Raw genomic sequence first — 57,671 nt, 5'->3', positions numbered from 1 at the left:
ATTCGGGTCCTGCATCGCGGCAACCACGCGCGCGACGCCTGCGGCAATTAACGCGTCGCAGCACGGCGGCGTGCGGCCATGATGGCTGCATGGCTCAAGAGTTACGTAGGCGGTAGCACCTTTGGCTTTTTCGCCCGCCATACGCAAGGCATGCACTTCCGCATGCGGCTCACCGGCACGGTAGTGAAAACCTTCACCAACAATTTCGCCCTGATTGACAATCACGCAGCCAACGCGAGGGTTCGGATGGGTGGTGAATCGTCCGCGCTGCGCCAGCTTCAGGGCACGCGCCATATATATCTCATCGCTCATGGCTTAATCCTGTAAGCGGGCGATTTCTTCGCCAAATTCTTTGATATCTTCAAAGCTGCGGTAAACCGAAGCAAAGCGGATGTAGGCGACTTTATCGAGCTTTTTCAGCTGTTCCATCACCAGATTACCCAACAGTTTGCTCGGCACTTCACGTTCGCCGGTGGCGCGCAGGTGCGATTTAATATGATTAATCGCCATTTCGACGTCATCAGAGCTCACCGGACGTTTTTCCAGCGCCCTCAGCATGCCGCTGCGCAGCTTGTCTTCGTTAAACGGCTCACGCACGTCATTACTTTTGACAACGCGCGGCATCACCAGCTCAGCGACCTCAAAGGTAGTGAAACGTTCGTTGCACACCAGGCATTGTCGACGGCGGCGAACGGAGGAACCTTCTCCCACAAGGCGGGAGTCAATTACTTTAGTGTCTACGGCGAAACAGAATGGGCAGTGCATACGACGTCCTGACGGTGAGGGCTAATGGAATCTATTTTACCCTGAACTGACGAGACAACAAAGGAACAGCGCTTTTTGAGACAATGGATCGATGCCAAATGCCCTGTTGCGCGCTAACATTGCGTTATCCCGTGAAGAAGGAAACAGACAGAATGACAAGACGTTACCTAAGAATTGCCCTGCTGGGAAGCCTCGTCAGCCTGACCGCCTGCGCCCAGCAGTCAGAGGTGAAGCAGATGCACCAGAGCATCAGCACGCTGAGCGCAGAAATGACGCAGCTAAATAAAGAAACCGTGAAGATCACCCAGCAAAACGCGCTCAATGCGAAATCGACACGTGGCGTCTATTTGCTGCCGGGGGCAAACACCCCTGCCCGCCTGAATAGCCAGGTCGGCACGCTGCGCATGTCATTGCGCAACATTGCCGCCAACGCACAAGGTACAGCGCTGACTCTGCGCATCCAGGGTGAGTCCAACGATCCGCTTCCGGCATTCACCGGCACGGTAGAATGGGGACAAATCCAGGGCACGACTGAGCAGTATCAGGAAGTGAACGTGAGCAATAAGCTCTTCTCCGCACCGGCGAGCGTGCTGGCACCAAGCGATGTCGACATTCCGTTGCAGCTTAACGGCGTGACGCCGGACCAGCTCGGCTTTGTCCGCATCCATGACGTTCAACCCGCCAACGCGCAATAATCGTATTATCGGCGTCGCGAGCGATAACAACGCTCCGACGCCTATCCCATCCTGCCCAACTCTCCGCCCTACATTTTCTGTGTGTAAAAATTTGCAATAATTCACTCCATCAGTACAATCGCCGCGTCTAATCTACGCAAACGTGAACGCAATCGATTACGCACTTGAAAAATGTGTGAAGCGTGACTGATTTTCGTGAGCAATGATTCATATAATAGGCACGCAGAAACACGAAACATTTAGAAAAACTTCGGTGATAAATATCACTCTCTTTCGAATTTTTTTATTAGTGGCATAAATATGAAAAAAACATTACTTGCAGCCGGTGCGGCGCTGGCGCTTTCCGCCTCTTTCACTGCTAACGCAGCCGGTGGCTCTCAGCCGGAGTACGTTTCCGACTGGTGGCATCAGAGCGTCAACGTGGTAGGTAGCTACCACACCCGTTTCTCTCCAAAACTGAACAACGACGTTTACCTGGAGTACGAAGCATTTGCTAAGAAAGATTGGTTAGATTTCTACGGCTACATCGATATTCCAAAAACCTTCGATTGGGGTAACGGTAACGATAAAGGCGTATGGTCCGACGGTTCCCCAATGTTTATGGAAATTGAACCGCGCTTCTCTATCGATAAGCTGACCGGCGCTGACCTGAGCTTTGGTCCATTCAAAGAGTGGTATATCGCCAACAACTACATCTACGATATGGGTGACAACAAAGGCAGCCGCCAGAGCACCTGGTACATGGGTCTGGGTACCGATATCGATACCGGCCTGCCAATGAGCCTGTCCATGAACGTGTATGCGAAATACCAGTGGCAGAACTACGGCGCAGCCAACGAAAACGAGTGGGACGGCTACCGCTTCAAAGTGAAATACTTTGTTCCGATCTCCGATCTGTGGGGCGGCAAGCTGAGCTACATCGGCTTCACCAACTTTGACTGGGGTTCCGATCTGGGCGACGAACCAAACCGTACCAGCAACTCCATCGCTTCCAGCCACATCCTGGCGTTGAACTACGATCACTGGCACTACTCGGTAGTGGCTCGTTACTTCCATGACGGCGGCCAGTGGAAAGGCGGGAATACCCTGAACTGGGGCGAAGGTGACTTCAGCGCGAAGTCTACCGGTTGGGGTGGTTACCTGGTTGTCGGTTACAACTTCTAAGTTCGTTACCGCAAAAAAGGCCAGAGGAAATCCTCTGGCCCGTTTCGAGCGCATGCTGCCACGCGGCGGCCAACACGCCCACCTCGCATTATCTCCTGCTATGCCACCAGCCTAAAAAAAGACCGGCCGCAATACTGGCCAGCGTAGGCGCTGCCAGATCGTGCCAGACAATAATGCACACTTCAGTAAGCGACATATAACCGCCTTGGTTGCAATGGCAACGGTTCGCGGCTATCCTCAACTTGTCTAGAGATAGGATTGCCCCCGTTAGGTTGCCGGTGAATACCGAACAATTTGCGGGGGTTTTCTCTTTCCAGCGACAAGGCCACCGGGGATCAAGCCCCCGCAACACTGCGCCTCACCGAGTGCTCCCGGCTTGCCGCTGATTCTACTCCGCCTGCCAATATCCACACCCAATCCATGCCCGACAGACAAAAAAAATCCCAATCTTACGATCGGGATTCCAATGATCATGTACGCGTTACACCGCTGCGATTATTTCTTTTTATTCATCATCGCTTGCAGGTTGGCAAACGGGTTATAGGTCGCCTCCCCTACATCTTTCTGCGCGTCTTCCCCGGCAACCACCGTTGAACCGTATTGATCGGCCTCGGTGTACTTCGAGTGTTCATGATCGTGGCAGTACAGGCACAGCAACTCCCAGTTGCTGCCGTCTTCCGGGTTATTGGTATGGTCGTGATCCATATGGTGAACCGTCAGTTCACGCAGATTAGAGTAAACAAACTCTCGCGAACAGCGCCCGCAGACCCAAGGGAACAGCTTCAGTGCTTTTTCGCGGTAGCCGCTTTCCAGCCGGACGTAGTTTTTCGGGATGATAGCCATGATGACTCCTCACAAAGCAATATTCGGGCTTAATTAGAATAATAAGATGCAATAAAAAAGCCGCAACACGGATTGGGTGTTACGGCTTTTTTCAATCACTTAACAGCGCTCGCTTACGGCAGAATAGACGGCTGATCCGCCCCTTCCTTCTCAACTTTCTGCTGCAGCATGTGCTCGCGTTTCATACCCAGCTTCAGCGCCAGCGCCGAGGCTACGTAGATAGACGAAGCTGTACCGATGGAAACACCGATAAGCATGGTCAGCGAGAAACCTTCCAGCACTGGACCACCGAAGAGGTACAGCATCAGAATCACCACTAACGTAGTACCGGACGTAATCAACGTACGGTGCAGCGTCTGGGTCAGCGACACGTTAAAGATCTCGTATGGCGTACCGCGACGGATTTTGCGGAAGTTTTCACGAATACGGTCAGATACCACGATGCTATCGTTCAACGAGTAACCGATAACTGACATCAAGGATGCCACGATCGTCAGGTCAATCTCGATATGGAACAACGACAGGATCCCTACGGTAATGATCACGTCGTGCGCGAGTGAAATTACCACCCCTGCAGCCAGTCGCCACTCAAAGCGGAAACCAACGTACACAAGGATAGATAACAACGCCACCATCAGCGCCATCGCACCGGTTTGCGCCAGATCGGCACCCACGCTTGGCCCAACGAATTCGATACGCTTCACGGCGGCATTCTGGTTGGTGGCTTCGTTAATCACACTCAGCACCTTACTACCCAGCACCTGCCCGCCGTCTGCACCTTCGGTTGGCGGCATACGTACCATGATGTCATGGCTGCTGCCGAAGTTCTGCAGCAGCGGCTCAACGAAGCCCGCTTTCTCCAGCGCATCACGCATCACATCCATATCCGCCGGTTTTTCCAGCGTGATTTCAATCACCGTACCACCGGTGAAATCGAGACCCCAGTTAAACCCGCGTACGCCCATCACCACGATGGCCGCGATCAGCAGGAAACCTGAGATGCCGAAAGCCCAGTAGTCCCAGCGCATAAAGTCATAGACTTTACGGCCGTGGTTCAATTGTTCAACAGTATATTCCTGTGCCACTTCGCACTCCTCAGATTGACAGCTTTTTGACGCGCTTGCCGCCATACAACAGGTTTACGATGGCACGTGTACCGACAATCGCGGTAAACATCGACGTCGCCACACCGATACCGGTAGTAATCGCGAACCCTTTAATTGCCCCGGTGCCAACTGCATACAGGATCAGGACTTTAATCAGCGTCGTAATGTTCGCATCGAAGATGGAACTGAACGCACCGGCATAGCCCTCATTGATAGCCTGCTGAACCGAACGACCGTTACTCAGCTCTTCTTTGATACGCTCGTTGATTAGTACGTTGGCGTCGACGGCAACGGCAAGGGTTAACACAATCCCCGCAATCCCCGGCATACTCAGCGTAGCGCCTGGCAGCAACGACATAATACCGACAATCAGTACCAGGTTCGCAATCAGCGCGCTGGTCGCAATCAGACCAAACTTCTTATAGAAGAAGATCATGAACAGGATAGAGACCACCAGACCGGCCAGACATGCTTCCAGGCCCTGCTTGATGTTCTGCATACCCAGCGTTGGGCCGATGGTACGTTCTTCAACAATCTGGATTGGCGCAATCAACGCACCCGCACGCAGCAGCAGCGACAGCTGACGCGCTTCGTTAGGGTTGCCGATACCGGTGATACGGAAGCTGTTACCCAGTCGGGACTGGATATTGGCGATGTTAATCACCTCTTCTTGTTTCACCAGCACTGCGCGGCCGTTAGCGTCTTTCTTACCGCTGTCTTTATACTCCACAAACAGGGTCGCCATCGGTTTACCGATGTTGTCCTTGGTGAAGTTAGACATGATGTTACCACCCGCGCTATCCAGCGAGATGTTAACCTGCGGCTGATTGTATTCGTCCTGGCTGGAAGTAGAGTCGGTGATATGATCACCGGTCAAAATCACACGCTTGAACAGCACAACCGGCTGGCCTTCACGGGTATTTTTCACTTCAGAATCGCCTGGAACGCGGCCAGATGCGGCAGCGGCCTGATCGACGTTGCTGTTGACCAGACGGAATTCCAGCGTCGCGGTTGCGCCCAGGATTTCCTTGGCACGCGCGGTGTCCTGAATACCCGGTAGCTCGACCACGATGCGGTCAGCACCCTGGCGTTGAACCACCGGCTCAGCCACGCCCAGCTGGTTTACACGGTTACGCAGAATGTTGATGTTCTGCTGTACCGCATATTCGCGAGCTTCACTCAGACGCGCATCGGTCATCACCGCACGCATCGCGGTGCTACCCTGGCTTGAAATCACCAGATCCTGGTGACGCTTGCTCAGGTAAGAGATAGCCTGATCGCGGGCATTGCTATCACGGAAAGTGATGCTCAGACCGTAGTTGTCTTCTTTACGAACGGTAGTATAAGGAATGCCTTTTTCACGCAGATCGCTGCGCAGGCTATCGATATTTTGTTCCTGGAGCTTGCCCAGTGCGGTATCCATATCCACTTCCATCAGGAAGTGAACGCCGCCGCGGAGGTCAAGACCGAGCTTCATTGGCTCTGCGTGAATCGCAGCCAACCAGCGCGGAGTTGCCGGAGCAAGGTTAAGCGCCACGACATATTTGTCACCCAGTACGCTCATCAACGCTTCACGCGCGCGCAGCTGGATGTCGGTGGTGTCGAAGCGCGCAAGAATAGCGCCCTCTTCCAGTGCCACAGACTTAGCGGTAATTTTTTCTTCTTGTAACGTTTTCTGGACCTGGATCAGCGTTTGCTCACTGGCGGCGACGCCGCGCACGCCAGTGATTTGAACAGCCGGATCCTCACCATACAGGTTGGGAAGTGCGTAAAGCAGGCCGACGACAATGACGACGACCAGCATGATGTACTTCCACAAAGGATAACGGTTTAACACGGCAGTTCCCTTTGGGAAAACGGAATATTACAGCGCCTTCATGGTGCCTTTCGGCAGGACGGCAGCTACGAAGTCACGTTTGATAACCACTTCAGTGGTGTCGTTCAGTGCGATGGAGATGTAGCCAGTTTCTGCTACTTTAGTCACACGACCAACCAGGCCACCGTTCGTCAGGACTTCATCGCCTTTGGCAATGGAGCTCATCAGGTTTTTATGTTCTTTGGTACGTTTCTGCTGTGGGCGCAGGATCATGAAATAGAAAATCAGACCGAACACAACCAGCATCAGAATCAGAGACATCGGGCTACCCTGCGCCGGAGCACCTGTTGCCGCTACCGCATCAGAAATAAAAAAGCTCATTCAAATTCCCTCATTATTAAAATTAATCAACGTTCAAAGGTGGAACCGTACGCCCCTGGCGTTGGTAAAAATCGGTCACGAAGCTCTCTAATTTACCCTCTTCGATAGCCTTGCGTAAACCAGCCATTAAGCGCTGGTAGTAGCGAAGGTTATGAATGGTATTGAGGCGCGCGCCCAATATTTCGTTGCAACGGTCAAGATGATGCAAGTATGCACGTGAATAATTGCGACAAGTGTAGCAATCACACTCAGCGTCGAGCGTGCTGGTATCGCTTTTGTGCTTCGCATTGCGGATTTTTACCACGCCGTCGGTCACAAACAGATGACCGTTACGGGCGTTGCGCGTCGGCATGACGCAGTCAAACATATCGATACCGCGACGTACGCCTTCAACCAGATCCTCTGGTTTACCCACGCCCATCAGGTAACGCGGCTTATCAGCCGGGATTTGCGGACAGACGTGCTCCAGAATACGGTGCATATCTTCCTTCGGCTCACCCACAGCTAAACCGCCGACAGCGTAGCCATCAAAGCCAATATCCACCAGACCTTTCACGGAGATATCACGTAAATCTTCGTAAACGCTACCCTGAATGATGCCAAACAGCGCATTTTTGTTGCCCAGACCGTCAAAACGGTCGCGGCTACGCTTGGCCCAACGCAGAGACATCTCCATGGAGCGCTTGGCGTAGTCCCAATCTGCCGGATATGGCGTACATTCGTCGAAGATCATCACGATGTCGGAACCGAGATCGTACTGAATCTCCATCGATTTTTCAGGATCAAGGAAAATAGGATCGCCGTTGATCGGGTTACGGAAGTGCACGCCCTGCTCGGTGATTTTACGGATATCACCCAGGCTGAAGACCTGGAAACCGCCGGAATCGGTGAGGATTGGCCCTTTCCACTGCATGAAGTCATGCAGGTCGCCATGCAGCTTCATGATTTCCTGGCCCGGGCGCAGCCACAGGTGGAAGGTGTTGCCGAGAATAATTTGTGCGCCGGTGGCTTCAACTTCTTCCGGCGTCATGCCTTTCACGGTGCCATAGGTACCCACCGGCATAAAAGCGGGGGTTTCTACTACGCCACGGTCAAAAACCAGGCGGCCGCGGCGAGCGCGACCGTCTGTGGTGTCCAGTTCAAATTTCATCATAACTCCTGCGTCAGAAAAACAGTCCGACGTTAAACACTCATGCCGGAAACTTATTCCCCGACACGCTCAGAAATAGCCTGCGGATTGTACGTGATAAACATGGCATCACCGTAACTAAAAAAGCGATATTCCGCTTTTACGGCTTCATGATAGGCGTTCATGGTGTTTTTATAACCAGCAAACGCCGAAACCAGCATAATCAACGTCGATTCAGGCAGGTGGAAGTTAGTCACCAGCGCATCAATAACCTGGTATTGATAGCCTGGGAAAATAAAGATTTGCGTGTCACCGAAGAACGGTGCAATCAGTTCGTTTTTTGCTGCCTGCGCTGCGCTTTCCAGCGAACGCACGGAGGTCGTGCCAACCGCAATCACGCGATTACCGCGCGCTTTAGCCGCCAGAACCGCATCCACCACATCCTGCGGCACTTCCGCATATTCGGAGTGCATGATGTGGTCTTCAATGCTGTCTACACGCACCGGCTGGAAGGTACCTGCGCCCACGTGCAGGGTGACAAATGCCATTTCGATACCTTTTTCACGCAGCTTCGCCAGCAGCGGTTCGTCGAAATGCAGACCGGCAGTCGGGGCGGCAACGGCGCCCGGCTTCTCGCTATACACCGTCTGGTACAGCTCGCGGTCGGCGTCTTCGTCCGGACGGTCAATGTACGGCGGCAGCGGCATATGACCGATGGCATTGAGGATATCCAGCACGCTACGTTCGTCGTCGAACTCAACTTCAAACAGCGCATCGTGGCGCGCAACCATCGTTGCTTTGATACTTTCATCGTCGCCCAGCAGCAGCTCGGCGCCCGGCTTCGGCGCTTTAGAAGCGCGAATATGTGCCAGAATACGTTTATCATCCAGCATACGCTCGACCAGCACTTCAATCTTGCCGCCGCTGGCTTTACGGCCAAACAAACGCGCCGGGATCACCCGGGTATTGTTAAAGACCAGAAGGTCGCCAGGGTTGAGCTTATCGAGCAAATCGGTGAAAGTACCGTGCGTCAGCGCGCCCGTAGGCCCGTCCAAAGACAGCAAGCGACAGCTACTGCGCTCGGCTTGCGGATAGTGGGCAATCAGGGATTCAGGTAGTTCAAAGGAGAAATCGGCAACGCGCATGACTGTGACTCTGGGCTTAATAATGAGGCGGGTAGTCTAGTGCCGGGGCGTCGTCCCTGCAACCCTTACCCCTCTGGATAAATAGCAAACAATGAATTTTCTCGCTCATCTGCATCTCGCTCACCTTGCTGAAAGCTCTCTGTCAGGGAATTTGCTGGCAGATTTTGTCCGTGGTAATCCTGAACAGGATTATCCGCCAGCGGTGGTTGACGGCATTCATATGCATCGCCGCATCGACGTCATGACCGATAATCTGCCGCAGGTTAAGGAAGCCCGTGAGTGGTTTCGTCCCGAAACGCGCCGGGTTGCACCGATTACGCTGGATGTGATGTGGGATCATTTTTTATCTCGCCATTGGGCGCAAATTTCTCCGGATATCGCGCTGGAGGAATTCGTTCGCTATGCCCATACGCAGGTCACAACCATCCTGCCGCAGGCGCCCGAGCGCTTTATCGTCCTGAATGAACATCTGTGGTCAGAGCGCTGGCTCGAACGCTATCGAGAGATGGATTTTATCCAGCGCGTGTTAAACGGCATGGCCAGCCGCCGCCCGAAGCTGGATGCCCTACGCGATTCCTGGCATGACCTTGATACGCACTACGCCGAACTCGAGACCCGTTTCTGGCAGTTTTACCCGCAGATGATGCTGCAGGCGAAAAACAAAGCGCTGTAGGGCTTGCATCGCGCGATGGAATGGCTATGCTTGATCCTTTGGTAAAAATAAATTATCAATAGTCAAAACCTATCTAATTAATCGTCACAGTCTTTTTGTGTTAGCCGCGGTCTGTGCCTATACTTGCCCGCGTTGCGTTACATTAACCCTATAAATTCAAAGGAGAACCCCATGGTTCTGGTTACTCGTCAAGCGCCTGACTTCACCGCAGCAGCGGTACTGGGCAACGGTGAAATCGTTGAGAAATTCAATTTCAAACAGCACACCCAGGGTAAAGCCACGGTTCTGTTCTTCTGGCCGATGGACTTCACCTTCGTCTGCCCATCCGAACTGATTGCCTTCGACAAACGTTACGAAGAGTTCCAGAAACGCGGTGTTGAAGTGGTTGGCGTTTCTTTTGACTCCGAATTCGTCCACAACGCATGGCGTAACACCCCTGTCGACAAAGGCGGCATCGGTGCAGTGAAATACGCAATGGTTGCTGACGTTAAGCGTGAAATTCAGCAGGCTTACGGCATCGAACACCCGGACGAAGGCGTTGCGCTGCGCGGCTCCTTCCTGATCGACGCTAACGGCGTTGTTCGTCACCAGGTGGTTAACGACCTGCCGCTGGGCCGTAACATCGACGAAATGCTGCGTATGGTTGATGCGCTGCAGTTCCACGAGCAGCACGGCGAAGTGTGCCCGGCGCAGTGGGAAAAAGGTAAAGAAGGCATGAACGCGTCTCCAGACGGCGTTGCTAAATACCTGAGCGAAAACGTCTCTAGCCTGTAATTGGCTGACGTTTCGTAAAAAAAAGGCTCGCATAATGCGAGCCTTTTTTATTGCCAGTAGGCCGAGCAATCGAGCCTACGCGTGGCGTTAGAACGAGAAACAAGAGCAGCCCAGTGCGCCCCAGAAGGCGCGGTCATCGGATACCGGTATACCGGATTGACGGGCCAGATCGTGCTGATGACCGTGTACACCGCAGCTGCCGCAGCACTGATGCATCTGGACCACGGCACCGATGCGCTCGCTTCCCGGAGGGGCTGAGCGGTAATGTCCCGGCACTTTCACTACCGGCGACCAGTCAGGAACGACCGGAATCGCTGGCGGTGCCAGCGGCGTGAAGTGACCCGCCGCGTACACCACCTTGCCATCAACAATAGTCATCACCGACTCAATGCCTTTGATCTCTTCTTCCGGCACGTTGAAGTAGTCTTTCGACAGCACCACGAGATCGGCCAACTGATCTTTCTCGATGCGCCCTTTCTTACCCTGTTCGCTGGAGAACCACGCGCTACCGGCGGTCCACAGCTCAAGGGCCACATCACGCGGCAGGCGATTTTCATCATCGTACATCGCCATTCCGCCGACGGTGCGCCCGGAAACCAGCCAGTACAGCGCGGTCCACGGGTTGTAGCTCGCCACGCGGGTGGCATCAGTGCCCAGGCCAACCGGCACGTCCAGCTCCAGCATTTTCGCCACCGGCGGCGTATGTTTCACCGCATCTTTACCGTAGCGGTCGACAAAATACTCGCCCTGGAACGCCATGCGGTGCTGTACCGCAATACCGCCACCCAGCGCCTTCACGCGCTCGATATTACGCTCGGTAATGGTTTCCGCATGGTCAAAGAACCAGTGCAGACCGTTGAACGGAATATCGCGATTCACTTTCTCAAACACATCCAGCATGCGGCTGATGGACTCATCGTAGGTGGCGTGCAGGCGGAATGGCCAGCGATGCTCAACCAGATGGCGCACCACGCGCTCCAGCTCATCTTCCATGCCCGGCGGCAGGTCAGGACGCGGCTGCAGGAAATCTTCAAAATCAGCCGCCGAGAAGACCAGCATTTCGCCCGCGCCGTTGGCACGATAGAAATCGGTCCCCTGCCCCGGTTTAAGCATATCGGTCCAGCGTTCGAAATCCTCGATTTCCTGTTTCGGACGCTGGGTAAACAGGTTGTAGGCAATACGAATGGTCATCTGCTTATTGGCATGCAGCTGCTCAATAATTTCGTAGTCTTCCGGATAGTTCTGGAAGCCGCCGCCAGCATCAATGGCGCTGGTCAGCCCCAGTCGGTTTAGCTCACGCATAAACTGACGGGTCGAGTTGACCTGCATCTCCAGCGGCAGTTTTGGACCTTTGGCCAGCGTGGAGTAGAGGATCATCGCGTTCGGTTTGGCGATCAGCATCCCGGTCGGGTTGCCGTTATTATCTCGAACAATTTCGCCGCCCGCCGGTGCTGGTGTCTCTTTGGTATAGCCAACCGCTTTCAGCGCCGCGCGGTTCAGCAGCGCGCGATCGTAGAGGTGCAGCACGAATACCGGGGTATCTGGCGCCGCTTCATTAAGCTCTTCCAGCGTCGGCATACGGCGTTCAGCGAACTGGAACTCGCTCCAGCCGCCCACTACGCGCACCCACTGCGGCGACGGCGTGCGATCGGCTTGATCTTTGAGCATTCGCAGCGCATCCGCCAGCGACGGCACCCCTTCCCAGCGCAGTTCGAGGTTGTAATTCAATCCGCCGCGGATCAGGTGCAGGTGCGAGTCATTAAGTCCTGGGATCACCGTATGGCCGTGCAGATCGATAATTTGTGTGCCCTCACCGGCGTAGGACATCATCTGCGCATCGCTGCCGACGGCTAAAATCTTGCCGTTAGCAATAGCGACCGCGTCGGCACGCGGCTGCTTCGCGTCCAGAGTGTGAATCTGCCCCTGGGTTAAAATCAGTGTGGCTGTTTGTGGCATTACGTTCTCCTTATGCCGGTTCAGACTTTTTTCAGCCAACCGGCAAACAGGCGGGTCACGATGGGCATCCAGAACCAGACCACCAGCGCGACCACACAAGCATCATTAATAAAATGCAGCGACAGGGTTCCCTTCATCGACGGCAACAGCGCACCGGTAATGGCAGGCACCAGATTGGTACTGGGGAAAATCACCAGCAGGGTTATCAGGAACTGTTTCCAGCGCTTTGGCTGCCGCACATTAGCGGCGGGCGGGGTGAACCAAAACGCGGCTTCGGTGCGCACTTCGGTATGGTCGCCTTCACCCAGCAGCGGCGTTATCTCATCCACCAGCTTTTGCCGCACATCGGACTGAGTCCAGCCGTAGAGGTGCTCGAGACTGTCGAAGCGGATAATAATATTCCACGCCGTCTGCCCATCGACCGGGCGGATAACGTTCGCCCCAAGATGGCCGGGATAGCTGGCGGCAATAGGCATAATCTCGCCAAGCCAGGCTTCGTAGAGCGCAACGTGTTCGGGTTGGATGGCGTGAGTAATGACCAGCGTGACATGCTTTTGCGTCATGGCAGAGGGTTCCTTGCTGTCGCAAGCTGGCGGGGAGCCCCGCCAGCATCCTGACCTTAGGCTTTACGTTCTGGTGCGCCGTGCACCATGGTGTACGCGTAATCCACGCCCATACCGTAGGCACCGCTGTGTTCACGCACCAGATCCATTACCGCATCGTAGGTCTCTTTGCGTGACCAGTCGCGCTGGTACTCCAGCAGCACCTGCTGCCAGGTCACAGGTACCGCACCGGCCTGCACCATACGGTCAATGGAGCGTTCGTGGGCATCCACTGAGGTGCCACCGGAGGTATCAGTCACCACATACACTTCGAAGCCCTCTTCCAGCGCCATCAGCGCCGGGAAAGTCAGGCACACTTCCGTCCACAGGGCGGAAATAATCAGTTTTTTACGCCCGGTCGCCTTCACCGCTTTAACAAACGCCGCATCTTCCCAGGAGTTCATCGAGGTACGTTCAATAGGCTTCACATCAGGATGAACGGCTAATAATTCTGGCCAAATATAGCCACTAAAACTTTTGGTTTCGACGGAGGTATAAATAACCGGGACATTAAATATTTTCCCGGCTTTAGCTAACGCAACGGTATTATTTTTGAGAGTCTGGCGGTCAATATTCGCCACACCAAATGACATTTGTGGCTGATGGTCAATAAAAATTAGCGCGGAGTTTTGCGGATCAATCAGTTCCCGAATAGACATAACACACCTTCTCAATCAATAAGTTAAAAGAAAACGGTTTAAGCTGCCGTCAGTAGCAGGATCCTGAATCAGAAAGCTTGTTGAGTATAGCGGGAAATTTCTAACGAGTTATTAAAGAAAACTTACCATCCTGTGACAATAATAATTCCCTCCTGCGATATATCTCATACAACATCAAAAAAATGCGCCAGTTATATCTAATTTATTCACTGGCTTTGTTTTTAAGCATTCGGTACAACGTAGGGGTTAATTTCTCTGGATATTTTAAGCCTATGCGCATCAACCTGGACGTTTTGCTCATCCTCGACGCTCTCGACAAACACGGCACCTTCGCCGCTGCGGCCGAATCGCTATTTAAAACGCCTGCGGCGCTAAGCTATATGATTCAGAAACTGGAAAACGACCTCAGTATCGAACTACTCGACCGTTCGGGACATCGGGCAAAATTCACCGATACCGGGCGAATGATGCTGGAGAAGGGACGTTTACTGCTCAATGCGGCAAAAGATCTGGAAAAACAGGCGGTGCAGCTTAGCTCAGGTTGGGAAAAAGAGCTGGCGATTGCCCTCGATGATTCTTTCCCTTTTTCTGCGCTGCTGCCGAGTATTGAGGCGTTTTACGCGCTGAATAAACAAACTCGCCTTAATTTCACCCATCACACGCTGGCCGGTTCATGGGAAGAACTTACCCACAACGGCGCTGACATTATTCTCGGCGCTATCAACGAGCCGCCAACTTCTGCTGCCTGGTCTTACAAAATGCTGGGGACCATGGATAACGTATTTGTCGTCGCGCCAAACCATCCGCTAGCCAGCGCGCCGGAGGGCTTGACCAACGAACAGCTGTGCCTGCACCGGGCAATTGTGATAAGCGATAGCGCCAAATTTTGCCATCCGTTGCAAACCAATCTGATGGATGAGCAGCCACAAATGCGCGTCGATGATTTCCACAGCAAGGTCATGCTGCTTCGTGCCGGGATCGGTTGCGGTTTTCTCCCCCGCCATATCGCCAGCCCGTGGCTGGCGACCGGTGAACTGGTGGAGAAAACCGTTATCTCATTTCGGCAAAAAGATGTCGCCTACATGGCCTGGCGCAACGGTCGGGATGGGCTGGCACAGCGCTGGTGGCGCGAAACGCTGCTCGCCAGCGCGGAAATAGCCCACCTCTATCAGTGACCGACCCAGACGGTGGCGGAGATAGCGGGCAACGTCAGTACATCCTCCTTCAGCTGGCCTGTACCTTCTTTGCGCAACCACTCGACGTTCAGTAACGGCGAGTCTGGCAGCACCACTTCACAGGCTTCGCGACGGTTAATGGCTACCATCACGCGCTCTGCGCCCAGCACGCGCAGGAACACTACAACATCGCCTTCGGCATACAGCACTTCACAACCACCATGGCGCAGCGCGGGCGTAGCCTTGCGCAAAGCCGCCAGACGTTGATAAAGCGCCAGCAGTTCGCGGTCCTGCTGTTTCTCATCCCACGGGAACGGCTTACGACAGAAAGGATCGTTATCGCCGTCCAGCCCGACTTCATCACCGTAATAGATGCACGGCACGCCCGGCCAGCTAAACAGCCAGACCACCGCCAGCGGTAGGCGCGCCGCATCACGTCCCAGCAGAGATTTAAAGCGTGCGGTATCGTGGCTGTCGAGCTGATTAAACATCCGCAGCTGCTGTTGATGCGATAACCCAGCGCGGTAGTCTTCCATCCAGGCAATACAGGTTTGTGCATCGATTTTCTGTGGGTCGTAAGAGATATCGGTGTTGGCAAGAAAGCCCCACAGCGGGAAGGTAAAACCGCGATAGTTCATCGCCGCATCTTCCGCATCCTGCTGAAGCCACTGCCGTGCATCGCCAAAGTGTTCGCCGAGCACGTAGGCATCCGGGCGCGTAGCTTTTGCCGCCTGGGTAATACCGCTGACGTGCTTGAGGTTATTCTTCGCGCCACCCGCTTCACCCAACATATGCACCACATCGAGCCGCCAGCCATCCATATTCCACGGCGCCTTCAGCCAGTGGCGGACGATACTGTCCTCTCCAGCATAGATTTCATTCACCAGCTCGTTCGAGCGATAGTCGAGCTTCGGCAAGCTGGAATACCCCAGCCAGTCCAGCGCTTTTCCGTCGTCAGAGAAACTGTAGCTGTCGCGCCACGGTGACTCCGGATGATGGCAAGCACCTTCGCTACCGCGGTTGTGGCGATCAAACCAGGCGTGGGTATCGCCGCTGTGGTTAAACACACCGTCGAGCACCATCCGCATCCCTTCACGCTGGGTGTTGTGTCGCAGACGCAGCAGCGCATCGTTGCCGCCAAACTGCGGGTCGACCTGGCGATAATCTTCGGTATCGTACTTATGTACGCTCGGGGCGGTAAACACGGGGTTCAGATACAGCGCGGTAACGCCCAGCTTCTTCAGATACGGCAGCTTCGCGCTAATTCCGTCGAGATCGCCACCGTAAAAGGTTGAGCCACCGGCTTCGGCGGTCAGGGGGTCATCCCAATCGCGCAGGACAATATCGTGCCCGGCGGCGTGGTGATGATAAACCTTGTCCTGCTGTTCGCTGCGCGACGGGCTGCGGGCAAAGCGATCAGGGAAAATCTGATAGAAGACCTGATCGGCTACCCACTGCGGGCCAGCGTCCGGGCTATCGTAGGTAAATAGCTCAAGTTTCGCCGGTGGAATCTCACTAAAGCCCTTTGGCGCAAACCACAGCTGCCGGTCGGCCCACAACAGCTTAAAGCCGTAACGGCGGCGCGGCTGCCCTTCATGTAGCGCTATCTCCCCACGCCACTGCACGACGTCTGGCGCCGGTGATTTACTACTACGGCGCATCGGCAGCGCCAGCTCTTCGTTATCCACTTCCGCGCGCATTGTCACCCGCTTCGGCAGGTCGTCGCCGCGCAGCCAAAGGGTGATTATCAGTTTGTCCTGCTGCTGTTTTATAAAGGGAGCAACAGGCAGGTGCCAGGCGTTCAACATCGTCTATCCCCTATTTTCAAAATGAGCCCACCTTGCCATACGTCCATTTCACCCCACTCATCTTTTGTGCTTTTTTGTAGGGAGGAGGACGGGGGCGCAGATTTCGGACATAAAAAACCCGGCTGCGAAGCCGGGTTTTCAGGATAACCGGGTGAAAATTAACGGCTACGACGCGTTTTAAACATCCAGCCCACCAGCAACAGCAGGATCCACGCAAAGCCCACGTACAGAGAAATACGGGTATCCGGGTGATAGCCAATCAGGGCGATGATAAACACGAGGAAAACCAGACCAACGACGGTAGTAACTACGCCGCCCGGCACTTTAAATTTCAGCGCTTTGACTTCGTCAGCCGACAGACGGCGACGGAATGCCACCTGAGACAGCAGGATCATAATCCACACCCACACCGTGGCGAAAGTCGCCAGCGACGCAATCACCAGGAAGACGTTTTCCGGCATGATGTAGTTCAGGTACACCGCAAACAGCAGCGCGATGGTCATCACCATTACCGTCACCCACGGAATCCCGCGACGTGAGGTTTTGGCGAAGAACTTAGGCGCACTGCCCTGCTCGGCCATGCCGTGCAGCATACGACCTACGCCGAAAACATCAGAGTTAATCGCGGAAAGCGAAGCGGTCAGCACCACGAAATTAAGGATGCTGGCGGCAAAGGTAATGCCGAGGTGCTGGAAGGTCAGCACAAACGGGCTGCCATCGGTTCCCACCTGGTTCCACGGATAAATCGACATAATCACGAACAGGGTGCCGACATAGAACACCAGAATACGCATCGGTACGGAGTTAATCGCACGCGGAATCGACTCTTCTGGGTTCTTCGCTTCACCAGCGGTAATGCCGATGATTTCAATGCCGCCATAGGCAAACATGACCATCTGCAAGGACATCACCATGCCGAGCCAGCCGTTGCTAAAGAAGCCGCCGTTGCTCCACAGGTTATGAATGCCCGTCGGCTGCCCGCCGTTGCCAATACCCCAGATAATGATGCCAAAACCGGCCACAATCATGATGATAATGGTGGCAACCTTAAAGAAGGAGAACCAAAACTCCAGCTCGCCGAACACCTTGACGCTCATCAGGTTAATGGCGCAGATAATCAGCACCACGCTGAGGACCCATATCCAGTGCGGCACCGCCGGGAACCAGACGCCCATATAAATGCCAAAGGCGGTCACGTCGGCGATAGCGACGATTAAGATCTCAAAGCAGTAGGTCCAGCCGGTGATATAGCCCGCCAGCGGCCCGAGGTTTTCCTGGGCGTAGCGCGAGAAGGAGCTTGCAGACGGGTTATGCACGGACATTTCGCCCAGCGCACGCATGATGATATAAGCGGCAACGCCGCCGATAATATAGGCCAGCAGCACGCTTGGCCCGGCCATCTTAATGGCGTCAGCAGAGCCATAGAACAGCCCAGTACCAATTGCCGACCCGAGGGCCATAAAGCGAATGTGTCGGGTGCTTAACCCGCGCTTCAGCTTGTTGTTTTCCATCGTTTCCAGTGCCATGTCAGACCCATCATCCTCACGCCGCCCGCGAAAGCGGCCTGAAAGACTTAGGCTAAAGTACCCAAAATAAAAAACCACGGAACATCACGTTCCGTGGTTAAACACCTTTAAAGCGCTGTGCGGATTAATGCGCGCTTGATGTCACCTGACGACCTGCCATGCGATCCCAGACAATAGCCAGAACCGCCATCACAATCGTCGGCATCAGCCATGCCAGACCCTGCTCCGCCATTGGTAAGCGGGCAGTCCAACCCGGCAGCACGTCTGCGAAAGCAGAGGCTTTGATACCGTCAAGGATACCAAAAACGAGGCTGATAAACATCGGTGGTGCAATAACGCGGCTGGAATTATGCCACCAATTACGCGTAAAGCTCAGTACCACAAGTGCGATACACGGTGGATAGATTGCCGTCAGCACCGGAATGGAGATTTGAATCAGGTGGCTCAGCCCCAGATTCGACACCGCCATGGAGAACAGCCCCAGCACAAAGACCAGCGTACGGTAGGAGAATGGCAGGTACTGAGCGAAGAATTCAGCACAAGCACAGGTCAGGCCAACCGCCGTCACCAGGCATGCGATAAAGATCAGAGCCGCCAGCATAAAGCTACCCGCACCACCGAAGGTGTGCTGAACATAAGCATGCAGAATAGCCGCACCGTTCGCACTTTGGTCAACCAGAGTCGCGCTGTCGGAACCCAGACGGAACAGAGCCAGATAAAGCAGTGTCAGACCTACGCCCGCCATCAGGCCAGCCCAAATGGTGTAGCGGGTCAGCAGACGCGCTTCGGTCACACCACGGGAACGCGCGGCATTGACGATAACGATACCGAATACCATGGCTCCCATGGTGTCCATGGTCAGATAGCCGTTGACGAAACCGTTGGAGAACGCAGCGGTCTCATAGGCTTCCATCGCGTGGCTGATCGGGCCTGCAGGCCAGATAACAGCGGCAACGGAGAGCACAATCAGCGCCAGAATTTTCAACGGTGCCAGGAAGTTACCCACGGTATCCAGCAGTTTACCCGGGTAGAGCGACACCAGGATGACCAGCGCAAAGTAGATAAGGCTGTAGATAAACAGCGGCAGCTCACCGTTACCGGTCAGCGGCGCAATACCAATTTCAAACGACACGGTTGCCGTACGCGGCGTGGCGAACAGCGGCCCCACGGCGAGGTAACACACGGTCGCCAGCAGGATGCCTGCCACTTTACCAATCGGCGTACTCAGGCTATCGACGCCACCACCGACTTTCGCCAGCGCGACCACGGTCAGCACCGGCAGACCCACGGCGGTAATCAGGAAGCCAATGGCTGCGGTCCAGACGTGAGGGCCTGCCTGCAAACCAACCATAGGAGGGAAAATGATGTTGCCTGCGCCAACAAACAACGCAAAGGTCATAAAGCCCAGGGCGATGATGTCACGCGATTTCAATTGATGGGTCATATGTAACTACTGCCTGTGGATGTGGTGTTGTAAAACATAAATTTATCGCGCCAGCGCCTGTGGAATGAAGCAGAGGAAACCAGCAACAAACTCAGCGGGATATGCTCCCTTCGCGGTATAGAGAAGAATAGTTTTTTGATTTACCGCGCATAAGCAGTCTGTTAACGACTGCATGGGGGCCAATTTAAACGCTTATAACGTTTTAAAGCAACACGGGATCGTAAAACCAGATGATTATATTGATAGTGAATTTATACATAGATTTATTAACTGGATTTAGGAAAAACACCCGGCTAATCATGCGAACAAAAAACAACCAGACGTTCGTTAATCACGCGACGTTTCATTGACTGCAAAGCAAACAGACCAGCCGAGGCTGGTCTGTGGAAAGATAAACTGACAAGCAGGCGATCAGCCGTCGCTTTTGGCAATTAAACGTTCCGGCAGCAGGAAGCTAAAGCACGATCCTTTCCCCAGCGTACTGGTGATGTCTAATCGACTGTCGTGATGATTCACCGCATGTTTAACAATCGCCAGCCCCAGACCGCTGCCGCCCGTCTGCCTGGAACGCGCTTTATCAACGCGATAAAAGCGCTCGGTCAGCCTTGGCAGATGTTCAGGGGCGATGCCCGGGCCATTATCCTCGACGCTAAACAACGCACCGTGCGGCGCATGCTGCCAGCGTACGGTGATAAGCGTGCCTTCCGGCGTATGATTCACCGCGTTATAGACCAGGTTCGACATCGCGCTACGGAGCTGATCTTCATTACCCAGTACCTTGAGATTCTGGTCAATATCGAAATGAAGCTGGTGCTTATTGTGGCTCAGCGTTTGCGCTTCACGCTCAACCACCCGCAGCATCAACGGCACATCGATTTTTTCATTGAGCGTCAGCACCGGCGAGGCTTCAATTTTAGATAACGTCAGCAGCTGTTTAACCAGCCCTTCCATACGCTGAGTTTGCTCGCGCATCGTATGCAGCGCCTTTTCGCGCGGCATCCCTTCGAGCACCTGCTCCTGCATCATCTCCAGATAGCCTTGCAGCACGGTCAGCGGGGTACGCAGTTCGTGGCTGACGTTGGCGAAGAAGTTGCGGCGCGCGCCTTCCAGTTGATGCATTTGCGTGACGTCACGCGCCACCATCAGCAGTTGACGGTCGGTATAGGGCATCACACGAATCTCAAGATGGCGCCCGCTGTTGAGCACCAGGTGCAGCGGTTTGAGGAAATCGCGTTTTTTGAGGTGTTGGGTAAATTCGGGGTAACGCAGCAGGTTAAGAATGTTTTGCCCGCTATCGTCGGGCCAGCGAAGTCCCAGCAGCTGCTGGGCCAGGCCATTACACCAGAAAATGGCCCCCTCTTCCGTGGTCAGCACCACCGCATCCGGCAGCGATTCGGCACCGCTGCGAAAACGTTTGATAAGCCCACCCAGTTCGCGACGGCGCTTTTTATTACGTAACTGCATCTGGTTTAGCCCGTACAGCAGAGGCTCCCAGCTACCGCGTCCCGGCGGCGGGGTCATACTTCGGTCAACCCATAGCCACCAGGACAGCCGCAGTAAATTCCAGAAATGCCAGACCAGCAGTCCGGTCACCGCCGCCAGTAAAAACCACGGTAGATAGCCGAATACCATTCCCAGCACCAGGGCCGGGAGGCAACATAACAGCAGCTCCAGGGCCAGCCTTTTCCATGACAGCCGTTCCAGCACGGGTCACACTCCTGTCAAAAATTAGAAACGGGCGGAAAAACGATAACCCGTGCCGCGAACGGTTTGCACCATGCGGTCATGACCACTGTGTTCCAGCGCTTTGCGCAGACGACGAATATGCACGTCAACGGTACGGTCTTCAACATAGACGTTGGTTCCCCAGACGTGATTCAGCAGCTGTTCGCGGCTGTAGACACGTTCCGGATGCGTCATAAAGAAGTGCAGTAGCTTAAATTCGGTAGGTCCCATATCCAATGGGTTTTCACCGGTCATCACCCGGTGCGAGGTAGGGTCAAGGCTCAGCCCCTGCATCTCAATCACCTCTTCCACCGCCATCGGTGAAATACGGCGCATCACCGCTTTGATACGCGCGACCAGCTCTTTTGGCGAGAATGGCTTGGTGATGTAATCATCCGCCCCGGTCTCGAGGCCACGGACACGATCTTCTTCTTCACCGCGCGCCGTTAGCATCATTACCGGTATATCACGGGTGAGCGCTTCACGTTTGAGATGTTTAATAAATTGCAGCCCTGAACCACCCGGTAACATCCAGTCGAGCAAAATCAGGTCGGGCCAGGGTTCATTCAACTTGTTGATAGCGCTATCGTAATCTTCCGCTTCCACCGGCTGAAAACCGTTTTGTTCCAGCACGAAACACACCATCTCACGGATCGGCGCTTCATCTTCAACGACCAGAATACGTCTTGCCATTATTTGCCCTGTTTTAGACATCAGTATTATATACGGCGTCATTATGCGTCAGATTTATGACAGATTTATGAAAAACATGACCGTTAGATGATCGCGTTTTATCATTTATGACACAACGTTATCTCACGCATCGACCCTGGCCCAGGTGAATGTTTATAATCACCTTTACGTCATCTTTCACGGAACCGCTATGCGCATTATCCACACATCGGACTGGCACCTTGGCCAGAACTTCTACAGCAAGAGCCGAGCCGCCGAACATGACGCTTTCCTGCACTGGCTTCTGACCACCGCTGAAGCACAAAAAGTCGATGCCATTATTGTCGCAGGCGATATCTTCGATACCGGTTCGCCGCCGAGCTATGCGCGCGAGCTGTACAACCGATTTGTGGTCAATCTGCAACAAACCGGCTGCCATCTGGTGGTGCTGGCGGGCAACCATGACTCGGTTGCCACGCTTAACGAATCACGCGATATCCTTTCGTTTCTCAACACCACGGTCATTGCCAGCGCCGGTCACGAGCCGTTTATCTTAAACCAGCGCGATGGCGCGCCCGGGGCGGTATTCTGCCCGGTGCCTTTTTTACGTCCGCGCGACATCATTACCAGCCAGGCCGGGCTTTCCGGCAGCGAAAAGGTGCGCCAGGTGCTGGAAAGCATCACGGATTACTATCAACAGCAGTACCAGCAGGCCTGTGAACTGCGCGCCGATCAAAGGCTGCCGATTATCGCCAGCGGCCATCTGACCACCGTTGGTGCCAGCAAAAGTGACGCGGTACGCGACATTTATATTGGCACACTGGATGCGTTTCCGGCACAAAACTTCCCGCCCGCCGACTATATCGCGCTGGGGCATATTCACCGGGCGCAGAAAATCGGCGGCAGCGAGCATATCCGCTACAGCGGCTCGCCAATCGCTCTGAGCTTTGATGAAACCGGCAAGAGCAAAAGCGTTAACCTGGTGACGTTTGCTGACGGCAAGCTGGATGAAGTCACGCCGCTCGTGGTCCCGGTCACACAGCCGCTGGCGGTGATTAAGGGCGATTTTGACAGCATCAGCGCGCAATTGGCCGAGTGGCGAGATGCGGATAGCGAATCGGCAACGTGGGTTGACATTGAGATAACCAGCGACGAATACCTGCATGATATTCAGCGAAAAATTCAGGTTATCACCGATGACCTACCGGTCGAGGTGCTGCTGGTACGCCGCAGCCGCGAACAGCGCCAGCGTATTCTGGCAAGTCAGGAGCGTGAAACTTTAAGCGAGCTCAGCGTCGAAGAGGTTTTCCACCGCCGTCTGGCGCTGGAAACGCTGGAGGAGCCGCAACAGCAGCGCTTAGAAGTGCTATTTAATGAAACGCTACACGGCCTTGGCGAGGAGCAACAGCCATGAAAATTCTCAGCCTGCGCCTGAAAAACCTCAACTCGCTGAAAGGCGAGTGGAAAATCGATTTTACCCAGGAGCCGTTTGCCAGCAACGGTCTGTTTGCCATTACCGGCCCGACCGGCGCGGGGAAAACCACCCTGCTTGACGCAATCTGCCTGGCGCTCTATCACGAAACGCCTCGCCTGAATACGGTCTCCCAGTCGCAAAACGATCTGATGACCCGTGACACCGCCGAGTGTCTGGCGGAAGTTGAATTCGAAGTTCAGGGCGTGGCCTATCGCGCCTTCTGGAGCCAGAACCGCGCGCGCAATCAACCGGACGGCAATTTACAGGCACCGCGCGTTGAGCTGGCCCGCTGCGCCGACGGGCAGATTCTGGCCGACAAAGTCAAAGATAAGCTGGAGATGACCGCCGCCCTAAGCGGGTTGGACTACGGCCGGTTCACCCGCTCGATGCTGCTCTCCCAGGGGCAATTTGCCGCGTTCCTCAACGCCAAACCCAAAGAACGCGCCGAGCTGCTCGAAGAGCTAACCGGTACCGAAATTTACGGCCAGATCTCCGCGCAGGTATTTGAAAAACATAAACACGCGCGCGGCGAGCTCGACAAACTTCAGGCACAGGCCAGCGGCGTGACGCTGTTAAGCGAAGACCAGCAGCAGACGCTGCAGCAAAGTTTGCAGGCGCTTACTTCTGACGAAAAACAGTGGCAGCAGCAGCAGACCATCGCGATACAGCATCAGCAGTGGCTGGCACGCTTTGCCGAACTGCAACAAGACGATCAAAAGAATCACCAGGCGCTGACCGAAGCCGCGCAGGCGCTGGCTACCGCCCAGCCGCAGCTTGCGGCACTCAGCCGAGCTCAGCCCGCCGAAGCGCTGCGCCCACGCTGGACGCAGATGCAAGAACAGGCGGCCACGGTGGCAAAAACTCATCAGCTTGTTGTGCAAGTGAATACTCGCTTACATGATGCCTGCATCCTGCGCGACCGCATTCGCTTCACCGCTGAACGCCAGGCCGCGGCGCTACAGCAGACCCAGACAGAGCGACAACAATGGCTCCAGGAGCACGAGCACATTCAGCGCTGGCAGGGAGAACTGACCGGATGGCGCAGTGCCTTTGCCCAGCAAACTCGCGATCGTGCCCAGCTACAAACGCAACAACAACGCCTGCACCAGCAGGAACAACAGCTTGCCCAGCTGCCGCTCTCCACGCTGACCCTGACGGCAGACGAAGTGGCGGAACAGATTGCCCACCACGCGGCAACACGCCCGCTACGCCAGCAGCTCAATAGCCTGCACACCCGATTTATCCCGCTGCAAACCCGTCGCCAGCAGCTTATCGACGCCGGACAGCAGCGCCAGCAGCAGCTGGAGAAACTGACTACCGAGCTGACCCAGCTGCGTCAGGTCTATAAAGAGAAAAAACAGCAGCTGCAGGATGTAAAAGCCATCTGCGAGCTGGAGGCAACCATCGTGCGGCTGGAAGCCGAACGTGCGCGTTTACAGCCCGGTGCTGCCTGCCCGCTGTGCGGCTCCACCGACCATCCGGCGCTGGCGGAGTATCAGGCGTTGGTCCCCGATGCTAATAAAGCCCGCCGCGATGCGCTGGAAAAAGAAGTCACCCGTCTGGCGGAAGACGGCGCGACCCTGCGCGGCCAGCAGGAAGCGCTGCAAAAACAGCAGCAGAAAGAAAATGACGAGCTGACATCGCTTTCTCAGCAGGAGCAAGCACTTACATTACAATGGCAGGACGTGACGCAGCGTTTGGCGATTTCGCTCCAGCCCACTGACGATATTGGCCGCTGGCTTGCCGAGCAGGATGACGCCGAGCAGCAGCGGTATCAACACAGCCAACGTCTGGCGCTTGAGGGACAAATCCGTGAGCTTCAGGCGCAGAACACTCGTCTGAGTGAAGAACTCGCGCTGCGCGATGAAACGCTCACGCAAGCACTCACGACATGGGGGCTGACGTTACCTGCCACTGGAGAGGAAACCACGTGGCTTACCGCGCGTGAAGCGCAAACTGAGGCCTGGCAACAGCAACAAAAAGAGAGTCAGCACACGCAGCAACTATTGGCGCACATCCAGCCGCTACTGGAGACGCTGCCGCCGGCACAACATCCCGACGATGGTGGCAGCGCTAGCCTTGAGGGCTGGCGGCAGGTGCATCACGATTGTGTATCACTGGAAAGCCAGCTGCAAACGCTGCAACAGCAAGAAACCCAGGAACAACAGCGCTTGCAGCAGGCTGAGCAACTCTTCGACCAGGCGCTCGCCGACTCGCACTTCAGTCATCGCGAAGATTTTCTCAGCGCCCTGCTCGACGCCGATGAACGTCAGCGCCTTGAGCAGCTCAAACAGACGCTGGAAACTCAGCACCAGCAGCGCCAGACGCTGGTTACCCAGGTGCAGGAAGCCCTGCACAAGCACCTGACGTTACGCCCGGAAACGCTCACTACGGAGTTCACCCTCATCGAAGCACAGGCGCAGCTTCAGCAGCTTACTCAGCAGCTGCGTGAAAACGGTCAGCGCCAGGGCGAGCTGCGCCAGCAGCTGAAGCAGGACCAAGAAAACCGGCAACAGCAGCAATCTCTGTTCCTTGAGATAGAAAAAGCCAACGCCACCCTTGAGGATTGGGCGCACCTCAACGCGCTGATCGGTTCTAAAGAAGGCGATAAATTCCGTAAATTCGCCCAGGGCCTGACGCTGGATAATCTGGTGTGGCTGGCGAACGAGCAGCTTAGCCGCCTGCACGGGCGTTATTTACTCCAGCGTAAGGCCAGCGATGCGCTGGAACTGGAAGTGGTTGATACCTGGCAGGCCGATGCGGTGCGCGATACCCGCACCCTCTCCGGCGGTGAAAGCTTCCTCGTCAGCCTCGCGCTGGCGCTAGCGCTCTCGGATCTGGTCAGCCATAAAACCCGCATCGACTCGCTGTTCCTCGATGAAGGTTTTGGCACCCTGGATAGCGAAACGCTCGATACCGCGCTTGATGCGCTGGATACGCTTAACGCCAGTGGCAAGATCATCGGCGTGATAAGCCACGTTGAGGCGATGAAAGAGCGTATTCCGGTGCAGATTAAGGTCAAGAAGATCAACGGGCTGGGATATAGCCGATTGGATAAAATGTTTGCCGTCGAGTAAAGAAAATCTCCGGTGAAAACCGGAGGCGTTCCCCCGCCTGTCCGCGGGGGATGCGCGCTAAAATCTTATAGCGGCCACAGCCAGGCAGCCCCGCGCACGCCGCTGGAATCGCCGTGTAGCGCTTTGCGAATCGGGGTCTCGCACTCACCGCCGAACACCCACTCTTTCACCAGCGACGGCACCGTCTGATACAGGCGTTCAACGTTGCTCATCCCACCGCCCAGAACAATCACGTCCGGGTCGAGAATGTTGACCACGTGCGCCAGCGATTTCGCCAGCCGCTGTTCGTAGTGAACCATCGCTTGCTCCGCCAGCGTATCGCCCTCGGCGACTAGCTGCATAATTTCACTGCCTTTCAGGGGATGTCCACTGAGACGGTGATAGTCAGTGGCAAAACCGGTGCCGGAGATAAAGGTTTCAATGCACCCCTGTTTTCCGCAGTAGCACGGTACTTCCGCACGGTAGCGCAGCTCATCGTCGTTCATCCACGGCAGAGGATTATGCCCCCACTCGCCCGCGGTGCCATTGCCGCCGATGTGTACACGACCGTTGATCGCCACGCCTGAACCGCAGCCGGTACCAATAATCACCGCAAACACCGTCTGCGCGCCCGCCGCTGCGCCGTCTATTGCCTCAGAGACCGCCAGGCAGTTGGCGTCGTTGGCCAGACGGACTTCCCGGCTCAGGCGACGGCTCAAATCTTTATCAAACGGCTGACCATTAAGCCACGTGGAATTGGCGTTTTTCACCACCCCGGTATAGGGAGAAATCGAGCCAGGGATCCCCATTCCAACGGTACCCGTTTGCCCGGTTGCTTCTTCGGCCAAAGCAACAAGATGCGCAATATTCTCAATGGTTTGCTGATAGTCACGCGGCGTCGGAAGACGGTGGCGGAACAGCTGCTCGCCCTGGTCACCGAGGGCGATAACTTCCGTTTTCGTTCCGCCTAAATCAATCCCAATTCGCATTCATCGCTCCTGTTTAAAACAATGCAAGGCCGTGGACAATTCGTTATCATTGCCCGCCTATATAACGATAACACCGTGGAAATTATCATGCTGTGGTTCAAAAATTTAATGGTTTATCGTCTTAGCCGCGACATCTCGCTGCGCGCGGAAGAGATGGAAAAGCAGCTCGCTGAGATGACCTTCACCCCTTGCGGCAGCCAGGATATGGCAAAAACCGGCTGGGTACCGCCGATGGGCTCACACAGCGACGCGCTGACGCACTCGGTCAACGGACAGATAATCATCTGTGCGCGTAAAGAAGAAAAGATCCTGCCTTCTCCGGTGATTAAACAGGCGCTGGAAGCGAAGATCCAGAAGCTGGAAGCCGATCAGGGTCGTAAGCTGAAGAAAACAGAAAAAGACTCCCTGAAGGACGAAGTTCTGCACTCTCTGCTGCCGCGCGCATTCAGCCGCTTCAGCCAGACGATGATGTGGATAGACACCGTCAACGAACTGATTATGGTCGACTGTGCCAGCGCCAAGAAAGCGGAAGATACGCTGGCGCTGCTGCGTAAGAGCCTCGGCTCTCTGCCGGTGGTGCCGCTGACGCTGGAAAACCCGATTGAGCTGACGCTCACCGAATGGGTGCGTTCCGGAAGTGCCGCGCAAAGTTTCCAGATTCTGGATGAAGCCGAGCTTAAAGCCATTCTTGAAGATGGCGGCGTGATCCGCGCGAAGAAACAGGATCTGGTCTGCGATGAGATTGCCGTGCATATCGAAGCGGGCAAGCTGGTGACTAAACTGGCGCTGGACTGGCAGCAGCGTATTCAGTTCGTGATGTGCGATGACGGCTCGATTAAGCGTCTGAAGTTCTGCGACGAACTGCGCGATCAAAACGAAGATATCGACAGGGACGATTACGCCCAGCGTTTCGATGCGGACTTTATTCTGATGACCGGCGAACTGGCGGCGTTGATTAAGAGTCTGGTGGAAGGGTTAGGCGGCGAAGCCCAGCGCTAAGCGGTAAATTCCCTTCCTGCCGCAGCAGGAAGGGAAAATATTACAGATAGCGGCACAGATAAGACGTTGGCTCGACGATCTGCAGGTTAAATTCACTGTTACCCGGCACGTTAAATACTTCCCCTGCGGTATACACTTTCCATTCGATTTCTCCCGGCAACAGCACATTCATCTCACCGCTGACCACGGTCATCTCTTCCGGCTGTGCGGTGCCAAAGGTGTATTCACCTTCAACCATCACGCCCACGCTGGCACGACCGGTGCTGCTGCTGGTAAAGCCAATGGATTTCACTTTCCCTTCGAAGTACTCGTTGCTTTGAAGCATAAACAGGCCCTTATTGTCTTAACGTAAAAAAACCAATATAGGGTTGCGAACAGAAGCCTGTCACGCAAATTCATACGCTTAACATAATAATTCTGCCGCCAGTCGGGCGACCAGCACATTCGATAATAGAACCGGCACATCCAGCGCCTTTTGTAACAGGTCGCGATGGCGCTGATGATAGCTGAGCGAGTCAAGCACCAACACATCCGCCCCCTTCTCCAGCAATGAGCTGCCGGCGGAAATCAGGTGCTGGTCGCTGTCACTGCTGGGGTTGGCCAGCGCATAGTAAGGCGACGTCGGCAGCATCTGCCACTTTTCCTGCTGGGCATCGAGAATCGCTTCAATAGGGACCAATACTCCCACCTGATGTCCCTCTACGATAGAGGCAACCAACGGTGGAATAATGCGCGGAGGTTCCAGCAGAATCGCATTGCGCGCCGTCATCCCGCTGAGTTTGAACGTATTCAGTAACAGAATGACGTCATAAGACTGATTATCCAGCACCTCAATCACCGCCTGCAGGCTTTGTTCAACTTTCTGGCGGGACACTTCGACAAACTGGTTGTCATTTAATAATACTAACAGGCGCTCTTCACCGGGCTCAGCCCCATACTCTGCTACCACTTCCGCACGACTCATTTTGCCCAATAGAGTTATGTGGGTGATTTGATCTTCCCTGATGTGCTCGGTCAAAAGCGGCAACACTTCACTGATGGGCACCACCCCAATCGTAAGAATCGCCATCGTTGCACTCATGTTATCTACCTTCTGCTTCTCAATTACGCACTTTACAAATAGCCACCTGGATGGATGAAAAACACCGCTCAGAAGCGTAGCAGTTGATTCCAGTTCTGGAATGTAAAGATTCCAGTAATTTCCAGCACTCTCCTGATATGGTTTAATTTTAACTTTTCTATAACATATATGATAAACGATAAATGTGATTTACGCCCGCCATGACCTCATAATAAAAAAGGTTATAACGAGCCTAAAAAGCAGCAGTTCAAAGGTATGAGTAAAAAGCGATGCGGCGTGAACTTCAGAGGGATTCCAGCCAATTCACCGGGGGGTAATAAGAAAGATAACGGGCCGTTTTATAAAATATGCCCCTTCATCGAAAAATGGGAGCACATGGTGCAGGCCCTTGATGAGAGAACAGATCTTGAGGGCGAGCCGCCCAACTAACTGGCGGCAACCAGATGCAGGGCGTTCAGGATGAGCGTTACCACACGGTCCGGCGTGGAGGAAGCATCGACAACGTAGTGGGCCGTTTCCCGGTACAGCGCATCGCGCTGAGCCAACACCTCGGCTACCTCTTCACTAATAGGCTTACCGGTGAGCGTTGGCCGCTGCTCGGCTTCCGGAAACGCTTCCAGACGACTTGCCAGAACCGATACCGGCGCGTTCAGATAAATCACCACCCCGTTCTGGCGCATAAACTCGCGGTTTTCGGCGGCAAGAATGATTCCACCACCCGTCGCCACCACCGTCCCCGGTTGAGTCACGGAGATAAGCGTCTGCGTTTCGCGCGCGCGGAATCCCGGCCAGCCTTCAGCGGCAACAATATCCGCCACGCTCATGCCCGAACGCTGTTGTAACACCAGATCAGTATCAACAAAGTGAAAATCGCAGGCATGGGTAAGCGCTTGGCCTATTGTTGTTTTTCCGCAGCCTCTGGCTCCGATAAGAAAAATAGGCTGTGTCATTACCTGGAATTCCCCTTGATGACGCAAAATTGCGGGATGTGTATATGAAGCGTGAATAATACCACCAAACTAGTACACAAGTAAGTGTAAACTTAAAATTACAACAAGAGTCGCCTTGAGATGTCAATTGCCATTTAAAGCGGCTAGAGCAGCATTTCAGAGCGTAAAAAAAAGATGCCACATGGCGTTTCGCTAACAGTACATGAAACTGACTTGTTTTGACAAGCCGGATGACGCGGCAAAGGTAGCACATTCTGATGACAGAAATCCTGTCAGCCGCGTTTTGCCGCCAGCAGCCACTTATCGAGCTCCGCAGCAAACTGCTGTCGGTCGCGCTGAGAAAGTGCACTCGGGCCACCGGTTTGAATCCCACTGGAACGCATGGTGTCCATAAAATCACGCAGGGTTAAGCGTTCGCGAATGGTCGCATGGCTGTAACGTTCGCCGCGTGGATTTAGCGCCGCGCCGCCCTTTTCCAGCACTTCGGCCGCCAGCGGAATATCGGCAGTCACCACCAGATCGCCGGGCTGACACAGACGGACAATTTCGTTATCGGCGACATCGAAGCCTTGCGGTACGACCATGGCGCGGATAAAACGCGACGGCGGCACCCGCAGATACTGGTTTGCCACCAGCACCAGCTCAATCTGCGTACGGTCAGCGGCGCGATAAAGCACCTCTTTAATTACGTTAGGACACGCGTCCGCATCTACCCAAATCGTCATCATTACTCCAGCTTGCGCTCAATCTTAAAGCGCGATTATACGGTAAGGTAATAAAGTCGTAAAAGTACGTTACCCATCGCCGGGAATCGCCTATAACAGTAAACTACGAAAAAAACAGACAGAGGGAGAGACATGATGGAGAAGAAAATTGGCTTCATTGGTTGCGGTAATATGGGAAAAGCCATTCTTGGCGGCCTGATTGCTAGCGGACAGGTACTTCCTGGGCAGATTTGGGTCTACACCCCATCCCCGGACAAAGTCGCCGCACTGCGCGAAGAATTCGGCATCAATGCCTCACCAAGCGCACAGGAAGTGGCGCAGGTTGCCGATATCGTCTTCGGCGCGGTGAAGCCTGGCATTATGGTGAAGGTGCTCAGTGAAATTGCCTCCAGCCTCAACAAAGATTCGCTGGTGGTTTCTATCGCCGCCGGTGTCACCCTGGAGCAGCTGGCGCGTGCGCTGGGCCACGACCGTAAAATCGTTCGTGCCATGCCAAACACCCCTTCGCTGGTCAATGCAGGGATGACTTCGGTGACGCCAAACGCGCTGGTGACACCGGAAGATATTGCCGACGTACTGAATATTTTCCGCTGCTTCGGCGCCGCCGAGGAGATTGCAGAGCCGATGATTCACCCGGTTGTTGGCGTCAGCGGTTCCGCACCGGCATACGTGTTTATGTTCATCGAAGCCATGGCCGATGCCGCCGTGCTGGGCGGAATGCCGCGTGCTCAGGCCTATAAATTTGCCGCTCAGGCGGTGATGGGTTCGGCGAAAATGGTCCTGGAAACCGGGAAACATCCGGGTGAATTAAAAGATATGGTCTGCTCACCGGGCGGTACCACAATTGAAGCCGTGCGGGTTCTGGAAGAGAAAGGCTTCCGTTCAGCCGTCATCGAAGCGATGGCAAAATGCATGGAAAAATCAGAGAAAATGAGCAAGTCATAAACGTGATGGCCCGGCAATCACTGTCGGGCCAGACTCGCTTGCCACGAAAATGGGATTAACTTTTCTTCAGACAGGTGCTCATAAAGGTTTTACGTTCATCGCCTTTTAAGGCTTTTTGAGCCGCCTGCGCGTTACAGTCCTTCATCTTCTGCTGCTGCGGCGTCAACGTTTTGCCGTCAGCCCCCGCACCCGCGCCTTTCAGACAGGTACTCATATAGGCTTTCCGCTCATCCCCTTTCAGCGTTTTTGCCGTAGCTTGTTGATTACAACTGCTCATACGCTGCTGCTGCGGCGTGAGAGTTTTCTCCGCAGCCGCTGCCGTCGTGGTCGCCGCCGAGGCCGCAGTCGCCGCAAACAAACCGCACAGCAGAGTGACCAATAATGTTGTTTTCATTGCACCATCCTTTTGTGAGAGATCACGGTAAGTCTGGTCGCTGGCTGGAATTTTACCAACCCGACGGCAAAAAAATGCCATCGGGTTGGTGAGTGATTACAGCCCGAGAGCCGCTTTCATGGTGTAGTAGAGATCGGTCTGATCGGTCAGCCCCACAACGTTCGCAGCATGCGGGCCGTAGGCCGCGATACGCAGCTGGGTACCGGTGTGTTCCATCGACTCCTCTTCCGAGTTGCCGTAGCTCATCACCATCACCGCACCATCTTTGGTGTTCAGCGCCTGGGTCAGACCCGGCGCCTTGGAGTCAGGCGGGATAATCTGGCTCGAGTGCGCGTGGTCGGCGGTGACGATAACCAGGGTATTGCCGTCTTTTTTCGCAAACTCCAGCGCTTTTTGCACCGCTTCGTCCAGATCAACCGTTTCGCCAATCTGGCCGCATGGGTTTGCCGCGTGATCCTGTTTGTCGATGGATGCCCCTTCCACCTGCAGGAAGAACCCCTTCTCGTTGCTGCTCAGCAGGGAAATGGCTTTATCGGTCATTTGCGCCAGCGTCGGTACGCTGGAGTCACGCTTCGGATTTGGGGTACAGGTAACGGCCGCTTTATCGATGTTGCCGTGGTAAGTGGCTTTCGGCCCTTCCCAGCGTACCGGCATGTTGCCTTCAGAGAACAGGCCCAGCAGCGGTTTGTCCTGATTTGCCTGAGTGATAGCCGCCAGCGTAGTAGCATCGCTCACCAGTTGATAGCCGCGCGCCTGAGCCTGCTCACGCAGAGTTTTCCCCTGCCACTCGCCTGCAGTGGTCGTTTCGGCAAAGGTTTTTGCCCCACCGCCCAGCGTCACGTCAGCACGAGCATTCAGTAGCTGTTCGGTAATGGAACCTTTGCCGCCTTTTTCCAGCGCGTTAACCGGACATTTTTCAGAGGTCACGCTCGGGCCGTAGCATTTACGTGAGGTGACGTGTGAAATCAGTGCGGCAGGAGTCGCGTCCTGCAGTTCAGCAGTCGAAACGTTACCGGTGGCCAGACCGGCAGACTTGGCCAGTTCCAGAATGGTTTGATGATCTTTTTCGTGAATATCGACACCCAGCGCGCCGTTATAGGTTTTAACCCCGGTGCTCCAGGCCGTTGCCGACGCCGCAGAATCGGTCACGTAGTCCGGCTTGCCGGTCTTTTTGTCCAGCGCGTAATGCGTATACTGGCCGGTCAGCGGTAATGCGTCGATACCTTTAAAGAAACCGCCCGCCCCTTCAGCGTAGTTACGCGCGGCGGTAATTTCAGAATCGCCCATCCCATCACCAATCAACAAAATAACGTTCTTTGCCTGTTTATTATTTAACGAGGCACGGATGGCATCCGTCTGATCGGCTGATAAACGACGAGCACCGCCCGGCTGGGTAATATCCCCTTGCGCGGCGCGGTTATCGAGAACGGTAGTAGAAGTATCTGCCTGAGCAGCGGGTAAGCATAACAGAGGTAATAATGCGGCAAAGATGGCACTGTATTTCACGTTAATTTCTCCATGTACAAATACTTAAAAAATCAAACACGGAGACTGTAAGAAAAGAGCGTGACAGTTTAATGACAACGCCAGAATGCGAGATACCTACTAATCTTTGGGGGATAAAAATAACCGTTTTACATGATTATATAATAATTCGCTATTATGATCGGCAGCCTGTTGCGAGGGTTCCAGCTTATTCAGCGTGGCCGTGATATCACTATCCAGCGCCAGTGCGGCTTCCTGCTTCATATGCTGTAAAAGCGTAGTTACCACTATTTCTAGCGCATCGACCTGAATGCGTAAGGCGTTTGCTTCATCTTCCTTTTCAGCCAGTTTCACCAGCAGTTCTGCAATGAAATTTTTCATCGCGCGTTTTCCTTGTATGACAGCGATGGGCAGGACCCAGGTCCTGAAAATTAAATAGACCGATAAAACATACGGTTCCATTCCCCTTTAGCAACCAGGGATAGAATTACAATATCCGGACAATTCTGCAATAGAAACAGATAAAAATATAATCCTCATGAATATCATGGAATTACTTTCAGAGGAGGCCAGCGAAACGTTTTGCTCGCATAATATAGCTATTATTTATGGATAATAATGCTAACCAGAGGGAATAAAAACGAAGCCGCGTTTATTCCCTGGTGGCAAGGATATTACTGGCGCACCGGTTGGGTTCGCCGCAGTATCAACGCTAATTGCCAGAGGTTAATCAGGACAATCACCGCGGTAACAATAAATACCCAGCGGAACCCGGCCATTGCCGACACCGAGGCACCAATTAACGGCCCGACCACATTACCCAAATACATAAACGACTGGTTATAGCCAAAAATGCGGCCAGTGACGCGCTCACTAATATATTTGAGTAGCAGCGTCTGCACTGCGGGCAACATTGCGCCGTCGGCAAAACCCAAAATAAAGCGCAGAATGCCAAGCTGTAGCGGGGTGGTGACAAACGACATGGCAAAAAAGAGCACCACCGCAAAAATTAACGTCCCTAATAAAATACGCGCGGTGCCGATGCGGTCACCCAGTTTGCCCAAACGCGGCGCGGAAATAAGCGCCGATACGCCGGGGACGGCGGCAATCATCCCGCTCAAGAACGCGATATTGCCGCTATCCGGCGACATCGATTTAATAAATAACGCCAGGATTGGGCTTATCGAGCCATTACAAAGCTGGATAACCATGGTGGTGACAAACAGGCTTATCACCAGCCCCGGATACGGCAGCGAGGCAAACACCGCTTTACCACTGAGCTTCTCGCCTTTATTGAACTGCGGACGCGGCCCTTCCTTAATCAAAAAGAGCGTCACGAGGAAGCTCACCAACAGCAGGAACGCGGTGATATAAAAAACCATCCGCAACCCCACGTGGTCAGCGAGAAAACCGCCGAGCAGCGGCCCGCCAATCACCCCGGTAATCTGCGCCGTTGACAGCGTACTGAGCGCCCAACCGCTACGTTCTCGCGGCACCTGCGAGGCCACCAGCGCCATCGCGTTGGGAATATAGCCTGAAGTTAAGCCCATCACCGCGCGCAGAATAAATAGCTGCCAGACGTTGGTAGCAAAGGCCTGCAGCAGAATAGCAATCGCCATCCCCAGGGATGCGCGCAGTAGCATCAACTTTCGCCCTTTGCGATCGGCAAGACTGCCCCACATTGGCGAAACAATTGCCGATACCAGGAAGGTCACGCTGAAGGTTAATCCAGACCACATCGAGAGCGACTCATGCGATGTCACCCCCAGCTGCGCAACGTACAGCGGTAAAAACGGCAAAATTTGGCTGATCGCCAGGCCAGTAAAAAAGCAGCCAAGCCAAACGGAAATAAGGTTAACCTTCCAGGATTCCATCACTACGCGTATTCATTCAGTTTACGGGGACAAGTAGACAGGTTAGCAAGTTGGCTTTCTCTCAGTATTGTCAGAGATGCTTAATCGATTATTTCAGGATTTTATTAGCCAGATAAGCAATTTGTGTGACACATATCACGATAAAATAGCCATCTGCCAGTGAGTTATGCTTACACTGTACGGGTTATTCGTGCCATGCGGGATTGAAAAGGCAGATGCCCTACCATGCCCGTGGTATGTTATGTGTTTTGCGTTTGGAACGGATGGAATTAGAAATGGCGAAGTTGCGGGTTGGCATTGTTTTTGGTGGTAAATCAGCGGAGCACGAAGTCTCCTTACAGTCGGCAAAAAATATCGTAGAAGCCATTGATAAGACGCGCTTCGACGTAGTGCTATTAGGCATTGATAAGCAGGGGCAATGGCATATCAGCGATGCGCAGAACTATCTGTTAAACGCCCAGGATCCTGCCCGTATCGCCCTGCGCCCTTCAGACACCACGTTGGCCCACATTCCGGGGAAAGAACATCACCAGATGATCGACGCCGCAAGCGGTAAGCCGCTGGACGCCATTGACGTGATTTTCCCTATTGTCCACGGCACGCTGGGTGAAGATGGCTCTCTGCAGGGCATGCTGCGCATGGCCAATCTGCCGTTCGTCGGCTCTGACGTATTAGGTTCCGCCGCCTGCATGGATAAAGACGTGACCAAGCGCCTGCTGCGCGACGCCGGGCTTGCCATTGCGCCTTTCGTCACCCTAACGCGCCGCAACCGCGACAGCTTCACCTTTGATGAGCTCAAAGCTAAGCTCGGTCTGCCGCTGTTTGTTAAACCGGCCAACCAGGGTTCTTCCGTTGGCGTCAGCAAAGTTAACGATGCCGCGCAATATCAGCAAGCCGTAGCGCTGGCGTTTGAGTTTGACCATAAAGTTGTTGTCGAACAAGGAATTAAAGGCCGTGAGATTGAGTGCGCGGTGCTGGGCAACGACTTCCCGCAGGCCAGCACCTGTGGCGAAATTGTGTTGAACAGCGAGTTCTACGCTTACGACACCAAATACATCGATGATAATGGGGCGAAAGTCGTTGTTCCTGCAGCCATCTCCGCCGAGGTGAACGATAAAATTCGTCAGGTTGCCGTTGATGCCTATCAGACGCTAGGCTGTAGCGGCATGGCGCGCGTTGACGTGTTCCTGACCGCCGACAATGACGTCGTAATTAATGAAATCAACACGCTGCCGGGCTTCACCAACATCAGCATGTATCCAAAACTGTGGCAGGCCAGCGGTCTGGATTACACGTCTCTGATTACCCGACTGATTGAACTGGCGCTGGAGCGTCATCAGGCTGATAAAGCGCTGAAGACTTCGATGAACGGCTAAGATTGAGGCAGGGAATCGTCGGCCTGAACAGCATCACGCTATCAGGCTCTGCAGCCCGGCCTCGCTTCGCGATGCCGGGTGCTTCCCCGAGAATTAATCGTCTTCCCGACGACGAATGATAAACCCCGCCAGCCAGAAGCTAATCACCCAGGTCACCATCCCCACCGCATAGGTTTGCCAGCCTTTTGCTTCGAACCCTAGCAGACCCACAATCCCGTTAAGAATAAAAATCAAACCAATCGCAAACGCATAATAGTGCCAATCGCGGCGAATTTTTGCAGGCAGGTTCATAGCGGCTCCAGTAGAAAAAAATGATGATGCCATAAACCATCGGCGGCGTCTGTGGGGTAAGCAACAAATCACGGCGGTTAAAAAGATTCGCGAATGAACGCACCTCCAGGCTCAATGCAGGCCGACCAAACGCGACAAACCAGGACAATTCCTGCTCAAAATTTAGCATAAATCCGATATTGACAATCCCCTTCTGCTGCCACACTCCTTCTGTACTACGAAATCGTCTGCAATCACGTTATCTGGAGGTCTCAATGACAGATTTCACCTTATCAAAGCGCATATTCAGCGGCAAAAAGAGGGCTCCCTCCACCTCTGGCAACCTGGCCTACGCGCTGTTCGTCCTACTGTGCTTTTCGGTAGGCGCGCAGCTATTATCTCTGGTCGCGCATGCGCCGGGGATTTATGAGCATCTGATGAAAATGCAGGACAGTGGCCGCCCGCACGTTGAGATTGGCTTAGGCGTGGGTACGCTGTTTGGCGTCGTGCCGTTCCTGGCAGGCTGCGCAATCCTTGGCGTTGTATCGCTGGTGCGCCGCCTGCGGCATCACGATTAATTGATAGCCATACACTTGGCCCGACGCTCATCAACCCGTTTCGCAAACCACGCGGTGGTTAATTTGCGGGTGATTTTCGGGCTTTCTAACTGAATCCCCGGCAGCATCTCTCTGGCAAGCGCCTTACCCGCCTTCTGCTCAGCAATTTTATAAACGCCTTTGTATAACGCCGTGGTTTCAAACGCCTGACTGTCACCTTTACGCAGCTGGCTATGGATCTCGCTATTGCTGAGCGAAAGTTTATCCGCCAGCTTTCTGACTGCCTGTTCGGTAGTGCCCGGCTCATCGCTGCCGTAAAGCACCACGTCGCCATCCAGCGCCAGCTTCACGCCGGTTGCTTTGCTCACCGCATACTGGAACGCGGCGTTGCGGCTGGCGTACCAGCCGGCGTTAAAGTCGGCGAAGCGGTATATCGGCGCAGTATAATTGGCCGGATAGTTGAGCAGATGATAAGTGCCAAACCACAGCCCGCCGCGCAGGGTGAATACTTCCTGGCGCACGGTGCCATCCATTTTCCACGGATAGTTGTCCTGATGCCCTTCGGCGAAGGCAATACTCACCTGCATCGGCCCGCCGGTATGCACCGGGTTCAGAGAACCGAACAGCTTCTGCCCCATCGGCACCATGCCGATAAAGTCGTCAAAAATGGCGCTCAGCTGTTTTTCCGTTTTCACATTATCCAGGCGTTCGCTATAGCTTTTGCCGTTTGGTGAGTTGATTTTCAGCGCGGTGTGGACCAGAAAGACCGGGATATGCATCTTTTCAGCGCGGCGGTCAATCTCCTGCCAGGCGATTTTGCTCAACCCCGGCACCGCCGGATCAGCCTGATAGTTGGACTCCTGCTGCGCCACCGCCAGCACCGAACAGATATTCTCCTCGGTCGGTGCCAACTTCTGGCTTTCGAAGGTTTTAGCCAGCGCCTGCGCCCAGGCATCCCTATCTTTGACGCTGGCAGGCATTTTTTGCCGTACGACGCTTGCCACATCCACCGGCTTCTCCCCCGCTTTCATCTGTGGGGCTTGCTGGCTGGTACAAGCGCTCAGCAGTGCGCCAGCTAACAAGGTAAGAGGTAAAGCACGATACCGGGTTATGGCCATCGCCATGAGCAATCCTTAATAAAAATAAACGGTTGTCGCTTAGCTCTGCGGCTGAACGACTTCATCTTGCAGATCTTTATTATCCAGTTCGCGTTCGAAGCTACGCAGACGTTTATAGATGGACATCAGTTCCACCAGCGTGGTCCAGGAGCTAATCAAATACTGGAAAGATCCGCGTACCTGACCGAAGACGTTGGTTATCTGCGTCATCAGGCCAAGCGTAATCGTACCGGCAACAATCGATGGAAACAGCAGGAACAAGCCGAAAACGTTATCCACCTGCAGATACAAAATACGGGCGATGTTGAAATACATGTAATGGAAATAGAGGCGGAAGTAGTTCTGGCGTACCGCGCTGAACAGTTCACGTAACGTCGGCGGCGTGGCGCGGCTGGCGTCATCTTCACCATAGACCAACTCTTTACGATAGGCGGCTTCAACGCGCTGATTTTTAAAGTTCAGCCCCGGCAGTTTAATCCCCACCACCGCCAGCATCCCGGTACCCATCAGCGACCAGACGATTGCCGCAATCACCAGACCATAAGGGACGTGACCGATGATCGGCAAATTAGGCACGTGCGCGGAGAGCGTTACCAGCACCGGCAGGAACGCAATGAGAGTCATAATGGCATTAATGAAGCTGGTGCCCATATCTTCCAGGGTAGACGCAAAACGCATCGTGTCTTCCTGCACACGCTGTGCGGCCCCTTCAATATGACGCAGATGCTGCCAGTGTTCCGTATAGTGTTCGTTCATCGCCGTACGCCAGCGGAAGACGTAGTGGCTGACGAAGAAATTATTCAGCACACCAATGACTACGGCAATCAGCGCGATACCGAGGAAGATACCGATTTCCTGATAGAACTGGTTTATCGAGACCTTGTTTGGCGAAGCCAGCGCGGTCTGGATCAGGTCATAGAACGGCGCATACCAGGCGTTAACCGCCACCCCGACTTCAACCATAAACCAGGTGACAAAGATAATCAGTGCGGTACCCAGAATTGACCAATACTGCCAGCGGTGCGGGCTACGGATAAACCAATACCCGGAAAACAGCGCGACGAAAATCAGATAATAAGCATAAAAAACCAGATAGTTCAGCGACCAAAAGCGGGCGGCGCTGATCGGGACATCCTGGGACGCGCCGACAATGCGCAATAGCCAATCGCCGCCGCCAGCCTGCCAGAAAATGACAGCGATAAGTGCCCAAATAAACGCCGAGAGGAAAAATGGCCCTGGCTTTGGGAAAAAAGACTTAAACATAGTGCTCTCCTGCTAACTTCTTATGGTTTTGTTTTATGCTGTGACTACAGAATACCGCTCAGGTGAATTATTACCGTAAAGAGGTATTAGGCAATGTTTCTGGGGAGTCAGACCGGAAAATCCCGACAGAGTTCGCTGGGTTGTCGCCACCGGTATGATACGCGCTGGATCACAAAAGCGTGTCATTAGCTTGATGAATAATCCCCGCATTTACGCCCGGTTACGTTTTTCCCGCTATCATAGCGTTTAATGGCGCTGCGCCAGGTGCCGATTCGTTGTATTTTTAGTATAAATACGCATTACTTCCCCATTTCAATTCATGGATGCCTCCATTGAAACGTAGTCTGCTTTTTTCTGCCGCGCTCTGCGTGGCGTCATTGACCTCGGTGCAGGCTGCACAGCCTATTACCAGCCCGGCGTTTGCGTCCGATATCGCCGACCGCTATGCCAACCATATCTTTTACGGAAGCGGTGCCACCGGGATGGCGCTAGTGGTCATTGATGGTAATCAACGGGTATTCCGCAGCTTTGGCGAAACCCGTCCGGGTAACAATGTCCACCCGCAGCTCGATTCGGTTATCCGTATCGCCTCTTTGAGCAAGCTGATGACCAGCGAAATGCTGGTGAAACTGCTCGACCAGGGCGTCGTCAAACTCAACGATCCGCTGAGTAAATATGCGCCTTCCGGGGCCAGCGTACCGACGTACAACGGTACACCTATCACTCTGGTGAACCTGGCGACCCACACCAGCTCCCTGCCGCGCGAACAGCCCGGCGGTGCCGCGCATCGTCCGGTCTTCGTCTGGCCAACGCAGTCCCAGCGCTGGAACTACCTGTCGACGGCAAAACTGCATGCCGCTCCGGGGTCACAGGCCAGCTACTCCAATCTCGCGTTCGATCTGCTTGCCGATGCGCTGGGCAATGCCGCTGGCAAACCCTATCCGCAGCTTTTTGAAGAACAGATAACCCGTCCGCTGGGGATGAAGGACACCACCTTTACGCCATCACCCGATCAATGTGGGCGTCTGATGATTGCCGAGAAAGGGGCGAGCCCGTGTAATAACACTCTCGCCGCGATGGGCAGCGGCGGGGTTTACTCGACGCCGGGCGATATGATGCGCTGGATGCAGCAGTATCTCTCTTCTGATTTCTACCATCGCAGTAATCAGGCCGATCGCATGCAAACGCTGGTCTACAAACGCAGCCAGCTCACCCGCGTAATCGGCATGGACGTGCCGGGTCGCGCGGATGCGCTGGGTCTGGGTTGGGTTTATATGGCCCCGAAAAACGGCCGTCCGGGAATTATTCAGAAAACCGGCGGCGGTGGCGGCTTTATTACCTATATGGCGATGATCCCACAGTCTAATGTTGGCGCATTTGTGGTCATTACCCGCTCCCCACTGACTCGCTTCGTCAATATGAGTGACGGAATCAATGATCTGGTGACTGAGCTCAGTGGCAACAAAGCCGCCGTGATACCCACCTCTTAATATTCAGAAGGCAAACGCGTCACCCCGACGAGTTTGCCTTTTTCCATTTGAATATAATCACCTTTTCTCAGCGCAGAAAGTACCTCAGCAATAACTGAGCGTGAGATCCCCGTCCGTTGCTGTATATAATTCAAGACACCAATACGTCCGCGTATATTTTCATCCCACGACATCATCATGAATAACGTTGAACGAATCTGCTGATAGTGATTAGTGCCAACCAGCTGTTGGTCACGCAGCTCCAACATGCGGATTTGCCAGGTCATCCAATAAAACGCTTCACGCCAAAGCTGGTTTTGCTCAAGGCATTGCAGACTGTCTTTGGCCGGGAGGTAGTACCCGCAGCAATCGGCTTCTGCCGTCAACGTGTACTCATTGTGAACCTTGCTCGCCGCGGCCCCCAGGCCGAAAATCATCGGTCCCTGAACCAAACCCAACAGGATTTTTTGGTTCTCGCGACGTATAGATACCGTTCCTTTTTGCAGCACAACGGTCATCTCGTGCTGTACAAGATGGTCAGAAGGCACTATCTGACCTGAAGATATCTTGAATCTCATTCCAAGGAGATTCAGATGTTTATCAAGAGTAATAAACTCGTCGAGCGGTTTACTCAAATAAGGCATATTATGCAATCCGTGCAAAAAAAAATCCCCATGACGGTCGTCATGTCAATAGAAACACAGGCAGTAAACCACGCTGTATGTTTAAGGTTCACAAATGAACCTGCGCGACATCATAAAAAAAATCCTCTCCAAATACAGTAAAAACCTCGCAAAAGGCGTTAATAAAAACTAATAAATAAAACATCTAAAAATAAATTAAAAAATTAAATATATATTCACATCAAATAATAAGTCTCAATTATTAATTACAGATAATATTATTCAAGAATTTCCTGATACCCGATCGTCTGACCACGGCAGTGCCTCTTTAAGCCCCACTTTAGTAAAACATTCGCCCCATGATTCAGTTACAATAGTGCCCCTTGTTTCACAAACATCAGGCATACCATGACAGACTTACTCCATCGCCCCCGTCGCCTGCGCAAATCCCCTGCGCTGCGCGCCATGTTTGAAGAGACAACACTGAGCTTAAACGACCTGGTGTTGCCGATCTTTGTTGAAGAAGAAATCAACGATTACAAAGCCATCGAAGCCATGCCTGGCGTGATGCGCATTCCGGAAAAACATCTGGCGCGCGAAATTGAACGCATTGCCAACGCCGGAATCCGCTCGGTGATGACCTTTGGCATCTCCCACCATACCGATGACACCGGCAGCGATGCCTGGAAAGAAGACGGTCTGGTGGCGCGTATGTCCCGTATCTGCAAACAAACCGTACCGGAAATGATCGTCATGTCCGATACCTGTTTCTGCGAATACACTTCTCACGGCCACTGCGGCGTGCTGTGCGATCACGGCGTCGATAACGATCTGACGCTGGCTAACCTTGGCAAACAGGCGGTGGTTGCCGCTGCCGCCGGTGCTGACTTCATCGCTCCTTCTGCGGCGATGGACGGCCAGGTACAGGCCATTCGCCAGGCGCTGGACGCCGCCGGGTTCACCGACACCGCCATCATGTCCTACTCCACCAAATTCGCCTCTTCCTTCTACGGCCCATTCCGTGAAGCGGCAGGGACTGCGCTGAAAGGCGACCGTAAAACCTATCAGATGAACCCGATGAACCGCCGCGAAGCGATTCGCGAGTCGCTGCTGGATGAAGCTCAAGGCGCAGATTGCCTGATGGTGAAACCTGCCGGCGCGTATCTGGATATCCTGCGTGATATCCGCGAACGCACCGAGCTGCCGATTGGCGCTTATCAGGTCAGCGGTGAATACGCGATGATCAAATTCGCCGCACAGGCAGGCGCAATTGACGAAGAGAAAATGGTGCTGGAAAGCCTTGGCGCCATCAAACGCGCGGGCGCCGACCTCATTTTCAGCTACTTCGCCCTCGATTTGGCTGAGAAAAAAATCCTGCGTTAATCGACGTAGCCCGGAGGAAACGTTCAATGTTGACTCCGGGTACTCCCGGCGGCGCTACGCTTAGCCGGGCTACAGTTTTACCCTCAAAACGTCACCAAACCGCCATATAACCGACATCTCCCCCTTCTACTGTCAAAGCAGGACAGAGGAGGAGCCGCTATGTTTAGTCTCGACAACGTCATCGACGACCTGTGGCCTCAGGCGAGGCCAACCCCCTGGCAAAAGAAAATACTCAAGAAGTTGCTGCACGAGGAAGAATTCCAACAATTTGCGGCACATCACCGTCATCTTAAGGGGCTTGATGCGGTTGAACAGGTACTGGAGCATCTGAACATTCACTGCGATGTGGCAGTGCAAAGCCTGGAACAAATCCCTGAACAGGGGCCACTCGTTATTATTGCCAACCACCCCACCGGCACACTGGACGGATTAGCGTTACTCTACGCCGTCTCCCGCGTGCGCCGCGACGTGAAAGTCGTCACCAACCGCATGCTAACCCACCTTGAGCCGCTGAGTTCGCTGTTTATCCCCGTCGATAATATCAACGGCCGCACCGCCAAATCGGCGCTCCAGCAGATGGACTGCCAGCTACAGAACGGCGGCGTGCTGATCTTCTTCCCTGCGGGTGAAGTCTCACGGATCACCCGGCGCGGCATTCGCGATAAAAAATGGCACTCCGGCTTTATTAAACTGGCCGCCAAATATCGCGCACCGCTGCTGCCCGCATGGATTGACGCGCGCAATAGCGCCCTGTTTTACGCCAGTACGCTAGTGTCGCCCAACTTGCCCCTGTTGTTATTGATGCAGCAAATGTTCCGCCGCCGCAACGGCAGCCTGCCGGTGAATATCGGCCAGCAGATTGCCTGGTCGGCATGGTTTAATCCGCAGGCCACGCCCCGCGAAATGACCGATAAATGCTATCGCCACGTGCAGCGACTCGGTAAAAATTTGCCCGGCGTCTTCAGAACCGAAAGCGCTATCGCCCGGCCTGAACCGCGCGCGCTGGTCAAGCGCGAGCTGAGTCAGGCCGAATGTCTGGGACGCACGGCGGATGGTAAATCCATCTATCTGTGGCAGCGTAACGGTCAGGACGATGCACCGCTGCTCAGGGAGCTAGGGCGGCTGCGTGAGATTGCTTTTCGCGCGGTAGGTGAAGGCAGCGGCAAACGCCGCGACGTTGACGGCTATGATGATGACTACCTGCATCTGATTTTATGGGATGAAGAGGAGCTGGAAATTGTCGGCGCCTACCGCTTTATGCCTACCGCCATGCAGCTAGAAAAGCGCGGGCTGGACGGCATCTATAGCTACAGCCTGTTCCACTACGATGAACGTATGGACGATATTCTCCAGCACGGCATTGAGCTGGGGCGCAGCTTTATTCAGCCGCGCTACTGGGGACGTCGCGGGCTGGATTATCTGTGGTCCGGGATTGGCGCCTACCTGGCGCGCTACCCGCACTATCGCTACCTTTTCGGTCCGGTGTCAATTTCCGGCGGTCTGCCGCCTGCGGCGCGGGATTTACTGGTCGCCTTTTATCGTCTGTGGTTCCCGGCCACGCATCCGCTGGCCGAGTCGCGTCGTCCTTATCCGGCATCGTTGCCCGACGTATTAGCACAGTTCGGCGGCGAGGATTACAGCGAAGATCTCACGCGGCTGAAATCGCTGCTCGGCAATCTCGGCTGCGGCATTCCTCCGTTGTATAAGCAGTATTCCGAAGTGTGCGAACCGGGCGGCGTGCAGTTTATCGACTTTGGCAGCGATCCGGATTTCAATAACTGCGTGGATGGGCTGGTACTGGTGGATTTGACGTTTTTGAAAGCTAACCGCTATCAGCGCTATATTGGCGCACATTTGGGTTTGTAGGCCTGATGGCGCTGCGCTCATCAGGCCTACAAAGTCACGGCGTGGTAGGTCGGGTAAAGCGAAGCCGCCACCCGACAACCGTCTTTAACCGCTGTGCCCCTGAAAGCCTGATGGCGCTGCGCTTATCAGGCCTACAAAGTCACGGCGTGGTAGGTCGGGTAAGGCGAAGCCGCCACCCGACAACCGTCTTCAACCGCTGCCCCCAAAAGCCTAATGGCGCTGCGCTTATCAGGCCTACAAAGTCGCGGCGTGGTAGGTCGGGTAAGGCGAAGCCGCCACCCGACAACCGTCTTTAACCGCTGTGCCCCCGAAAGCCTGATGGCGCTACGCTTATCAGGTCTACAAAGTCGCGGCGTGGTAGGTCGGGTAAGGCGAAGCCGCCACCCGATAACCGTCTTTAACCGCTGCCCCCAAAAGCCTAATGGCGCTGCGCTTATCAGCGCCTACATCCTCCAAGCCGAATAATGCAATTATCTTTTACGGCGCACGATAAAACGGCTTGTCCCCGAGAATTGTCGCCCGGTGCATAATACGTCGCTGCGGCAAATAATCAGCGTTGGCATAGTGCTGCGTCACCCGGTTATCCCAGATAGCCACATCGTTCGGCTGCCAGCGCCAGCGTACCTGGAACTCCGGTTTGGTGACATGGGCGAACAGGAAACTCAGCAGCGCCTCACTCTCTTTCTCGCTCACGTCCACAATTCGGGTGGTGAAACCTTCGTTCACAAACAGCGCCTGCTTGCCGCTTACCGGATGCGTACGCACCACTGGATGCAGCAGCGGTGGATTCTTCGCCACCGCTTCCAGCCAACGCTGATGTTCCTCTTCGGTTTTACGGTACTTATATTCCTGGAACGATTTACGGAAATCGTGCTCGGCGTGCAGGCCGCCAAGCAGCGTTTTAAACGGTGCGGAGAGCGCCTCATAGGCGGCAATTCCGCTGGTCCACAGGGTATCGCCGCCGGTTGACGGCAGCTCTTTGGCCGCCAGAATCGCCCCCGCCGGCGGGGTATCGATAAAGGTGACATCGGTATGCCAGTTGTCGTTATCCGGCGGGTTATCGTCGTGGGTATCCAGCACGATAATCTCTTCCACACCCGGCGCATGCGGGTAAACCGGATGGATATGCAGGTCGCCAAAGCGTCGCGCCAGCTCGCGCTGCTGCTCGGGAGTAATCGACTGCTCACGCAGGAACACCACCTGGTGACGCAGCACCGCGTGATACAGCTGCTCAAATTGGTTATCGCTCAGCGGGCGGGTTAAATCCGCCCCGGAAATTTGCGCGCCAATGTACGGCCCCAACGGGGTGATAGCCAGACGTTCACTCATTGTACTTCTCCATGCCAGGGGGTCAGACGACGCTGTAGCGCACGCAACCCTAATTCCAGACCGAAAGCGATAATCGCAATCACCGCAATCCCTGCCAGCACCACGTCAGTGGCTAAAAACTCCCCGGCAGATTGCACCATAAAACCTAAACCCCGAGTGGCGGCGATAAGTTCGGCGGCCACCAGGGTTGACCAGCCCACGCCCAATCCAATGCGCAGCCCGGTTAAAATTTCCGGCAGTGCGCCCGGTAAAATCACCAGCCACAGTACCTGCGTCCGGCTAGCGCCCAGCGACTGCGCCGCGCGAATGCGCACCTGCTGAGCGCTCTTCACGCCAGCCAGCGCCGACATGGCAACCGGTGCGAAAATCGCCAGATAAATCAGCAACACTTTTGATGTTTCGCCAATGCCAAACCAGATAACCATCAGCGGCAGATAGGCCAGCGGTGGTACCGGACGATACAGCTCGATCAGCGGGTCAAGAATGCCGCGCACCGTTGGGCTTAAACCCATGGCAATTCCCACCGGGATGCCGATAATCGTTGCCGCCAGCAGCGCCACCACAATACGCGCCAGGCTCGCCGCCAGATGCTGCCACAGCGTGGCGTCCATAAAGCCCTGCGGGCTGGCGATGGCAATCAGTTTTTGCAGAACCTGCCCAGGGGCGGGCAGAAACAGCGGACTAATCCACTGGGCGGCGGCCACCGCCCACCAGATAGCCAACAATACCGTCAGGGTGGTTAAGCTCAGCGTCAAATGACGAGAGAAAGGCCAGCGCAGCTTCAGCGTACGCTGACGCGGTTTATCGTTAATCACCACGCTCATGAGAAGGCCTCCCGTTGTTCAAACACCCGGCTTAACACGTACTCGCGCTGCTCAATAAAACGCGGGTCGGATTTAATACTGCGGCAGGCCTCTCCGGCGACAAAACGCCGGCCAAAATCGAGCGGCAAACGCTCCAGCACCCGGCCCGGACCCGGTGACAGCAGTACCAGTTCGGTGGCCATGAAAATCGCCTCTTCAATATCGTGGGTTATCAACAGCACTTTTTTACCGGTCTCATGCCACAGCTTCAGCAGCAGGGTCTGCATCTGCTCGCGGGTAAAGGCGTCGAGCGCACCGAACGGTTCGTCCAGCAGCAACAGCTGCGGGTTAGCCGCCAGCGCGCGGGCGATGCCAACGCGCTGACGCTGACCGCCGGAAAGCTGCCAGATAAAGCGCTTTTCCGCCCCTTCAAGGCCGACTTTTTTCAGCATCTGCGCGGCGGTTTCCCGGCGCTCAGCCTTGCTGACACCGGCCAACTGTAATCCCAACGCGACGTTGTCCTGCACATTGCGCCACGGCAGCAGCCCTTCGTTTTGAAAGACCACGCCGCGGTCGGCGCCCGGCCCATCGACGCGCTTGCCATCCAGAGTGATGCTGCCGTGCTGGTAAGGCACAAATCCGGCAATCAGATTCAGCAGCGTGGTTTTGCCGCAGCCAGATGGCCCCAGCACCACTAACAGCTCGCCGCTGTCGACGGTAAGATTGATATCCGCCAGCGCCGGTTTACCGCCGTAATCGGCGGAAAGATGCGAGATTTGCAGCATCACAGCCCCCTTACTTCAGGAAACGGTCGGTAACGTACTGGCTATAGTCCGTCGCTACGTTAGGCACTTTGCCCTGCTCTTTGAGGAACTGCGCGGTATCGACAATCGCCTTGTTAACCGGACCATTCAGCGCCTGTGCCTGCTGTTCAGCGGTCAGATAGGTATTGCCTTTCACCAGCCCCGGCACGTCGGATTCCGGGACGCCGCTCAGCCGCGACAGCTTGCTGATGTTCTCCGGCTGGGCCAACCATTTATCCGGGTTATCGATATAGCCGCGCTGGGCGTCAATCGCGCTTTTGGCGAAGGCTTTCACCACCTCCGGATGTTTCTCGGCAAAGTCTTTACGCACCACCCACACATCGAGCGTCGGCGCGCCCCACTCGCCCACTTTCGCCGAGTCGGTCAGCACGGTGCCATCTTTTTCCAATTCGTTGACGGCCGGTGCCCACACGTAGGCGCCATCAATGTCACCGCGCTGCCAGGCGGCAATAATCGCCGGCGGCTGGAGATTCAGAATCTGCACCTCGCCCGGCTTGATGCCCCAGTGTTTGAGCGCTGCCAGCAGGCTGTAATGGGTGGTGGAGATAAACGGTACGGCGATGCGTTTGCCGATAAGGTCTTCCGGTTTGGTGATGGCTTTTTTCACCACCAGCGCTTCGGAGTTACCCAACTGCGAGGCCAGCAGGAAGACTTCAATCGGCACCTGTTGGCTAGCGGCGACCGCCAGCGGGCTTGAGCCGAGGTTGCCAATCTGTACGTCGCCGGAGGCCAATGCCCGCACAATGCTGGCGCCGCTATCAAACTTGCGCCAGTCCGGCTTCGCACCGCTTAATTTTTCGAAGGTTTTATCCGCCTGCGCCACTTTGGCCGGCTCTGCGGAGGTTTGATACGCGATAGTGACGTCCACGGCCTGCGCCTGGAAAGTCAACAGCGCCAGCGTAGCGGCGATAAGGGTGAAACGCGATGCGATTGCCATAATGTCCTGCTCCCATGTCTTGTTATGTGGGCAGTATTTCCTGGCGTTATGGGGTTGATAAAGGAATTAAAAATGCTTGTTAATTCCAATTCGTTTTTAGAAAAAAAGCGGCAAAGGATAGTTGTGGCGTGGGATTTCGCGGGCTGATTTTGGGTGGGGGAATTGCGGTAAAAGCTGGGGCTATTAGGCTTAATTCATGTCAGTTAAGCGCAAAATTCCGTTCACTTTATGTTTGGCAGAAAATGAAACAACTGTATCCGTGAACGGGCTAAGGGGGGCGCCGCGCCCCCCTTTGCAATCCCCGCGGCCCCGCAGCGAAATCGGTGCTTCGCACTGCGTTCGCCTCCGAACTCCAGCCTGCGGCACGGCTCAACTCGACGCTACTCGTCCCATCCCTGGGACTCGCCCTTCGGGCCAACGCAAGCGTTGTTCAAAATTGCTCCCGGCAATTTTGTCGTGTCTCGGTTCGCCTCAGTCCGCCATCCCTGGCGGACTGACCTTGTCTTCCTTTCTCCGGCTCACCGATTTCAAGCGGGGACTCATCGGTTCCAGCGACTTCGATTTTTGTTTTTAGCTAAAAAACGGAAGCGGCATAGGTGGCGTCTGAATCGCCGAGGCGTTGCCTGGAGGCCGGGCAGCCCACAGGGATGTGGGCTGAGGGCGCGGTTTTACAGGGATGTTACCTCGCGCCCGACCCGGAAGCCGGAAGGCATAAGCTGAGGGCACCGCGTAGCGGCGATTCTGCCGCCAGAGCCTGGGGGTGCAGGGGGCGGCGGCGATTGGCCGCCCCCTGCGTGCTCCTTGCGCCGTTCGGATTATAAGGCGCGAGATGAATAAGGAGCGCAACCGGCTGGGAGCTGAACGGAATCTTTCACCACTCTCACCAGCATCACACAAAGACAAATTTACCCGGCCTCACTCCTCATCAACAGTGCGCCTTAAGCGCCGCAATATCTTTCGGCGACGTGCGACAGCAACCGCCAATCAGCTTTGCCCCCGCCGCCAGCCACTGCGGCAAATACCCTTCCAGCGTCGCGCAGGCCTCACCGTGGTGATGCCAGGTCTTGGTCACCGCATCGTAGTGCTCACCGGAGTTAGGATAAACCACCAGCGGCAGTGAGGTCTGGCTATGTAAATAGCTCAGCGCATCCACGGTGTTTTCCAGCGCAATACAGTTAATGCCTACCGCCAGAATCTGCGGATAGTCGGCAAGAAACGCCAGCACATCGCGCAGCGGCGTGCCGTCGCTGAGGTGCTGCGAGTCGCGCAGGGTAAACGAGAACCACGCTTGCGCCACCGGATACTCGACCAGCAGCTGCGCCAGCGCGCGAATTTCGTCAAACGACGGCAGCGTTTCACAGGCCAGCAGATCGGCCCCCGCCTCCAGCAGCGCTTCAATGCGCGGACGGTGGAAATCCTGGAACACCTGCGCGCTGCGCTGATAATCACCGCGATACTCCGAACCATCGGCCAGATACGCGCCGTACGGCCCCACCGACCCGGCAATCAGCAGCCCTTTTGCCGCCGGATTTTCCGCCCGATAAGCATCGCGAGCCTGACGCGCCAACTCTACACTTCGGGCAATTAACGCCCGCGACTGCGCTTCATCAAGCCCACGGGCGGCAAAACCCTCCGGCGTCGCCTGATAGCTGGCGGTAATCGCCACCAGCGCCCCGGCGCGGAAGTAGTCCAGATGCACGTCGTAAATCAGCTGCGGGTTTTCCATCAGCACCTTCGCCGACCACAGGCTATCCGCCAGGTCACAGCCCCGCGCTTCCAGTTCCGTCGCCATCGCCCCATCCAGCAGAACGAACGGGCTCTCAGCCAGGATAGCGGTTAAAGGATTATTCTGCGGCATGCTGCTGCTCCTGTTGAGATTGGCGTGAACGCGTTAAATAGTAGGCACCATAACACAGCGCCACGAACGGCAGCCCGCACCACAATGCAATGCGCTGCGACGGGTCAAAGGCCAACCCGATGCAGGCGACCAGACAAAGGATAAAGCCCAACACCGGCACCAGCGGATACCACGGCGCACGGTAGTGCAGTTCGCTCAGCGCTTTGCCCTGCTGAAGATGGCGGCGGCGGAAGACAAAGTGGGAAGCACAAATGCTTATCCACACCGCCACCACCGCAAAGCCGGAAATCGCCGACAGCGCCACGAACACCGTGTCCGGCGCAACGATGCTGGAAAACAGCGCCAGCAATCCGCCCAGCATACTGACCGACAGCGCCACCAGCGGCACACCGTTTTTGTTGAGCTGCGAGAAGCAGCGCGGCAGCGTGCGTTCGTTGGAGAGCGACCACAGCATGCGCCCAGAGGCATACAGCCCGGAGTTGGCCGCAGACAGAATCGCCGTCAGGATAACGAAGTTAAAGATATCGGCCGCATACGGAATCCCCACTTTCTCAAACACCAGCACGAACGGGCTTTTCTCCACCCCCGCCTGCTGCATCGGGATCAGCGCCGCCAGCACAAACACGGTGCCGATAAAGAAAATAATCAGCCGCGCGATGGTGGTACGAATCGCCACCGGAATAACCTTGTGCGGGTTTTCCGTTTCACCGGCAGCAATACCGATAAGCTCGGTGCCGGAGAAGGCGAAGTTCACCGCCACCATGGTCATCAGAATCGGCAGGCCGCCGTGCGGGAACCAGCCTTCGGCGGTAATGTTGCCTAGCCCCGGCGCCGGTGAACCATCCTGCATTGGAATAAAGCCAAAGATAGCCGCACCGCCAAGGATGATAAAAGCGATGATGGTTATCACCTTCACCAGCGAGAACCAGAATTCCCCTTCGGCAAAGAAGCGGGTGGAGATGACGTTGAGGCCGAAAATCAGCACGCAAAATAGCAGGCACCAGATCCACACCGGCACCTGTGGGAACCAGTACTGCATACAAAATCCGGCGGCGGTAAAGCTGGAGCCAAGCGCCACGGTCCAGGTCAGCCAGTAGAGCCAGGCTACGGTGTAGCCGGTCGCCGGGCCGAGATAGCGGGCAGCGTAGACGTGGAATGCGCCGGTTTCCGGCATCGCTACCGACAGCTCGCCAAGGCACTGCATTACCAGCCAGACCACCAGCGCGCCGATAAGATAGGCCAGCAGCGTACCCGCCGCGCCCGTCGTCGAGATGATATAACCGGTATTAAAAAATAACCCTGTGCCAATAACGCCACCCAGCGACAGCATGATCAGGTGGCGGGTCTTCATGGTGCGCTTTAATTGCCCACCTTGTTGTTGTGTTGTGTCTGTGCTTTGCATTATTACCTTCTAAACGTATGGACATCTAAACATCCAAATCAGAAAGCAGTTATACAACGATCGTTAACAATATGCAAAACGGAGGTGGTACTAAAAATGGGGAATAACAAAGAAGAACGGCCCTCAACCTTAGTAGGCGGAGGGCCGTTGCGAGCGATGATTTCTCAGCGAAGAGCAGACTACTCGTCGAAGAACCAATAACCCTGGTTAATCAGCTCGGTCAGTTCAGCCACAAACGCTGGGTTTTTCAGCGCCTCGCCAAAGTGAGTTTTATCCAGCTCGGTATAGCGGCACAGCGCATCGGCCGCCTGTGGAGCGCAGCTTTCCAGACGTTCGCTGTTAATGAAGAAACTACCGCCAACGTTCAATACCCGCAGGCCGTTCAGGCGGCGCAGGATTTCGCCGTCTTCCAGCGCTTCAGCCACTTCTTCTGGCGTAAACGGTGGCTCTGCAGGCGCAACGTCCAGCTCATGGCGCGGCGTTGAGGCAAAACTGCCGAACCACTGCTTGAAATCGTTAGGCTGACGGATCATATCGATCATCAAGGTGCGCAGACGTTCCAGCTCGTGATCCTCAACTTTTCCCGCATGTTCACGGCAGGTCAAATCCGGATCGGTGTAGTACTTCTCGCCAAGATCGTTTTCCAGCACATAGTCAGCAAAGCTGCTGATAAGCTCACGACCGTTCGGCCCACGGAAGCCAACGGAATAGTTGAGCGTCGCTTCATAGGTAAAACCGTCGTGCGGGAATCCTGGCGGAATATACAGAATATCGCCCGGCTCCATTTCAACTTCGATAATCGGCGTAAACGGCTCAACGTGCAGCAGCGCCGGATGCGGGCAGTGCTGTTTTAACGGCAGCGCATCGCCTACGCGCCAGCGACGACGCCCCATCCCCTGAATTATAAAGACATCGTACGGGTCGATATGCGGCCCAACGCCGCCGCCCGGTACGGAGAAGGAGATCATCAGATCGTCCAGACGCCAGTCCGGCAAGACGCGAAACGGACGCACCAGTTCAGCGGAAGGTTCATGCCAATGGTTCACCGCCTGAGCCAGCAGCGACCAGTTGCTTTCTCCCAGATGGTCAAAGCTTTCAAACGGCCCGTTGCTGGCGGACCAGACGCCATCGACATGGCTCACCAGGCGGCTGTCGACTTCCATCTCCATCGCCAGACCGGCCAGCTCATCCGGCGTAATCGGGTCGATAAAGTTCGGGAACGCGTTCTTTAATACCACCGGCTGTTTTTGCCAGTATTTTTCTAAAAATTCCGGCCAGTTAAGGTTCAGTTGATAAGCCATGATTCATACCGTGAGTGGAGAAGTAGGCTTGATTATAAAGAGGCCACCCTGCACCGCGCCTTGTGATGAATCAATTGCCGATGCGGACTTATGAATCCCATTCATAGCGGCTTATCGTTTTGCTGGATTATTCATGACTATCAATCAGGCTATCCTATAGATCATCAACACAGCTCAGACGGAAAACTATGATTCACTCACCGGCGCGCGCGACGCCCGCCCACGGCAACCCCCACGGTTTGCTTTTTGTCGTCATACTCAGCGCCTTAATGGCCTTTACCTCACTCTCAACCGATATTTACCTTCCCGCCATGCCCGCTATGGCGCGTGATTTAAACGGTAACGTCGAGCTAACGATCACCGGTTTCTTAATCGGTTTTTGCGTCGCACAGCTGATCTGGGGGCCACTCAGCGATCGTTTGGGCCGTCGACTGCCGCTATTTATTGGCATGGGGCTGTTTATTATCGGCTCGGTCGGCTGCGCGCTCTCCACCAGCATCAGCCAGATTGTGTTCTGGCGTGTATTTCAGGCGCTGGGTGCCTGTACTGGCCCCATGCTGGCGCGAGCAATGATCCGCGATCTGTTCAGCCGTACCCGTGCCGCGCAGATGCTCTCAACCTTAATTCTGATGATGGCTATCGCCCCAATTGCCGGGCCGCTGATCGGCGGGCAGATGATTATTTTCGCCAGCTGGCACCTGATTTTCTGGCTGCTGGCGGTTATTGGCCTCGCGATGTTTATCATGCTGTTCTGGTTGCCGGAAACTCTGCCCGTAGAAAAGCGCGAGAAAGCCTCTTTGGGTGGCGTTTTCAGGAACTATGGTTTGCTGCTAACCAACGTCGCGTTTATGCGCTATACCCTGTGCCTGACCTTCTATTACGTGGCGATCTACGCCTTTATTACCGGTTCGCCGTTTGTCTATATCAGCTACTTTGGCGTCGAGGCGCAGCACTACGGCTGGCTATTTGCGCTCAACATCGTCGGCGTGATGGTGATGAGCGTGGTGAATCGCCGCATCGTGCAGCGCTACGCGCTGGAGACGTTATTGAAAGTGGCGACCAGCGTGGCGGGAGCGGCCGCACTGGTGCTGGCGGTCGGCGCATGGTTCCACGTCGGCGGGCTCGCCTTAATTGTTGTGGCGATATTTATTCTGTTTTCAATGAACGGCATCATCGCCGCTACCTCAACGGCCGCCGCGCTGGATGCGGCGCCGAACGTTGCGGGTTCAGCCTCGGCGTTGATTGGGGCGTTGCAGTACGGCAGCGGAATTATCTCCTCGCTGATGCTGGCGATACTCAGTGACGGCACGCCGTGGACGATGGCATGGGTGATAGCGCTGTTTACCTGTGCCAGCACCGCTATCGCCCTGACGGCGCGCGCCAGGGCGGCGGCGTAATCACACCACCACTACGCGGTTTCTTCCCTGCTGTTTGGCCTGATACAGCGCCGCATCACTATTACTGATAAGTTCGGCGCCAATGTCGGCGATGCTCTGAATGCTGCAGACAAATAGCGGTGAGTCCCAGGTCATGACGCCGAGACTGATGGTCAGCGCGCCGCCGATGGGGCTGGTTTTATTCTCAATATCCAGCTCCATCACCCGCTCGCGCAGGCGCTCAGCCACCATCCGCGCACCTCTTGCTCCGGTATTTGGCAGCATAATCAAAAACTCTTCGCCGCCGTAGCGGCTCACGCAATCCCCCGGACGCAACGAGCCCTTCAGAGCATCCGCCACCGCACGCAGTACGCGGTCGCCCGCCAGATGGCCGTAGGTATCGTTGTAGCGCTTAAAGAAATCGATATCCGCCATACATATCGCAAATGAGGTTCCTTCGCGCTGGGCTCTGGCAATTTCATAGTTCAGCCGCTCGTCCATGTAGCGCCGGTTAAACAGGTCCGTCAAATGGTCCCGCTCGGCGTACTGCAGTAAGGTTTGGTTGGCGCTGGCAAGCTGCTGTTCGGCTAGCTTACGATCGGTGATGTCCATCCACGCGGCGGAGATCCCCACGGCCCTTCCACCGGCGTCATATACCGGCTGTGACTGAATATAAAAGTAGCGCCCGTAAAGAAACACCTCTTTGCTGGCAAGTTCTTCACCGCTATCAATGCGCATAAAATCTTGCTCAAACAGCAAATGCCAATCCGGTATTATCTCTTTGAGGTATTTCCCCACCAGCGTCTCTTTGGATTCTCCCAGCATTTCACCCATCGCCTTATTGGCTTTGGTCAGCTGGCCGCTACGGTTGATAACGCACAGCGCCAGCGGCGTATCCTGGTAGATCGATTCCAACTGCAGAACCCGCTCACTGAGCTGGGTGATATCCCGGTCGATGCCGCGATAGCCATAGAGCACGCCATTTTCATCAAACAGGGGAATCGCGCTGGTTTCAATGACCACCACGCTGCCATCGGCACGCCGGTTACGGTTAATCATGCCTGATAAAGGCTTTTGCGCGACCACCACATCGAAGAAGGCTTTCTTCAGCCGTTTCGCTTCGCCCGGTACCATAAAATCAAACGGTGTACGGCCCAACACCTCTTCGGGCCTATATCCGAGCTGGTTCTTAATCACATCTGACACCCAGACATAACGGCCAGCGGCATCAACTTCCCACACCCAATCGGTATTGTGATGTAACAGTTCCGCCAACCTCTCTGAATCGCCTCTGTTGCTCTGTGCGAGATGCTTATCCATCGCCGTTCGTCCTCTCCATTTACCCGTTCGTGGTCAAAAAACAACCACCAGGTCAACCAAGTTATAATGACCTGTTATTTTCCGATCACAACTACTTTAACAATTAATGCGGTCAAGCTATTTTATAACAAAATAAAGGAGACCTGCCTGTGATTTCAATTAAGTATTTATGCCCTGCATGCAACGGAATTACCGAAATATCTAATATTGAAGAAATCAAAAATTCACAGGATGCTTATCCAATGGCGTGTCAAGCCTGTGGCAAGGCTTTCAGTAAAGCTGAGCTGATCAAATTTGCCAAACTAAAGGCCGAAGCAATGATTATCGAAGCGCTTTCAACATTACCAAAAAAATCGCATAAATAAATTCAGTTATGGTTTTATTAAGGTATTGAATAAATTGTTAACAATATTACGTTTTGGTGCTCAAGATTAATTGAGTCATGCTTTTTAATTAGTTCTAATCTTTTTTCTGCCTGAGATTAAACATATTGAATTCGTGGAATAAAGAGCAAAAAAATGGGTGGCTGTTTAGCCACCCATCGAAGTTTATCCACGTCACGAACG

The 57,671-nt window shown here is 54.7% G+C and carries 54 protein-coding genes (1 of these 54 only partly in view); 16 read left to right on the top strand and 38 right to left on the bottom strand.

Annotation, left to right across the window (positions count from 1 at the left end):
- Both ribD and nrdR read right to left on the bottom strand, forming a co-directional pair.
- A protein-coding gene (ribD, locus tag ABOC97_RS13280) for a bifunctional diaminohydroxyphosphoribosylaminopyrimidine deaminase/5-amino-6-(5-phosphoribosylamino)uracil reductase RibD (protein WP_349598346.1) crosses the window boundary here: on the bottom strand, nt 1–312 show its start. Its footprint begins 792 nt before the window's first position; 312 of the gene's 1,104 nt are visible here — the first part of the coding sequence; the start codon lies at nt 310–312; its stop codon lies beyond the left edge, outside the window.
- A gap of 3 nt (nt 313–315) precedes the next feature.
- Nucleotides 316–765 carry a transcriptional regulator NrdR gene (gene nrdR, locus ABOC97_RS13275; protein ID WP_052283888.1) on the bottom strand — a complete coding sequence of 150 codons (450 nt, stop codon included), beginning with the start codon at nt 763–765 and terminating at the stop codon, nt 316–318.
- Nucleotides 766–917: 152 nt separating this feature from the next.
- On the opposite strand from nrdR, the gene ABOC97_RS13270 reads away from it, so the two are divergent.
- Both ABOC97_RS13270 and ABOC97_RS13265 read left to right on the top strand, forming a co-directional pair.
- Nucleotides 918–1,460, top strand: coding sequence for a SadB/YajI family lipoprotein (locus tag ABOC97_RS13270; RefSeq protein WP_234506959.1), 543 nt, complete (start codon nt 918–920; stop codon nt 1,458–1,460).
- 300 nt (nt 1,461–1,760) lie between these two features.
- Nucleotides 1,761–2,624: a nucleoside-specific channel-forming protein Tsx gene (locus ABOC97_RS13265; protein ID WP_349598342.1), complete on the top strand. Its 864-nt coding sequence runs from the start codon at nt 1,761–1,763 to the stop codon at nt 2,622–2,624.
- 88 nt (nt 2,625–2,712) lie between these two features.
- Here the strand turns inward: ABOC97_RS13265 and ABOC97_RS13260 are convergent, their stop codons facing one another.
- The 7 genes from ABOC97_RS13260 to queA form a co-directional block, all read right to left on the bottom strand.
- Nucleotides 2,713–2,820, bottom strand: a complete 108-nt coding sequence (locus ABOC97_RS13260) for a type I toxin-antitoxin system toxin Ldr family protein (RefSeq protein ID WP_234506965.1) — start codon at nt 2,818–2,820, stop codon at nt 2,713–2,715.
- Between the two features lie 299 nt (nt 2,821–3,119).
- Nucleotides 3,120–3,467, bottom strand: a complete 348-nt coding sequence (gene yajD / locus ABOC97_RS13255; protein ID WP_052283891.1) for an HNH nuclease YajD — start codon at nt 3,465–3,467, stop codon at nt 3,120–3,122.
- Nucleotides 3,468–3,580: 113 nt separating this feature from the next.
- Nucleotides 3,581–4,552, bottom strand: a complete 972-nt coding sequence (gene secF / locus ABOC97_RS13250) for a protein translocase subunit SecF (RefSeq protein WP_349598338.1) — start codon at nt 4,550–4,552, stop codon at nt 3,581–3,583.
- 10 nt (nt 4,553–4,562) lie between these two features.
- Nucleotides 4,563–6,410 carry a protein translocase subunit SecD gene (gene secD, locus ABOC97_RS13245; protein ID WP_072277189.1) on the bottom strand — a complete coding sequence of 616 codons (1,848 nt, stop codon included), beginning with the start codon at nt 6,408–6,410 and terminating at the stop codon, nt 4,563–4,565.
- A 27-nt stretch (nt 6,411–6,437) separates the two neighbouring features.
- Nucleotides 6,438–6,770 carry a preprotein translocase subunit YajC gene (yajC, locus tag ABOC97_RS13240; RefSeq protein ID WP_052283894.1) on the bottom strand — a complete coding sequence of 111 codons (333 nt, stop codon included), beginning with the start codon at nt 6,768–6,770 and terminating at the stop codon, nt 6,438–6,440.
- Nucleotides 6,771–6,792: 22 nt separating this feature from the next.
- Complete coding sequence (gene tgt / locus ABOC97_RS13235; RefSeq protein ID WP_052283895.1) at nt 6,793–7,920, bottom strand: tRNA guanosine(34) transglycosylase Tgt; 1,128 nt, start codon at nt 7,918–7,920, stop codon at nt 6,793–6,795.
- Between the two features lie 53 nt (nt 7,921–7,973).
- Nucleotides 7,974–9,044, bottom strand: a complete 1,071-nt coding sequence (gene queA, locus ABOC97_RS13230) for a tRNA preQ1(34) S-adenosylmethionine ribosyltransferase-isomerase QueA (protein ID WP_349598334.1) — start codon at nt 9,042–9,044, stop codon at nt 7,974–7,976.
- Nucleotides 9,045–9,135: 91 nt separating this feature from the next.
- Here queA and acpH point away from each other — a divergent pair, with 91 nt between their 5' ends.
- Together acpH and ABOC97_RS13220 are read left to right on the top strand one after the other, a co-directional pair.
- Nucleotides 9,136–9,717, top strand: coding sequence for an ACP phosphodiesterase (acpH, locus tag ABOC97_RS13225; protein WP_349598331.1), 582 nt, complete (start codon nt 9,136–9,138; stop codon nt 9,715–9,717).
- A gap of 171 nt (nt 9,718–9,888) precedes the next feature.
- Nucleotides 9,889–10,491, top strand: a complete 603-nt coding sequence (locus ABOC97_RS13220) for a peroxiredoxin C (RefSeq protein WP_052283898.1) — start codon at nt 9,889–9,891, stop codon at nt 10,489–10,491.
- A gap of 87 nt (nt 10,492–10,578) precedes the next feature.
- Here ABOC97_RS13220 and ABOC97_RS13215 read toward each other — a convergent pair whose 3' ends face one another.
- From ABOC97_RS13215 to ABOC97_RS13205, 3 genes are read right to left on the bottom strand one after another with little or no spacing between them, the layout of a single operon-like run.
- Nucleotides 10,579–12,447 (bottom strand): amidohydrolase, encoded by a 1,869-nt coding sequence (locus ABOC97_RS13215; protein WP_349598328.1) that lies wholly within the window; start codon nt 12,445–12,447, stop codon nt 10,579–10,581.
- Nucleotides 12,448–12,467: 20 nt separating this feature from the next.
- Nucleotides 12,468–13,010, bottom strand: coding sequence for an antibiotic biosynthesis monooxygenase (locus tag ABOC97_RS13210; protein WP_349598325.1), 543 nt, complete (start codon nt 13,008–13,010; stop codon nt 12,468–12,470).
- 56 nt (nt 13,011–13,066) lie between these two features.
- Complete coding sequence (locus tag ABOC97_RS13205; RefSeq protein ID WP_052283902.1) at nt 13,067–13,708, bottom strand: hydrolase; 642 nt, start codon at nt 13,706–13,708, stop codon at nt 13,067–13,069.
- A 272-nt stretch (nt 13,709–13,980) separates the two neighbouring features.
- Here ABOC97_RS13205 and ABOC97_RS13200 point away from each other — a divergent pair, with 272 nt between their 5' ends.
- Nucleotides 13,981–14,883, top strand: a complete 903-nt coding sequence (locus tag ABOC97_RS13200; protein ID WP_349598322.1) for a LysR family transcriptional regulator — start codon at nt 13,981–13,983, stop codon at nt 14,881–14,883.
- Here the strand turns inward: ABOC97_RS13200 and malZ are convergent.
- The 5 genes from malZ to phoB form a co-directional block, all read right to left on the bottom strand.
- The gene (gene malZ / locus ABOC97_RS13195) at nt 14,877–16,691 is read right to left on the bottom strand and encodes a maltodextrin glucosidase (RefSeq protein ID WP_349598319.1); all 1,815 of its coding nucleotides are present in this window, start codon (nt 16,689–16,691) and stop codon (nt 14,877–14,879) included. The genes ABOC97_RS13200 and malZ overlap by 7 nt on opposite strands.
- A gap of 158 nt (nt 16,692–16,849) precedes the next feature.
- Entirely contained in the window at nt 16,850–18,202 is a 1,353-nt protein-coding gene (proY, locus tag ABOC97_RS13190; protein WP_349598446.1) for a proline-specific permease ProY, read from the bottom strand.
- A 139-nt stretch (nt 18,203–18,341) separates the two neighbouring features.
- On the bottom strand, nt 18,342–19,661 hold the full coding sequence (gene brnQ / locus ABOC97_RS13185; protein WP_349598316.1) for a branched-chain amino acid transporter carrier protein BrnQ: 1,320 nt from the start codon (nt 19,659–19,661) through the stop codon (nt 18,342–18,344).
- A 411-nt stretch (nt 19,662–20,072) separates the two neighbouring features.
- Nucleotides 20,073–21,368, bottom strand: a complete 1,296-nt coding sequence (gene phoR, locus ABOC97_RS13180; protein ID WP_349598313.1) for a phosphate regulon sensor histidine kinase PhoR — start codon at nt 21,366–21,368, stop codon at nt 20,073–20,075.
- Nucleotides 21,369–21,389: 21 nt separating this feature from the next.
- Nucleotides 21,390–22,079 (bottom strand): phosphate response regulator transcription factor PhoB, encoded by a 690-nt coding sequence (gene phoB / locus ABOC97_RS13175; RefSeq protein WP_234508828.1) that lies wholly within the window; start codon nt 22,077–22,079, stop codon nt 21,390–21,392.
- A gap of 190 nt (nt 22,080–22,269) precedes the next feature.
- Here phoB and sbcD point away from each other — a divergent pair, with 190 nt between their 5' ends.
- Both sbcD and sbcC read left to right on the top strand, forming a co-directional pair.
- Nucleotides 22,270–23,472, top strand: a complete 1,203-nt coding sequence (sbcD, locus tag ABOC97_RS13170) for an exonuclease subunit SbcD (RefSeq protein WP_349598311.1) — start codon at nt 22,270–22,272, stop codon at nt 23,470–23,472.
- A complete protein-coding gene (sbcC, locus tag ABOC97_RS13165) occupies nt 23,469–26,609 on the top strand; it encodes an exonuclease subunit SbcC (protein WP_349598308.1) in 3,141 nt (1,046 codons plus the stop codon). The genes sbcD and sbcC overlap by 4 nt, the downstream gene beginning before the upstream one ends.
- A gap of 65 nt (nt 26,610–26,674) precedes the next feature.
- Here sbcC and mak read toward each other — a convergent pair whose 3' ends face one another.
- On the bottom strand, nt 26,675–27,577 hold the full coding sequence (gene mak / locus ABOC97_RS13160; protein ID WP_349598305.1) for a fructokinase: 903 nt from the start codon (nt 27,575–27,577) through the stop codon (nt 26,675–26,677).
- An 87-nt stretch (nt 27,578–27,664) separates the two neighbouring features.
- Here mak and rdgC point away from each other — a divergent pair, with 87 nt between their 5' ends.
- Nucleotides 27,665–28,576 carry a recombination-associated protein RdgC gene (gene rdgC, locus ABOC97_RS13155; protein WP_349598302.1) on the top strand — a complete coding sequence of 304 codons (912 nt, stop codon included), beginning with the start codon at nt 27,665–27,667 and terminating at the stop codon, nt 28,574–28,576.
- 40 nt (nt 28,577–28,616) lie between these two features.
- Here rdgC and ppnP read toward each other — a convergent pair whose 3' ends face one another.
- The 4 genes from ppnP to ABOC97_RS13135 form a co-directional block, all read right to left on the bottom strand.
- Complete coding sequence (gene ppnP, locus ABOC97_RS13150; protein WP_061284640.1) at nt 28,617–28,901, bottom strand: pyrimidine/purine nucleoside phosphorylase; 285 nt, start codon at nt 28,899–28,901, stop codon at nt 28,617–28,619.
- A 78-nt stretch (nt 28,902–28,979) separates the two neighbouring features.
- Nucleotides 28,980–29,657: an AroM family protein gene (locus ABOC97_RS13145; RefSeq protein WP_349598300.1), complete on the bottom strand. Its 678-nt coding sequence runs from the start codon at nt 29,655–29,657 to the stop codon at nt 28,980–28,982.
- 425 nt (nt 29,658–30,082) lie between these two features.
- Nucleotides 30,083–30,607 carry a shikimate kinase AroL gene (gene aroL / locus ABOC97_RS13140; protein WP_349598297.1) on the bottom strand — a complete coding sequence of 175 codons (525 nt, stop codon included), beginning with the start codon at nt 30,605–30,607 and terminating at the stop codon, nt 30,083–30,085.
- 272 nt (nt 30,608–30,879) lie between these two features.
- Complete coding sequence (locus ABOC97_RS13135; protein WP_349598443.1) at nt 30,880–31,332, bottom strand: YaiI/YqxD family protein; 453 nt, start codon at nt 31,330–31,332, stop codon at nt 30,880–30,882.
- Nucleotides 31,333–31,467: 135 nt separating this feature from the next.
- Between ABOC97_RS13135 and proC the strand changes: the two genes are divergently transcribed.
- Nucleotides 31,468–32,277, top strand: coding sequence for a pyrroline-5-carboxylate reductase (gene proC, locus ABOC97_RS13130; protein WP_349598440.1), 810 nt, complete (start codon nt 31,468–31,470; stop codon nt 32,275–32,277).
- 55 nt (nt 32,278–32,332) lie between these two features.
- Here the strand turns inward: proC and ABOC97_RS13125 are convergent, their stop codons facing one another.
- From ABOC97_RS13125 to ABOC97_RS13110, 4 genes are all read right to left on the bottom strand, one after another.
- Nucleotides 32,333–32,671, bottom strand: coding sequence for a PsiF family protein (locus ABOC97_RS13125; RefSeq protein WP_349598294.1), 339 nt, complete (start codon nt 32,669–32,671; stop codon nt 32,333–32,335).
- A gap of 96 nt (nt 32,672–32,767) precedes the next feature.
- Nucleotides 32,768–34,177, bottom strand: coding sequence for an alkaline phosphatase (gene phoA, locus ABOC97_RS13120; RefSeq protein ID WP_349598291.1), 1,410 nt, complete (start codon nt 34,175–34,177; stop codon nt 32,768–32,770).
- A gap of 99 nt (nt 34,178–34,276) precedes the next feature.
- Nucleotides 34,277–34,537, bottom strand: a complete 261-nt coding sequence (locus tag ABOC97_RS13115; protein ID WP_349598288.1) for a sigma-S stabilization anti-adapter protein IraP — start codon at nt 34,535–34,537, stop codon at nt 34,277–34,279.
- 293 nt (nt 34,538–34,830) lie between these two features.
- Nucleotides 34,831–36,030 carry a multidrug efflux MFS transporter gene (locus ABOC97_RS13110; RefSeq protein ID WP_349598437.1) on the bottom strand — a complete coding sequence of 400 codons (1,200 nt, stop codon included), beginning with the start codon at nt 36,028–36,030 and terminating at the stop codon, nt 34,831–34,833.
- A gap of 275 nt (nt 36,031–36,305) precedes the next feature.
- On the opposite strand from ABOC97_RS13110, the gene ddlA reads away from it, so the two are divergent.
- On the top strand, nt 36,306–37,406 hold the full coding sequence (ddlA, locus tag ABOC97_RS13105) for a D-alanine--D-alanine ligase (protein ID WP_349598285.1): 1,101 nt from the start codon (nt 36,306–36,308) through the stop codon (nt 37,404–37,406).
- Nucleotides 37,407–37,499: 93 nt separating this feature from the next.
- Here ddlA and ABOC97_RS13100 read toward each other — a convergent pair whose 3' ends face one another.
- A complete protein-coding gene (locus ABOC97_RS13100; RefSeq protein ID WP_234506468.1) occupies nt 37,500–37,697 on the bottom strand; it encodes a DUF2754 family protein in 198 nt (65 codons plus the stop codon).
- 254 nt (nt 37,698–37,951) lie between these two features.
- On the opposite strand from ABOC97_RS13100, the gene ABOC97_RS13095 reads away from it, so the two are divergent.
- Nucleotides 37,952–38,254 (top strand): DUF2755 family protein, encoded by a 303-nt coding sequence (locus tag ABOC97_RS13095; RefSeq protein WP_349598282.1) that lies wholly within the window; start codon nt 37,952–37,954, stop codon nt 38,252–38,254.
- Here ABOC97_RS13095 and ABOC97_RS13090 read toward each other — a convergent pair.
- Both ABOC97_RS13090 and sbmA read right to left on the bottom strand, forming a co-directional pair.
- A complete protein-coding gene (locus tag ABOC97_RS13090; RefSeq protein ID WP_349598279.1) occupies nt 38,251–39,357 on the bottom strand; it encodes a DUF1615 domain-containing protein in 1,107 nt (368 codons plus the stop codon). The genes ABOC97_RS13095 and ABOC97_RS13090 overlap by 4 nt on opposite strands.
- 33 nt (nt 39,358–39,390) lie before the next feature.
- The gene (gene sbmA, locus ABOC97_RS13085; protein ID WP_349598276.1) at nt 39,391–40,614 is read right to left on the bottom strand and encodes a peptide antibiotic transporter SbmA; all 1,224 of its coding nucleotides are present in this window, start codon (nt 40,612–40,614) and stop codon (nt 39,391–39,393) included.
- A gap of 332 nt (nt 40,615–40,946) precedes the next feature.
- Here sbmA and ampH point away from each other — a divergent pair, with 332 nt between their 5' ends.
- On the top strand, nt 40,947–42,104 hold the full coding sequence (ampH, locus tag ABOC97_RS13080; protein WP_349598273.1) for a D-alanyl-D-alanine-carboxypeptidase/endopeptidase AmpH: 1,158 nt from the start codon (nt 40,947–40,949) through the stop codon (nt 42,102–42,104).
- On the opposite strand, the gene ABOC97_RS13075 is transcribed toward ampH, so the two are convergent.
- Nucleotides 42,101–42,727: a helix-turn-helix domain-containing protein gene (locus ABOC97_RS13075; protein WP_349598271.1), complete on the bottom strand. Its 627-nt coding sequence runs from the start codon at nt 42,725–42,727 to the stop codon at nt 42,101–42,103. The two genes, ampH and ABOC97_RS13075, sit on opposite strands and share 4 nt — an antisense overlap.
- 387 nt (nt 42,728–43,114) lie before the next feature.
- Here ABOC97_RS13075 and hemB point away from each other — a divergent pair, with 387 nt between their 5' ends.
- Complete coding sequence (gene hemB, locus ABOC97_RS13070) at nt 43,115–44,089, top strand: porphobilinogen synthase (RefSeq protein ID WP_123649981.1); 975 nt, start codon at nt 43,115–43,117, stop codon at nt 44,087–44,089.
- A 159-nt stretch (nt 44,090–44,248) separates the two neighbouring features.
- A complete protein-coding gene (olsF, locus tag ABOC97_RS13065) occupies nt 44,249–45,955 on the top strand; it encodes a bifunctional ornithine lipid synthase OlsF (protein WP_349598267.1) in 1,707 nt (568 codons plus the stop codon).
- Between the two features lie 477 nt (nt 45,956–46,432).
- Here olsF and tauD read toward each other — a convergent pair whose 3' ends face one another.
- The 7 genes from tauD to ABOC97_RS13030 all read right to left on the bottom strand — a co-directional run bounded on the left by tauD (nt 46,433) and on the right by ABOC97_RS13030 (nt 54,409).
- Nucleotides 46,433–47,284, bottom strand: coding sequence for a taurine dioxygenase (gene tauD / locus ABOC97_RS13060; protein ID WP_349598265.1), 852 nt, complete (start codon nt 47,282–47,284; stop codon nt 46,433–46,435).
- Nucleotides 47,281–48,108 carry a taurine ABC transporter permease TauC gene (tauC, locus tag ABOC97_RS13055; RefSeq protein WP_061284624.1) on the bottom strand — a complete coding sequence of 276 codons (828 nt, stop codon included), beginning with the start codon at nt 48,106–48,108 and terminating at the stop codon, nt 47,281–47,283. Before tauC ends, tauD begins: the two co-directional genes overlap by 4 nt.
- Nucleotides 48,105–48,872 (bottom strand): taurine ABC transporter ATP-binding subunit, encoded by a 768-nt coding sequence (gene tauB / locus ABOC97_RS13050; protein WP_349598262.1) that lies wholly within the window; start codon nt 48,870–48,872, stop codon nt 48,105–48,107. Before tauB ends, tauC begins: the two co-directional genes overlap by 4 nt.
- A gap of 10 nt (nt 48,873–48,882) precedes the next feature.
- The gene (tauA, locus tag ABOC97_RS13045; RefSeq protein WP_349598259.1) at nt 48,883–49,848 is read right to left on the bottom strand and encodes a taurine ABC transporter substrate-binding protein; all 966 of its coding nucleotides are present in this window, start codon (nt 49,846–49,848) and stop codon (nt 48,883–48,885) included.
- 925 nt (nt 49,849–50,773) lie between these two features.
- Nucleotides 50,774–51,706 (bottom strand): homocysteine S-methyltransferase, encoded by a 933-nt coding sequence (gene mmuM / locus ABOC97_RS13040; protein WP_349598256.1) that lies wholly within the window; start codon nt 51,704–51,706, stop codon nt 50,774–50,776.
- Nucleotides 51,693–53,108: an S-methylmethionine permease gene (gene mmuP, locus ABOC97_RS13035; RefSeq protein ID WP_349598253.1), complete on the bottom strand. Its 1,416-nt coding sequence runs from the start codon at nt 53,106–53,108 to the stop codon at nt 51,693–51,695. Before mmuP ends, mmuM begins: the two co-directional genes overlap by 14 nt.
- 179 nt (nt 53,109–53,287) lie before the next feature.
- On the bottom strand, nt 53,288–54,409 hold the full coding sequence (locus tag ABOC97_RS13030; protein WP_349598250.1) for a ribosomal protein uL16 3-hydroxylase: 1,122 nt from the start codon (nt 54,407–54,409) through the stop codon (nt 53,288–53,290).
- A gap of 188 nt (nt 54,410–54,597) precedes the next feature.
- Here ABOC97_RS13030 and ABOC97_RS13025 point away from each other — a divergent pair, with 188 nt between their 5' ends.
- Nucleotides 54,598–55,806 carry a multidrug effflux MFS transporter gene (locus ABOC97_RS13025; protein ID WP_349598247.1) on the top strand — a complete coding sequence of 403 codons (1,209 nt, stop codon included), beginning with the start codon at nt 54,598–54,600 and terminating at the stop codon, nt 55,804–55,806.
- Here the strand turns inward: ABOC97_RS13025 and ABOC97_RS13020 are convergent, their stop codons facing one another.
- On the bottom strand, nt 55,807–57,105 hold the full coding sequence (locus tag ABOC97_RS13020) for a sensor domain-containing diguanylate cyclase (RefSeq protein WP_349598244.1): 1,299 nt from the start codon (nt 57,103–57,105) through the stop codon (nt 55,807–55,809). It abuts the gene before it with no gap.
- Between the two features lie 149 nt (nt 57,106–57,254).
- Here ABOC97_RS13020 and ABOC97_RS13015 point away from each other — a divergent pair, with 149 nt between their 5' ends.
- A complete protein-coding gene (locus ABOC97_RS13015) occupies nt 57,255–57,470 on the top strand; it encodes an ECs_2282 family putative zinc-binding protein (RefSeq protein ID WP_349598241.1) in 216 nt (71 codons plus the stop codon).
- The last annotated feature ends 201 nt before the right edge of the window (nt 57,471–57,671 follow it).

Origin of the sequence: Kluyvera huaxiensis, assembly GCF_040149365.1 — a bacterium.
GTDB lineage: Bacteria > Pseudomonadota > Gammaproteobacteria > Enterobacterales > Enterobacteriaceae > Kluyvera > Kluyvera intermedia_A.
The sequence above is the reverse complement of the archived record's forward strand: the minus strand, read 5'-3'. Positions and strand labels throughout refer to the sequence as shown.

Bases quoted from the DNA above. Each gene is read 5' to 3' on its own strand.
- phoB (WP_234508828.1), bottom strand. From the start codon at position 22,079: ATGGCAAGACGTATTCTGGTCGTTGAAGATGAAGCGCCGATCCGTGAG.
- ABOC97_RS13265 (WP_349598342.1), top strand. From the start codon at position 1,761: ATGAAAAAAACATTACTTGCAGCCGGTGCGGCGCTGGCGCTTTCCGCC.
- ABOC97_RS13100 (WP_234506468.1), bottom strand. From the start codon at position 37,697: ATGAACCTGCCTGCAAAAATTCGCCGCGATTGGCACTATTATGCGTTT.
- acpH (WP_349598331.1), top strand. From the start codon at position 9,136: ATGAATTTTCTCGCTCATCTGCATCTCGCTCACCTTGCTGAAAGCTCT.
- ABOC97_RS13270 (WP_234506959.1), top strand. From the start codon at position 918: ATGACAAGACGTTACCTAAGAATTGCCCTGCTGGGAAGCCTCGTCAGC.
- sbcD (WP_349598311.1), top strand. From the start codon at position 22,270: ATGCGCATTATCCACACATCGGACTGGCACCTTGGCCAGAACTTCTAC.
- proY (WP_349598446.1), bottom strand. From the start codon at position 18,202: ATGGAAAACAACAAGCTGAAGCGCGGGTTAAGCACCCGACACATTCGC.
- tauA (WP_349598259.1), bottom strand. From the start codon at position 49,848: ATGGCAATCGCATCGCGTTTCACCCTTATCGCCGCTACGCTGGCGCTG.
- brnQ (WP_349598316.1), bottom strand. From the start codon at position 19,661: ATGACCCATCAATTGAAATCGCGTGACATCATCGCCCTGGGCTTTATG.
- queA (WP_349598334.1), bottom strand. From the start codon at position 9,044: ATGCGCGTTGCCGATTTCTCCTTTGAACTACCTGAATCCCTGATTGCC.
- sbmA (WP_349598276.1), bottom strand. From the start codon at position 40,614: ATGTTTAAGTCTTTTTTCCCAAAGCCAGGGCCATTTTTCCTCTCGGCG.
- ABOC97_RS13090 (WP_349598279.1), bottom strand. From the start codon at position 39,357: ATGGCGATGGCCATAACCCGGTATCGTGCTTTACCTCTTACCTTGTTA.
- ABOC97_RS13030 (WP_349598250.1), bottom strand. From the start codon at position 54,409: ATGGCTTATCAACTGAACCTTAACTGGCCGGAATTTTTAGAAAAATAC.
- sbcC (WP_349598308.1), top strand. From the start codon at position 23,469: ATGAAAATTCTCAGCCTGCGCCTGAAAAACCTCAACTCGCTGAAAGGC.
- ABOC97_RS13210 (WP_349598325.1), bottom strand. From the start codon at position 13,010: ATGACGCAAAAGCATGTCACGCTGGTCATTACTCACGCCATCCAACCC.
- ABOC97_RS13025 (WP_349598247.1), top strand. From the start codon at position 54,598: ATGATTCACTCACCGGCGCGCGCGACGCCCGCCCACGGCAACCCCCAC.
- ABOC97_RS13220 (WP_052283898.1), top strand. From the start codon at position 9,889: ATGGTTCTGGTTACTCGTCAAGCGCCTGACTTCACCGCAGCAGCGGTA.
- ABOC97_RS13115 (WP_349598288.1), bottom strand. From the start codon at position 34,537: ATGAAAAATTTCATTGCAGAACTGCTGGTGAAACTGGCTGAAAAGGAA.
- tauD (WP_349598265.1), bottom strand. From the start codon at position 47,284: ATGAGTGAACGTCTGGCTATCACCCCGTTGGGGCCGTACATTGGCGCG.
- ppnP (WP_061284640.1), bottom strand. From the start codon at position 28,901: ATGCTTCAAAGCAACGAGTACTTCGAAGGGAAAGTGAAATCCATTGGC.
- ABOC97_RS13135 (WP_349598443.1), bottom strand. From the start codon at position 31,332: ATGACGATTTGGGTAGATGCGGACGCGTGTCCTAACGTAATTAAAGAG.
- ABOC97_RS13260 (WP_234506965.1), bottom strand. From the start codon at position 2,820: ATGTCGCTTACTGAAGTGTGCATTATTGTCTGGCACGATCTGGCAGCG.
- ABOC97_RS13205 (WP_052283902.1), bottom strand. From the start codon at position 13,708: ATGTCTATTCGGGAACTGATTGATCCGCAAAACTCCGCGCTAATTTTT.
- olsF (WP_349598267.1), top strand. From the start codon at position 44,249: ATGTTTAGTCTCGACAACGTCATCGACGACCTGTGGCCTCAGGCGAGG.
- yajC (WP_052283894.1), bottom strand. From the start codon at position 6,770: ATGAGCTTTTTTATTTCTGATGCGGTAGCGGCAACAGGTGCTCCGGCG.
- ABOC97_RS13075 (WP_349598271.1), bottom strand. From the start codon at position 42,727: ATGCCTTATTTGAGTAAACCGCTCGACGAGTTTATTACTCTTGATAAA.
- ABOC97_RS13110 (WP_349598437.1), bottom strand. From the start codon at position 36,030: ATGGAATCCTGGAAGGTTAACCTTATTTCCGTTTGGCTTGGCTGCTTT.
- ABOC97_RS13200 (WP_349598322.1), top strand. From the start codon at position 13,981: ATGCGCATCAACCTGGACGTTTTGCTCATCCTCGACGCTCTCGACAAA.
- ABOC97_RS13145 (WP_349598300.1), bottom strand. From the start codon at position 29,657: ATGAGTGCAACGATGGCGATTCTTACGATTGGGGTGGTGCCCATCAGT.
- tauB (WP_349598262.1), bottom strand. From the start codon at position 48,872: ATGCTGCAAATCTCGCATCTTTCCGCCGATTACGGCGGTAAACCGGCG.
- mmuP (WP_349598253.1), bottom strand. From the start codon at position 53,108: ATGCAAAGCACAGACACAACACAACAACAAGGTGGGCAATTAAAGCGC.
- ABOC97_RS13020 (WP_349598244.1), bottom strand. From the start codon at position 57,105: ATGGATAAGCATCTCGCACAGAGCAACAGAGGCGATTCAGAGAGGTTG.
- yajD (WP_052283891.1), bottom strand. From the start codon at position 3,467: ATGGCTATCATCCCGAAAAACTACGTCCGGCTGGAAAGCGGCTACCGC.
- ABOC97_RS13095 (WP_349598282.1), top strand. From the start codon at position 37,952: ATGACAGATTTCACCTTATCAAAGCGCATATTCAGCGGCAAAAAGAGG.
- tauC (WP_061284624.1), bottom strand. From the start codon at position 48,108: ATGAGCGTGGTGATTAACGATAAACCGCGTCAGCGTACGCTGAAGCTG.
- malZ (WP_349598319.1), bottom strand. From the start codon at position 16,691: ATGTTGAACGCCTGGCACCTGCCTGTTGCTCCCTTTATAAAACAGCAG.
- mak (WP_349598305.1), bottom strand. From the start codon at position 27,577: ATGCGAATTGGGATTGATTTAGGCGGAACGAAAACGGAAGTTATCGCC.
- ABOC97_RS13125 (WP_349598294.1), bottom strand. From the start codon at position 32,671: ATGAAAACAACATTATTGGTCACTCTGCTGTGCGGTTTGTTTGCGGCG.
- ABOC97_RS13215 (WP_349598328.1), bottom strand. From the start codon at position 12,447: ATGCCACAAACAGCCACACTGATTTTAACCCAGGGGCAGATTCACACT.
- ddlA (WP_349598285.1), top strand. From the start codon at position 36,306: ATGGCGAAGTTGCGGGTTGGCATTGTTTTTGGTGGTAAATCAGCGGAG.
- tgt (WP_052283895.1), bottom strand. From the start codon at position 7,920: ATGAAATTTGAACTGGACACCACAGACGGTCGCGCTCGCCGCGGCCGC.
- nrdR (WP_052283888.1), bottom strand. From the start codon at position 765: ATGCACTGCCCATTCTGTTTCGCCGTAGACACTAAAGTAATTGACTCC.
- mmuM (WP_349598256.1), bottom strand. From the start codon at position 51,706: ATGCCGCAGAATAATCCTTTAACCGCTATCCTGGCTGAGAGCCCGTTC.
- aroL (WP_349598297.1), bottom strand. From the start codon at position 30,607: ATGACACAGCCTATTTTTCTTATCGGAGCCAGAGGCTGCGGAAAAACA.
- proC (WP_349598440.1), top strand. From the start codon at position 31,468: ATGGAGAAGAAAATTGGCTTCATTGGTTGCGGTAATATGGGAAAAGCC.
- hemB (WP_123649981.1), top strand. From the start codon at position 43,115: ATGACAGACTTACTCCATCGCCCCCGTCGCCTGCGCAAATCCCCTGCG.
- rdgC (WP_349598302.1), top strand. From the start codon at position 27,665: ATGCTGTGGTTCAAAAATTTAATGGTTTATCGTCTTAGCCGCGACATC.